The following is a 55,829-nucleotide window of genomic DNA, read 5'->3' on the forward strand; positions in this document are numbered from 1 at the left end:
CCTTCGCCATCGCCGCCTGGTGTGCCACCGTCACGGTGGCGGTCCGCGCCGACGCGCCGTCGTCTCCGGCTCCCGTGTCCTGCGCGGACGGTGTGCTGACCTTGGCCACCCGTCCTGCGGTGTGGCTCCCGCCGGGCAGCAGCACCGTGACCTTCACGCCCGGCTTCACCGCGGAGACATCGGCCTGCGTGGGGTCGAGCTGCACGACGACCACCTTGCGCACGGAGGTGTAGCCGAACAGCTCGGCGGTCGCGGGGGAGCCGGGCCGCGCCTTCAGGAAGCCGATCCGCACCGCGTGCGGCAGCATCACCGCGTCGCCCACGCCCAGCGTGCCGGTCGAGCGCAGACCGCTCGCCTTCTGCCAGCGTTTCAAGGCCGCCTCGGTGCCGCGCCCGAAGGTGTCCCCGGCGCCGGCGCCGGCGACGCCGTAGCCCATGGCGCGCAGGTTCTCGGTCAGCTCGCGGACGTCCGGTCCGGCCGGGACACCGGCGCGCAGGGTGCGATACAGCGGCGTCGGGCCGATCAGCAGCGGGACCGGCCTCGCGTTCACCTCATACAGCCGCTGCCCGCGCCCGACCACCGTTCCCACCGCGGGCAGCCAGGTCAACGTGCCCCGCTTGCGGCCGGTGAACGGGATCGTGGCTCCGTGGCCGACCGTGCCGCCGAGAGTGAACGAGGTGTCCAAATCCATCCGGCGGATCACGGCGGTCTGGGCGGCGGCCGGCGTGGCGACCGGCGCGGCCGGGGAACGCCTGGCCGGTCTGCTGTAGGTCACCACCGCGCCCACGGTGACGGCGAGCGCGGCGCCGAGTCCCGGGAGCAGCCACCGCCTCATTTCCTACCGCCGCCGACGACGACCTCCTTCTCGCACGTCGGCGTAAGGTTCAGGCCCTTGCTGATCGACCCGGGGTCGTTGTTCTTGCCGCCGAAGGAGATGGAGTTCTGGTCGTCGCCCGGACCCGCGGGTTCCTCCTCGACGTACCGCACTCCCTTGGCGCGCAGACACTGCACCAGCTTGTGGATGAAGTCCAGGGACTCGGGGTTGGCCCTGTCGTACTGCCACGCCGGCAGCGGCTTCATCGGCAGGCAGGCGGCCTCGGCCTTGGCCTGGACCTTGGAGTCGACCGGACGCCCCGGCACCGCGGCCGGCCTCCCGGCCGGGGCGCGGCCTGCCTTCGGACCGGCGCCGTGGTCCGACAGGCACCGGTTGTAGGTCTCCCAGAGCGCGTCGCTCTCCTCGGGCGTCATGTCCAGCCGCTCTCGGGGCCGGGCCACGGCCGGCGTTCCGTTCGAGGCACGCGCGCCCGCGGTGGCGGTGGTGCCCGGGGTCCGCAGCGTCGCCACCTTGTGGGCGGGCTCGGACGAGCCGCAGGCGGCCAGTGCGGGCAGCGTGGCCAGCGAGGCGATGACGACGATGCGTCGTGTAAGCGTCATGATCGACATGGTGGTCGGCGAATGTGAAGAAGTTGTCAGGGCGGCGTTCAGGTTTCTTCGCGAGCCGCCGGGAGCCGGATCGTGAACGTCGTTCCCGCACCGAGGGTGCTGGTCACCGTCACGGTGCCGTGGTGCGCCTCCACCAGGTGCCGGACGATGGCCAGCCCGAGACCTCGCCCCCCGGTGACACGGCTGCGCGAACGGTCGGCGCGCCAGAACCGTTCGAACACGTGCGGCAGGTCCTCCGGTGCGATGCCGCTGCCGGTGTCCTCGACCTCGATCACCACCTCCTCGCCGGCTCGGCGGCCGCGCAGCGTGATCCGGCCGTCCGGCGGAGTGTGCCGTACCGCGTTGACGACCAGATTCCCGACGGCCTGCCGCAACCGGACCGGGTCGGCGTCGAGTTGGAGGTTCCCGGACGTCTCGACCGCGAGCCGGGTCGGGTGCACGGCGGCGGCCTGGGCCAGCAGCGCGCCGGCGTCCATCGGCTCGGGCCGCAACCGCAGCCGCCCGGCGTCGGCCGAGGCGAGCTCCTGCAGGTCGTCGACCAGGTGCTGGAGCACGAGGGCCTCCTCCAGCAGCGAGGCCAGCAGTTCGGGTCCGAGCTCGGCCACCCCGTCCTGTGCGGCGATCAGCCAGCCTCGGATGTTGCCCAGCGGTGTGCGCAGCTCATGCGAGACGTCGCTGACGAGGTCCTTGCGCTGTCGCTCCGTACGGTCCAGGTGCTCGGACATCTCGTTGAAGGCGGTGGCCAGGTCGGCGATCTCCCACTTCGCCCGTACCTCGGCGCGGGTGGCGCGGTCGCCGGCGCGCATCCGCTCGGTCGCGGCGGTCAGCGCCTTGAGCGGCCGCAGCACCCGGCCGGCGAGCAGGGCGCTCACGCCGATGGTGAGGGCCAGGACGGCCAGCGCGGCGGTGATGATCTCGGACACGCCCGCCGCGGGCAGCCCGACCACGGTCTGTCGCCCCGCGGGAACGCTGATGAACAGCAGCACCGCCGGTGAGACGTACGGCTCCAGCAGGATGCGCCTGCTCGATCCGAGGCAGTCGAAGAACGCCTGCCGGTCGGGCGGGGCGGCCGCCGGCACGAGACCGCCCATGGCGGTGAGCCGGACCTTCGACGCCGGGAGGGAACGGTCTTTGAGGCACGAACCGAGGTAGTCGTTCAGGATCGCCAGGGCGCTTGCCTCGGTGGCCACCGGCTTGACGACCGCGTTCCCTCGGGGCATGCGGTCGCACCGCGAGGCGGGCCGTACGGACGAACGGACGTACGGCCGGCCGGCGGCGGACTCGGCGACGACGGCGTCCTGCCCACGGGCGCGCATGCACGCGGCCTCGGCGTCCGCTTCACGGCGCAGCGCGACGTGTTCGCGCGGCGGCAGCCGGAACGGGCCGACGGCGCGCGTGTCGATCCTGTCGTCGGAGACGTCCGGCAGCAGCGTGACGTCGACGGCGAGGGGATCGACGACGGCGGTCGGCGTGGCCGGCAGCGGAGGATCGTCGGCCCCGAACGCCCCGGCGATCGGCACCCTGTTGCCCGCCGTGAGACCGATCCGCAGGCCGGCGCGCCGGCTCACGTCGGCCAGGACCGGGGCCACCTCGTTCCACCCCGGATGGGTCGCCCCGTAGGCCAGCACCTGGTTGTAGATCCAGGCCACGGTCGCGCGGTTCTGGCCCTGCTCCGCCCGGATCGAGCCGGTGGTGCTCTGTACCGACAGCCACGCGGTCGCGCCGATCGAGCAGGCCGCGACCAGCACCGTGCCGGCCAGCAGCCGGACCCGAAGGCCTCGCCGCCGACGCGGCTCAGCCGTCGGACCGGCGGCCATCGACGATCTTGTATCCGACGCCGTAGACGGTGCGCAGGTAGGTGGGCCTGCGCGGGTCGTCCTCGAGTTTCTTGCGCAGGTTCATCACGTGCACGTCGATCGTGCGCTCGGTGATGTAGCCGTCCAGCCCGCGGGCGTGTTCGAGAAGCTGGCGGCGGCTGAACACCTGACCGGGCGCCGCCATCAGCGTGGCGGCGATGCGGAACTCCGCGGGAGTGCAGGCGACGGGCCGTCCGCCGACCCGTAGCTCATGCCGGAGCAGGTCCAGAGCGAGGCCGCCGACCCGCAACGGCGGCGCCGCCGGACCGGAGGAGGACCGCGAACGCCGCAGCAGCGACCGCACGCGTGCCATCAGCTCGCGAGGGTCGTACGGCTTGGTCAGGTAGTCGTCGGCGCCGAGGTCGAACCCGAGCAGCTTGTCGTCCGCGTCGGCCCTGGCCGTGGCCATCAGCACCGGCAGGTCGTATTCCCGCCGGAGCGCCCTGCACACGTCCAGGCCGTCGAGCCCGGGCATCATCACATCGAGCACCAGCAGGTCGGGGGAGTTCCAGCGGACCTCGTCGATCGCCGACCGGCCGTCGCCCACGACCTGCACCGTGTGGTCCTCGCGACGCAGGTAACGCCGGACCAGTTCCGCCTGCTTCGGATCGTCCTCGGCCACCAGGATGTACGCGCACACAAGAGCCCTCTCACCGTTGGCGCCATGACCGCCCGCCGCCATGATCCCGTCTGCCCGCCCGGGCTGTCCGGCCATCGCCCGATCTCCGGCGGCGTACGCCCAGAGTCACGTCGATCCGCAGCAGGTTTGCGACAGGACCGCGACGCGGCGCGGACGCCGGTCGGACATCGCCGGCAGACCCTGTCGTTCATGAATCTCATCCGAGGCAGGAGATCCGGCGATCGCCGGTCCGCCGAACCGCATCGGCACGGCTCGCGCCGCGAACAGGCGCGTGGAAAAGCGCGCAGGGCCTTGGTGGCCACGACCGTGCTGGCCGGCGCGGTGGGGGGCGCCGGCACGAGCTTCGGCGCCGACGGTTCGCCGCGCCTGCGCACGGTGGCGGACGCGGCCGACGCGGGCGGCGGGAAGTACGACGTCACCGGTTATGGCATCACGATGAGCTACCGGCCGGACACCCGAACGGTCCGGGGCGTCACGGTGGTCACCGCCACGGCGGTCGAGGCGCTGGATCGGTTCACGCTCAACCTCAGCGGGCCGACGGCCCGTTCGGTCACGGTCGATTCGAAACCGGCGAGGTCCTTCTCACAGACCGGAGCGAAGGATCTCCTCATCGTGCCGTCGGCGAGGATCGGCCGCGGAGCCCGGTTCCAGGTCCGGGTCGAGTATGACGGATCACCGGGAGCCGGGTGGTTGCCCACCACGTCGGGCGGAGGCACCGCGTTCGAGGGAAGCTCCAGCGCGTGGTTCCCCGTCCACGAGGACGCGCACGACAAGGCGGCCTTCCACCTGACGGCGACCGTGCCGGACGGTTGGAGCGTCGTTTCCGTAGGCCGGGAGCATCCGGTGAGGCGCGGCTCCACCGGCGCCACGTTCCGCTGGACAGAGCCTTACGTCGACCCCGCCGACCTCGCCGTCTCCATCGACCGTTTCACGGTCGAGCGGTCCGCGCCGGCCGACGGAACCCCGGTGGTCAACGCGTACGCCCCAGGCCTGCGGAAGTCGACGAAGCCGCTGGCGGACAGGTTGCCGGAAATCCTCCGGTTCCTTTCCAGAAGGTTCGGCCCGTACCCGTTCCGGGCGGCCGGCAACGTGTTCGTCCAGGTGGACGACGACGCGCCGGCGACCGCGCCGCAGACCCGGCCGGTATACCTCGGCGCCGGCAACGAGCAGTTCATGACCCTCGACGCGGTCGTCCACGAGCAGGCTCACCAGTGGTACGGGGTCTCGGCCGCCGCCCGCCGGCCCGAGGACGACTGCCTGGCCGAGTGCTTCGCCGCCTACGCCACGTGGTTGTGGAACGAGGACAGGGACGGCGTCGACCTCGATGCCCGCTACCGCGAGCAGGTCGAGGCAGAGAGGGACGACGCCGATTTCTGGAAGGAGCTCTACCGGCCGGGTGAGGCACCGGGGATCAACGAGTACGGCAAGGGCGCGCTCGCTCTGCACGCACTCCGCCGGCAGATCGGAGACGGGGCCTTCTACCGGTTGATCGGACAGTGGCCGCGGGAGCACCGCGGCGACTACGTCGATTGGCCGCAGTTCGAGGCGTTCGCACAGAAGGTCGCCGGGCAGGACCTCACCGGCTTCTTCCAAGCGTGGTTCCGCGGCGCGACAGTGCCCGCCGACCAGTACCTCTGGCCCGGCACGTTGACGTCAGGGCCGCGCTGACCACCGTTCATCGAACAGTGGGTACACGACCGGACCGGCGGAATCCTTTCGCCGGTCCGGTCCGGAAGAGACCAGGGTGGACTGGATCACCGGGCGGCACCACGCCAGACTAGGAACGTGTACGACTTCGACGTACTTGTCCTGGGATCCGGGCCCGGGGGGCAGAAAGCGGCGATCGCCGCGGCGAAGCTCGGCCGCCGGGTGGCGGTCGTCGAACGCCGGAACATGATCGGCGGGGTGTGCATCAACACCGGCACCATCCCGTCCAAGACGCTCCGCGAGGCGGTGCTCTACCTGACCGGGCTCAACCAGCGCGAGCTGTACGGCCAGAGCTACCGGGTCAAGGAGGAGATCACCGTCGCCGACCTCGCGGCGCGCACCCAGCACGTGGTCGGCCGCGAGATCGACGTGATCCGAAGCCAGCTCTTCCGCAACCACGTCGCCCTCCTGGACGGCACGGCGCGCTTCGCCGACCCGCACACCGTCAAGGTGAGCGACCCGCTGACCGGACGCGAGAGCAAGTTCAGCGCCGACAAGGTCATCATCGCCACCGGCACGCATCCGGCGCGCCCGGACACGGTCGAGTTCGACGACACCACGATCATCGACTCGGACGGCATCATCAGCCTCGAACGCCTTCCGCAGACCATGGTCGTCGTCGGCGCCGGGGTGATCGGCATCGAGTACGCCTCGATGTTCGCCGCCCTCGGCACCAAGGTCACCGTGGTCGAGCGCCGGGAGCGCATGCTCGAGTTCTGCGACCTGGAGATCGTCGAGGCGCTCAAGTACCACCTGCGGGACCTCGCGGTGACCTTCCGGTTCGGCGAGACCGTCGCCGCGGTGGAGCGCCGGTCCTTCGGCGGTGTACGGAGCGGCGCGATGACCATCCTGGAGAGCGGCAAGAAGATCCCCGCGGACACGGTCATGTACTCCGCGGGCCGCCAGGGCTCCACGGACGACCTCGACCTGGACCGGGCCGGCCTGACCGCCGACGCACGCGGGCGCATCGAGGTCGACGAGTACTTCCGCACCACCGTGCCGCACATCTACGCGGTCGGTGACGTGATCGGCTTCCCGGCCCTGGCGGCGACGTCCATGGAGCAGGGCCGCCTGGCCGGTCACCACGCGTGCGGCGAGCCGGCGCGCGAGATGCAGCGGACCCAGCCGATCGGCATCTACACGATCCCCGAGATCAGCTTCGTCGGCCGTACGGAGGACGAGCTGACGGCCGAGCGCATCCCGTTCGAGGTCGGCATCTCCCGCTACCGCGAGCTGGCGCGAGGGCAGATCATCGGCGACTCGTACGGCATGCTGAAGCTGCTGGTGTCCCCGGAGGACCGCCGCCTGCTGGGCGTGCACGTCTTCGGCACGGGCGCGACCGAGCTCGTGCACATCGGCCAGACCGTGATGGGCTGCGGAGGGACGATCGACTACCTGGTCGACGCCGTGTTCAACTACCCGACCCTGGCGGAGTCGTACAAGGTCGCCGCCCTGGACACGATCAACAAGATGCGCCAGGTCGCCGCGCTGTCCGAGTAGGGGCGCCGAGGCGGAGGCGCCGGGGCCTCCCGCGCGCCGCCGCCGTACCGCGCCGCGACGTCGAACGGTCGCCTCGGTCAGCCGGCCCGCGTCGCGGTGAAGGTCAGCCGCACGTAGTCCACGACCGGCTCGTCCAGCCGCGCCGCCACGGCCTCCACGAAGGCGCGGTGCTCGGCCGGCGGGATCCGGTCCAGGTGCGCGCCGAGCACGACGATCGCCAGGTAGCTGTGGAACTGCTCGCCCGGCTCCAACCGCGCCGGGTCTTCCACCAGGGTGACCTCGACGTCGGTGAAGCCCGCGCGCTCGAGCCGTTCGCGCGTCTCCTCGGGGCCGGCGAAGTTCCACATGCCGGTGGGCTCGCCGAGCACGTCCTCGATGGCGGCCCGTACGCGCGCCACGTTGCCCTTTCCGCCGCAGTCGACGGCGAACCGGGCGCCCGGCCGGAGCGCGCGGGCGATGTTGGCGAACAGCGTGTCGTGGTCGTGGATCCAGTGGAAGGTCGCCACGCTGAAGGCCGCGTCGGCCGGTTCGGCGACGGGCAGCGGCGCGAGAAGGTCCGTTTGGATCGCCTCGACCCGGTCGAGCCGGCCGGCGAGCCGCTCACGCAGCCGCTGGAGCATCCGGGCCGATCCGTCGACGGCGACGACGCGGCCGTGGGGGAGCCGGTCGAGCAGCGCCTCGGTGTCGCGGCCGGTGCCGCAGCCGGCCTCCAGCACCGTCTCGTCACCGGCGAACGACAGCCGTTCGAGCGTGCGCCGTCCCCAGCGAAGGTGCGGCAGCGGGAGCGAGTCGTACGCGGCGGCGTCCCATTCTCGGAGCATCGTCATCACCTTGCCCTTCGCCGATCACCGTACTCGCAATCTCGGGGAATGAGAGAATCAGTCCCACCATTCAAGAATCCATCCATCGCGAGGCCCGTTCCCGGCGGGAAATCCGTTGACCTCCGCGAGGGGGATGGGGAGCCTGGCCGGATGCTGATCCGACGAGAGACGCCCGCGGACACCGCGGCGGTCCACGCCGTGACGTCCGCGGCGTTCGCCCGCCCCGGCTCGACCGGAGAGGTGACCGAGGCCCGCCTGCTGGGCGAGTTGCGCGCCTGCGACGCGTGGCTTCCCGCGCTGTCCCTCGTCGCGTGCGAGGGACGGGGCGGGGAGGTGCTCGGCCACGTCGTCTGCACGCGTGGCACCGTGGGCGCCGCGCCCGTCCTCGCGCTCGGCCCGCTGAGCGTCCGGCCGGGGGACCAGCGGCGTGGCGTCGGACTGGCGCTCGTGCACACCGTCCTGGGCGCGGCGGACGCCCTCGGCGAGCCACTGGTCGCGCTGCTCGGCAGCCCCGCCTACTACGGGCGGTTCGGCTTCCGTCCGTCGGCGGAGTACGGGATCACGCCGCCCGTCCCCGCGTGGGACACCCATTTCCAGGTGCGCGCCCTGTCGGCGTACGACGCCGGGGTCCGCGGAACGTTCGCCTACCCGGAGCCCTTCGACCGGGTCTGAGAGCCCGGAACCCCTCGCCCGCCGCGCGGCAGGGCGTGGGGTTCCGGGCGGTCTCTGCACGGCTCAGTCCGCGACCGCGCGCAGGATGTCCATCCGGGCGGCCCGGCGCGCCGGACGGAGCGCGGCCAGCACCCCGGCGAGCGCGCCGATGACGGCGATCACCACGAGCTGGACGGGTGGCGCGGCGAACGTCCCGTCCGTCGCCGCGCGGGCCAGCGCCCAGCCGGGCAGCAGGCCGATGGCGAGGCCGCCCGCCGTGCCGGACAGCGCGACGATGAGCGACTCTCCGCGGATCATCGATCGGATCTGGCCGCGCGTCGCGCCGACCGCGCGGAGCAGTCCGATCTCGCGGGTCCGCTCGTGCACCGACAGCGACAGCGTGTTGGCGATGCCGAGCAGCGCGATGACGATGGCGAGCGCCAGCATGACGTACACCAGGGTCAGCAGGGAGTTCACCCCGGACGCCTGGGCGTCGATGTAGTCCGCGCGCGTCCGCACATCGGGCGCGGAGTAGGGCCGGGCGGCCGCGGTGACCGCGCGTTCGCCCTCCGCCGTGCCGACCCCGGGCCGCAGGGCGATCAGCACGGTCGTGTCCCTCGGCTGCGGGTCGTGCGCGATCCAGTCCGCGCGGGGCATCAGGTAGTCGCCCGCCGGACCGCCCGGCGCGTACGTGCCGCCGACCGTGAGCGTGCGGCGGGTGCCGTCGGCGAACAGGACCGTCAGCGGGGTCCCGGTACGCCAGCCGTGCGCGCGGGCGACGGTCCGGGAGACCGCCAGCCGCCCCGGCGGCAGGCTCGCCGCCGACCCCAGGTCGAGCACCCGGCTCAGCGCCGCCGGGTCGGCGTAGGTGACGCGGACCGCCCGGCCGCCGATCCGCACGCCGCCGGTGCCCATGCCGGCGGCGACCCGGACCTGCGGCAGCCGGGCCACGTCTCCGGCGAGCCGCGGGTCGAACCCGCCGCCGATGGCGGAGCCCGTACTGATCACCAGGTCGCCGCCGAACGATCGCGCGACCGTGTCCCGCACCGATGTGCGAACGGACGCGGCGAGTACGGTGATCAGCGTGACCACGCCGATGCCGACCATCAGCGCGGTCGCCGCCCCCGCCACGCGTCGCGGCTCACGCGCCGTGCTCCGCCGGGCGAGCGCGCCGGTCACGCCCCGCAGCGGCGCGCCGAGCAGCGCGCCCGCGGGCCGCGCGGCGACCGGGCCGAGCACCACCACGCCCGCGACGCAGGCGACCGTGCCGAGGACGGCCATCACCATCGACCGCCCGGCCGCCGCCGAGACGGCGAGCAGCGCCAGGCCGGCCGCCGCGAGTGTCCCGCCGCAGACGGCGCGGACTCGGGACACGCCGGGCCGCTCCGCCTCGGTCGCGCGCATCGCGGCGACCGGCGGCGTACGGGACGCGCGGACCGCCGGGAGCAGGCACGACAGGACCGTGACCACGACCCCGGCCGTCACGGCGACGGCCACGGAGGTCGCCGTCACGACCAGCCCGCCGACCGGCAGGGAGGCGCCCATCGCGGTGAACACGCCCTCCAGCAGCGCCGCGAAGCCGAGCCCGCCGAACACCCCGGCCACCGACGCGGTCAGGCCGAGCACGAGCGCCTCGGCGATCACCGAGGCCAGCACCTGCCGCCGCGACGCCCCGACCGCCCGCAACAGCGCGGACTCCCGGCTCCGCTGGGCCACGGTGATCGCGAAGGTGTTGTGGATGCCGAGCATGCCCACGAGCAGCGCGATCCCGGCGAACGCCAGCAGGAACGCGCGGAACATGTCGAGGAAGCCCTTCGTCACCGCGTTCATGCCCTCCCGGCTGAGCGCCCGGCCGGTGATCGCCTCGGCACCCGCGGGGAGCACGCCCCGCAGCCGGCGGACCAGCTCGTCCTGCGACACCCCGCTCGCGGCGCGGATGGACACGCCGCTGACGCGGTCCGGCGTCCGCGCGACGTATTTCCGGGCGCCCTCCAGCGTGAACGCCGTGAACGACGTGCCGCCGAAGCCGTCCTGGTCGCCGAACTTCGCGATGCCGACGACGCGCACCGGCACCCGCTGCGGCGTGAGCACCGCCGTGGCGTCTCCGACGCGCAGCCGTCCCTGGACGGCGGTCGCGCGGTTGACCACGACCTCGTCGTCGGTGCGCGGCGCGCGGCCCTGGACCACGTGGTACGGGTTGAGCCGCGGGTCGGTGAGCCAGTTGCCGGCCGTCCTCGGCCCGAGCACCGCGATCGCCCGGCCGTCGTGGCCGAGCAACTGGCCCGAGCCGGTGATCACCGGCTCGGCGACCGCCACGCCCGGCACCCGGCGTACGAGGTCCACGACGCCCGCGTCGATCATGCCGCGCTCCCCGTCCGGCGTGTCGCTGACGTTGGCCGCGCCGCGCACGGAGGCGTCCGTCCCGGCGTAGGCCTGGTCGAAGAACCGCCCGATGCTCGCGTTCATCGTGTCGCCGAGCATGAGCGCCCCGGCGAGGAACGCGACCCCGAGGAAGACGGCGGCGAACGACCCAGCGAGGCGACGCCGGCGGGCCCACAGGCCCTTGAGCGCGATGCGCGTCACCGGTGCCTCCCCGTGGCCCCGGCCTCGAAGGCGCTCATGCGGTCGAGCACCGTACGGGCGGTCGGGCCCTCGACGCGGTCGCGGACCCGGCCGTCGGCGAGGAAGACCGCGGCGTCGGCGTACGAGGCCGCGACCGGGTCGTGCGTGACCATGACGATCGTCTGGCCGAGTTCGTCCACGGCCTCACGCAGGAAGGCCAGGATCTCCGCCCCGGCACGCGAGTCCAGGTTGCCGGTCGGCTCGTCGGCGAAGATGATCTGTGGCCGCGTGGCCAGCGCCCGCGCCACCGCCACCCGCTGCCGCTGGCCTCCGGACAGCTCGGCGGGCCGGTGCGAGAGCCGGTCGCCGAGCCCGACCGTGGCGACCACGGCGTCGATCCAGGCCCGGTCGGGCCGCGTGCCCGCGAGCGTCAGCGGGAGGGTGATGTTCTCTTCCGCGTCGAGGGCGGGCAGCAGGTTGAACGACTGGAACACGAACCCGATCCGTTCGCGCCGCAGCACGGTCAGCTGCCGGTCCGACAGCGACCCCAGTTCGACGTCGCCGATGAACACCTGCCCGGAGGACAACGTGTCCAGCCCGGCGACGCAGTGCATCAGCGTCGACTTCCCGGCGCCGGACGGTCCCATGATCGCGGTGAATCGCCCGGCGTCGAACGCGAGCGTCACGTCGTCGACCGCCCGTACCTCCGCCGCCCCTGACCCGTATACCTTGGTGGCGCCCACCGCTCGTGCCGCGGCGCTCCGTTCGCCCGTCATCTCGTCTCTCCTCCTCGGGGGGTCTGCCCGAGGGTCCAGGCACGGCACCGCCGGTGTCGTCCCGCGGAAAGCGGTACCTGCGCTGCGCCCGGCAGGGTAGGCGCTCCCGGGACCGGCTACGCCACCGGGCGTATCCGCCGACCTCGTGAGCGGGGAGCGGCCGGTCGCGGCGGCGGGGCTCTTCCACGAACGGGTGAAGGCACTCAACGGCCGGACGGGGCGGATCGGCCGGTTCCGCGCGCCGTGGACGGGGCATGCTCGCCGCGACACGGGAAAAGTTGCCGTGATCAGGTGGTCCGGTTCGGCGTTTCTCCGCTGGACCGCCGCTCATCCGGGTGTGTGTACTGGCATGACCCGAACGTGAGGAGGGCACGGTGCGGTTCGACGGCCTGTCCCGCGCGGACGCCGAGGCGGAGCTGCTGGCGTGCTGCGCGTCGCGGCGCTGGGCGGCGGCCGTGGCCGGCGGACGGCCGTACGGCTCGGCGGAGCGGCTGCTGGCCGCGGCGGGTCGCGCGGTGCGCGACCTGGACTGGCCGGACGTCGAAGAGGCCCTCCACGCCCACCCGCGGATCGGCGAGCGCACCGCTTCGGCCCTGTCGCGCCAGGAGCAGGCGGGCGTCGGCGACGGCGACCGGGCGGCGTTCGCCGCGGCCAACGCCGAGTACGAGGAGCGGTTCGGCCACGTCTTCCTCATCCGCGCCGGCGGGCGGAGCGCCGCCGAGATGCTCGCCGAGCTGCGGGAACGCCTCGGCAACGACCCGGCGAAGGAGCGCGAGGTCGTGCGCGGGGAGCTGGCCGAGATCACCGAGCTGAGGCTGAGAAAGCTGGTCACATGAGCGAACGAGTGAGCGAATCGGCAGTGCGGCCTCCCCGGGACTCTCCTCCGGCGAAGGAGGGCACATGACTCTTTCCACCCACGTTCTCGACGCCGCGAAGGGGCGTCCGGCGTCCGGCGTTCCGGTGCGCCTGGAAAGCCGTGACGGCGACGGGTGGCGGCACGTCGCCGACGCCCGTACCGACGAGGACGGCCGGGTGCGCGGCCTGCCCGCACCCGGTGAGGGCGTCCACCGGCTCGTCTTCGACACCGCCGGCCATTCGGACTTCTACCCCGAGGTGGCCGTGGCCTTCACGGTCACCGACCCCGGCGAGCACTACCACGTGCCGCTGCTGCTCAGCCCGTACGCCTACTCGACCTACCGGGGGAGCTGACCATGTCACGGAGCCGGCTCGGCCCGAACCGCTACGGCAAGGCGGAGACCCACGTCGTCCGCGTGACCAGGGACGGCGACGTCCACCACCTCCGGGACCTCACGGTGAGCGTCGCGCTGTCCGGCGCCATGGAGGCGGTCCACCTGACCGGGGACAACTCCGCCGTCCTCACGACGGACGCGCAGAAGAACACCGTCTTCGCGTTCGCCCGCAAGCACGGCGTCGACTCGCCCGAGGCGTTCGGGCTGCTGCTCGCCCGGCACTTCGTCGGCTCGCAACCGAGCATCCACCACGCACGCGTGTCGATCGAGGAGCACCTCTGGGACCGGATCGGGGGTGGGCGGCACTCCTTCGTCCGCCGGGGCGGCGAGACCCGCACCGCGCTCATCCACCACGACGACGAGGCCACGCACGTCGTGTCCGGCATCAGGGACCTCGTCGTGCTCAACTCCACCGACTCGGAGTTCTGGGGGTACGTCAAGGACGAGTACACGACGCTGCCGGAGACCCGGGACCGGATCCTGGCCACGGAGGTGGCCGCGCAGTGGCGGTACACGTCGGCCGAGGCGGACTGGGAGGGGTCCTACCCCGAGGCGCGGCGGCACCTGCTGGAGGCCTTCGCCGGCACCTACAGCCTGTCCCTGCAGCAGACCCTGTACGCCATGGGCGACCGGCTCCTCGACGGGATGCCGGAGGTCTGCGAGGTGCGCCTGTCGCTGCCGAACCGGCACCACTTCGCCGTCGACCTCGAGCCGTTCGGCCTGGACAATGAGAACGAGGTCTTCTTCGCGGCGGACCGGCCGTACGGGCTGATCGAGGGCGCCGTCGTCCGCGACGGCGCGCCCGACGCCGGCCCCGCCTGGAGCTGACCCGGGAGCCGCCATGGAATTTCTGCAGCCCACGACCTGGGATGAGGCGCTCGCCGCGAAGGCCGAGCACCCGGAGGCCGTCCCGATCCAGGGCGGCACCGACGTCATGGTCGAGCTGAACTTCGACGTCCGCCGCCCGGAGTACCTGCTCGACCTGGGCCGGGTCGCCGGGCTGGACCGCTGGGAGCAGGCCGGGGACCGGCTGCGGATCGGCGCCGGCGTGACGTACGCGCGGATCATCGGTGAGCTCGGCGACCGCCTGCCCGGCCTGGCCCAGGCGGCCCGCACCGTGGGGTCGCCGCAGATCCGCAACCGCGGCACGGTCGGCGGCAACCTGGGCGCCGCGTCCCCGGCCGGCGACGGCCATCCGCCGCTGCTCGCCGGCGACGCCGTGGTGGAGGCCGAGTCGCGGCGCGGCATCCGCATGATCGCGGCGACCGACTTCTACCGGGGCGTCAAGCGGAGCGCGCTGGAGCCCGACGAGCTGATCCGCGCGTTCTGGCTGGCACCCGCCACCGGCCCGCAGTACTTCTCCAAGATCGGCACGCGGAACGCCATGGTGATCGCGGTCTGCTCGTTCGCCCTCGCGCTGCACCCGGGGGAGCGCCGCGTCGGCACCGGCATCGGCTCCGCCGCGCCCACGCCGATCCGGGCGACCGCCGCCGAGGACCTCCTGGCCCGCGAGCTCGACTGGGACGCTCCGCTGGACGAGTCCGTGGTGCGGGAGTTCGGCGAGCTCGTCGGGGCCGCGGCCACACCGATCGACGACGTGCGCGGCACCGCCGCCTACCGCCGGCACGCGCTCGCGGTGATGGCGCGCCGCACGCTGACCTGGGCGTGGCGCGACCACCGCGCGCCACATGAGGATCCCGGAAGGGGGGCCGCGTGATGCGGGTGAGCTTCACGGTCAACGGCTCGCGCGAGACCGTGGACGGCGTCTGGGAGGGCGAGAGCCTGTTGTACGTCCTGCGTGAGCGCATGGGCCTGCCCGGCTCGAAGAACGCCTGTGAACAGGGCGAATGCGGCTCGTGCACGGTCTACCTCGATGGCGCCCCGGTGTGCGCGTGCCTCGTCGCCGCCGGTCAGGCGCAGGGCCGTCAGGTCCGTACGGTCGAGGGCCTCGCCGAGGGCGACCGGCTGGCGCCGATCCAGCAGGCGTTCGTGGACGCGGGCGCGGTGCAGTGCGGATTCTGCACGCCGGGCCTGCTGGTCCAGGCACACGATCTGCTCGAACGCCGTCCGGACCCGTCGGACGCGGAGATCCGCGAGGCGTTGGCTGGCAATCTGTGCCGTTGTACCGGTTATGAGAAAATTCTCGACGCCGTACGGCTCGCGGCGGCGCGGAAGGCGGGAACATGACGGACGGCGCGATCGTCATCGAGAACGCCCACGTCGCGCCGGTGCGCGGTCCGGAGATCGCGGGCGGCCACGTGGTGGTCGAGGGCGACCGGATCACCGCCGTAGGCGCCGGCCCGGCGCCCGTGACCGGCGCGGCGCGCCGGATCGACGCGAGCGGCTGCCTGGTGACGCCCGGCCTGGTCAACACCCACCACCACCTCTACCAGTGGGCCACGCAGGGGCTCTTCCAGGACGCCACGCTGTTCGACTGGCTCACCGGGCTGTACGACACGTGGGCCGGGATCGACGCGGAGGTCGTGTACGACGCGGCCACCGCCGGGCTCGGCTGGCTGGCGCTCGGCGGCTGCACGACCACCACCGACCACCACTACGTGTTCCCCCGGGGCCGGGGCGACCTGTTCGACGCCGAGGTGCGCGCGGCGCGGGAGCTGCACGTCCGCTTCCACCCGACGCGGGGCTCGATGGACCGGGGCCGCTCCGACGGCGGCCTGCCGCCGGACGAGATCGTTGAGGACCGCGAGCAGATCCTCGTGGCCACCGAGGCGGCCATCGACACCTACCACGACCCGTCGTTCTCCTCCATGCTGCGCGTGGCCGTCGCCCCGTGCTCGCCGTTCTCGGTGACCGAGGAGCTGATGAGCGAGGCCGCCGCCCTCGCCCGCCGCAAGGGCGTGCGCCTGCACACCCACCTCGCCGAGACCCTCGACGAGGAAGAACACTGCCGGGAGCAGTTCGGGTGCACGCCCGGCGAGTACATGGAAAAGCTCGGCTGGCTCGGCCCCGACGTCTGGTTCGCGCACTGCGTGCACCTGCACGACGCCGACATCCGGAGGTTCGCCGCGACCGGCACCGGCACCGCGCACTGCCCGACCTCCAACGGGCGGCTCGGCTCGGGCGTCGCCCGGGTGAGCGAGCTGCTGGCGGCGGGCGCACCGGTCGGCCTCGGTGTGGACGGCTCCGCCTCCAGCGAGCTGACCTCCCCGGCCGGGGAGATGCGCCAGGCCCTGCTGTTCCAGCGCGCGGTGCACGGGCCCGCGGCGCTCACCGCCCGGCAGGCGCTGGAGCTGGGCACCCTCGGCGGCGCGGCGTGCCTCGGCCGGCAGGACGAGATCGGCACCCTCGAACCCGGAAAGCTCGCCGACCTGGCCGTGTGGCGCGTCGACGGCTACCGCGCGGCCGTCGAGGACCCGGTCTGCGCCCTCGTCTTCGGCCCCGCGCCGCCGCTCGACCTGCTGCTCGTCGGTGGTCGTACGGTGGTCGAGCGCGGAGAGCTGCGCACCACCACGGCGGACCCCGCGCAGGCGGGCGTACGGGCCCGCCGCCGGCTGATCGGAGATCGTAGGTGAGCGACGGACGGCACATGCTCCCGGGGACGGGCCAGGTCGTGCTAATCGCACCGGACAAGTTCAAGGGGTCGCTCGGCGCGCCGGAGGTGGCGCGGCGCATCGGCGCGGGCCTGCGGCGCGCCCGGCCGGAGGTGCCCCTGCTGGAGCTGCCCGTGGCCGACGGCGGGGACGGCACGGTGGACGCGGCGGTCGCGGCCGGCTTCGCGCGCGTGCGCGCGGAGGTGAGCGGCCCGACCGGTGAGCCCGTCACGGCCTCCTACGCCGTCCGCGGCGACGTGGCGGTGGTGGAGCTGGCGGAGGCCTCCGGCCTGCGGCACCTGCCCGGCGGGCGGCTCGCGCCGCTGACCGCCTCCAGCCGGGGCACCGGAGAGCTGATCGGCGACGCCGTACGCCGGGGCGCACGGCGCGTGGTGCTCGGCCTGGGCGGCAGCGCCTGCACGGACGGCGGCGCGGGCATGGCGGCCGCGCTCGGCGCCCGCCTGCTCGACGCGGACGGGCGGGAACTGCCGCCGGGCGGCGCCGCGCTGCGCGACCTCGACCGCGTCGACGCCACCGTCCTGCGCGAGCGGATGCGCGGCGTCACCGTGGTGGTCGCGAGCGACGTGGACAGCCCGCTGCTCGGGCCGGACGGCGCCGCGCACGTGTTCGGGCCGCAGAAGGGCGCCGGGCCCCACGACGTGGACCTGCTGGAACAGGCCCTGACCCGGCTCGACGCGGTGGTCCGCCGCGACCTTGGCGTGAGCGCGGCGGAGCGGCCCGGCGCCGGCGCGGCGGGCGGTGCGGGCTTCGGCGCGATGGCGTTCTGCTCCGCGACCGTCGAGCCCGGCATCACGTACCTGCTCGACCTGCTCGGCTTCTCCGACCATCTCGCGGACGCGCGTCTCGTCATCACCGGCGAGGGCGCGCTGGACCACCAGACGCTGCGCGGCAAGGCCCCGGCGGGCGTCGCGCGGGCGGCGGCGGGTGCCGGTGTGCCGGTGCTGGCCGTCGCCGGGCGCAGCACGCTGTCGGAGGAGGAGCTGCGGGCCGCCGGCTTCCTCGGCGCGTACGCCCTCACCGACATCGAGCCCGACCCCGCCCGGTGCATGCGGGAGGCGGGTCCCCTGCTCGAACGCCTCGCCGAGCGGGTCGGCCGGCTCTGGCTGGACGACCTGCGCGACGACACCGCCGTGATGCCGTGACCCAGGGGTACGACCTGGTCGTCCGTTCCCGTCGTGCGGTGCTGCCGGACGGGGAGCGGCCGGCGGCGGTCGCGGTGCGCGAGGGCCGGATCGCCGCGGTGGCCGTGTACGACGCGCCGCTCACCGCGCGGGAGGACGTCGACCTCGGCGACCGCGCGCTGCTGCCCGGCCTGGTCGACAGCCACGTGCACGTCAACGAGCCGGGCCGGACGGAGTGGGAGGGGTTCGCCACCGCGACGCGGGCCGCGGCGGCCGGCGGGGTGACCACGATCGTCGACATGCCGCTGAACGCGCTGCCGCCGACCGTCACCGCCGGCGCCCTCGCGGTCAAGCGGGCCGCCGCCGAGGGGCGCGGCGCGGTCGACGTCGGATTCTGGGGCGGGGCGGTCCCGGGCAACCGCCCGGAGCTGCGCGCGTTGCACGACGCGGGCGTGTACGGCTTCAAGTGTTTCCTGTCGCCGTCGGGCGTCGAGGAGTTCCCCGCGCTGGACGAGGCGGGGCTGCGCGAGGCCATGACGGAGATCGCGGGCTTCGGCGGACTGCTGATCGCGCACGCCGAGGATCCCGGGCACCTGTCGGAGCCCGGCGGGCCCGGGTACGCGGAGTTCCTGGCGTCCCGGCCGCCGGAGGCGGAGGGGGCGGCGATCGCGCGGGTCGCCCGGCTCGCCGCCGAGACCGGCTGCCGCGCGCACATCGTGCACCTGTCCGACGCCGGGTCGCTGCCGCTGCTGGCCGAGTGGCGGGCCCGCGGCGCGCGGATCAGCGCCGAGACCTGCCCGCACTACCTGACGCTCACCGCGGAGCAGGTGCCCGAGGGCGGCACCGAGTACAAGTGCTGCCCGCCGATCCGGGACGCGCGGAACCGCGAGGGGCTGTGGCGCGGCCTGACGGACGGGCTGATCGGCTGCGTCGTCTCCGACCACTCGCCGTGCGTGCCGGAGCTGAAGAAGGGCGGTTTCGACACCGCCTGGGGCGGGATCTCCTCGCTGCAGCTCGGCCTGCCGGTGATCTGGACCGCGGCGCGCGCCCGCGGCCACGGCCTGCCCGACGTCGCGCGCTGGATGGCCTCCGGCCCGGCGGAGCTGACCGGGCTCACCGGCAAGGGACGCATCGCGGAGGGGTACGACGCCGACCTCGTCGCCTTCGCCCCGGACCGGAGGTTCGTCGTCGACCCCGGCGCGCTGCGCCAGCGGCACCCCGTCACGCCGTACGCGGGGACGACCCTGACCGGCGCGGTGGAGAGGGTGTGGCTGCGCGGCGAGGCGCCCGGGCACGGCCGGCTGCTGCGGAGGCGCCCATGACCGAGCGAAGCGAGGGAATCAAAAGACGCGCCCCTGTGGTCACACTCTCCGACGAAGGAGGGCTCATGACCGCGCGGAGCGAGGGAATCGAAGACGCGCCCCTGTGGTCACACTCTCCGACGAAGGAGGACTCATGACCGCGCGGAGCGAGATCTTCACCGACCTGCCGGACCTCGCCGTACGCACGCTCGGCGGCACGGTGATGGCGGCGAGCGACGAGTCGTTCGCGCCCAAGGAGAACCTCCTCAACCCCGGGCCGGCCGGCTTCCGCGAGCAGACCTTCGGTGCCAAGGGCCAGGAGTACGACGGCTGGGAGACCCGGCGGCGCCGCTCGCCGGGCCACGACTGGGCGGTCGTCCGGCTCGGCCTGCCGGGCGTGATCCGTGGCGTGGTCGTCGACACCGCCTGGTTCAAGGGCAACCACCCGCACGAGGCGATGGTGGAGGCGTGCGCGGCCGAGGGGTACCCGTCCGCCGAGGAGCTGTCCGGCTGGACCGAGATCGTGCCCAGGAGCCCGCTGACCGGCGACGCGGCGCGGGAGTTCGCGGTCGCGGACGAGCGGCGCTTCACCCACGTGCGCCTGAACATCTTCCCCGACGGCGGCGTGGCCCGGCTGCGGGTGCACGGTGAGGTCGTGCCGGACCCGCGGCTGCTCACCGGGCTGACCGTCGACCTCGCCGCGCTCGCCAACGGCGCCGCCGTCGTCGGCTGCTCCGACATGTTCTACTCCTCGCCGGCGAACCTCATCATGCCGGGCCTCGCGCGGCACCAGGCCGAGGGCTGGGAGACCGCCCGCCGCCGCGACGGGGGCAACGACTGGGTCATTCTGCGCCTGGCCGGCCCGGGCGTCGTCGAGCTGGCCGAGCTGGACACCGCGAACCTGCGCTTCAACGCGCCGGCGGAGGCGCGGATCCGCGGCGCGGACGCGCGTACGGCGTCGTTGGAGGATGAGGCGGCCTGGTTCGACGTGCTGCCGCGCACCCGGCTGCAACCCGACACCGCGCACCGCTTCCGAGTCGAGGCCGGCCGTCCGATCACGCACGCCCGCGTCGACATCTACCCCGACGGCGGCCTCGCCCGCGTACGGCTGCACGGCTCGCTGACCGCCGACGGCGAACGCGACCTGCTCGGCCGCTGGCGGGCCCGGCGCTGAGTCTCAGAGCCACCGGTCCTCGGCGACCAGCGAGCCGAGCCGTCCGGTGGCGGCGGCGAAGGCCACGTGGTCGGCGTAGTCGCGGGACTCGACGATCAGACCGTCGCGTACGCGCATGACGAAGACGTTCGGCACGGTGAACCGCCGGCCGGTCGTGGTGACCCGGCCCTCGTACGCGAACTCACCGATGATCACCTCAGGGTCGGCCGTCTCGTGCACGACGACGTCACGCGCGGTCATCGTGACGCCCATCCCGGCGCCCGCCGCGAAGTGCCGCCGGAGCGCCTCGCGGCCGATCAGCGGCTCACCGGCGGGGGCGAACGGATGGGTCACGAAGGCGTCCTCGGCGTACAGGGCGGGCAGGTCCTCCCACCGGCCGTGCGTCACTCCGTCGACGACGCGTTCGAAGACCTCGCGCGGCGTCACGCCGCCTCACCGCCGGCCGCCTCGACCAGGGCGGCCAGGCCGCCGGTCATGCGGGCGATCGCCAGGTGGTCGTGGTAGTCGCGGGTGGCCGTGATCAGGCCGTCGCGGACGCGGAGCACCTGGATGTTGGCGGCGGTCGTGGTGCCCTCGCTGCCGGTGATCTCGTAGTCGAACTCCGCCACGACGACCTCCGGGTCGGTCGTCTCGTGGATCACCACGTGGTGCGCGACGAGGCGCAGGCCCATGGCGGCGGCGCCGGCGAAGTGCGCGCGGATGGTCTCGCGGCCCTCGATGCGGCCGGGCGCGGCGGACACGAAGGGCTGCTCGACCACGGCGTCCTCGGCGTACAGGTCGGCGAGGTCGTGCCAGCGCCCCTCCGAGATGCCCCGGCTGAGGCGTTCGAACACCGCACGTGGACTGGTTTCGGACATGGGAAACTCCTTGGTGTACGAGAAAGAGCCAGAATCGGAGTGACCGCTCCGATAAGTCCCGGACCATACGGAGTGGAGACTCCACTTGTCAATGAGAGAGTCGCGGTGACACAGCCGCAGCCCCAGCCGCGGACCGGCCGGCCGCTGCGCGCCGACGCGTTGCGCAACCGGCTCAAGGTTCTGGAGGCCGCCGAGGAGGTGTTCGACGCGCGCGGGACGACCGCCTCCACCGAGGAGGTCGCGCGCGCCGCGGGCGTGGGCATCGGCACGGTCTTCCGGCACTTCCCGACCAAGGAGGCGCTCCTGGAGGCGGTGTACGTCTCCCGCCTGCGCAAACTGGCCGAGGAGGCCGAGGCGCTGGCCTCCGCCGAGGACCCCGGCGCGGCGTTCTTCACGTACTTCACCCGCGTGGTCGGTTACGCCGCGACCAAGAACGCCCTCTCGGCGGCGCTGACGGAGGCGGGCGTGGACGTGCCCGAGAGCGGGCAGGGGCTGAAGCAGGCTCTCGCCACGCTGCTGTCCCGCGCCCAGGACGCCGGGGCGGTCCGCGGCGACGTGGGCCTGCCGGAGGTGATGGCGCTGCTGGTCGGCGCCTCACAGGCCGCCGAGCGCGCCCACGGCGAGGTCCGCGACCGGGCCCTGAACGTCGTCTTCGACGGCCTCCGCGCGAACCGCTAGCGGGCCGCAGGAACGGTCAGCCGGAGAGGGCCATCGTGGCGAGGTGGCGGTTGATGCCGTTGACGTCGGTGGTCTGGACGTTGCTGAGCACGACGACCGCGATGTCGTCGTCGGGCAGGTAGCCGTTGCTCGTGTGGTATCCCTGCAGCAGGCCCGGATGGTAGACGTAGCGGTGGCCCTTGAGCTTGTCGATGAGCCAGCCGAAGCCGTACGCGCTGGAGGGTGAGTCGAGGCAGCCGCCCGACGGGCAGGGCGCCTGCGGGCTGAGCGCCTCCTTGACCGTCGCGGCGGGCGCGACCTTGTCGGCGCCGAACGCCCGGTTCCAGCGGCTGAGGTCGTCCACGTTGGAGTACACCCCGCCCGCGGCGTTCGCCTGGGAGCCGTTGATCGGCGGCGCCGGGTCGCCGAGCTTGAGGTAGCCCTTGGCGTACCCGGCGGGCGGGTAGCCGTTGGTGTAACCGGTGTGGTCGAGCCCGAGCGGGCCGGTGATGTCGTCGTGCAGGACGGTGCCGAACGGCTTCTTGGCGACCTTCTCGACGATCGCGCCGGCGAGGATGTAGCCGGAGTTGCTGTACTTCCAGTTCGTGCCGGGCTTGAAGTCGAGCGGTTTGTGCTCGAACCGCCGGATGATCTCCTGAGTCGTCGTGGGCTTCGACAACTTGGGGAAAAAGTCCGGCATTTCGGAGATATCGGGGATCCCGGATGTGTGGTTGAGGATCTCCTTGATCGTGATGGACTTCCACGCCTTCGGGCACGACTTCACGTACGTGGGCACGAGGTACGGGCAGATCTTGTCGCTCAGCCGCAGCCGCCCCCGGTCGCGCTGCTTGAGCACCAGCATCGCCGTGAACTGCTTGCTCACCGAGGCGAGGCGGAAGATCGTGTCCGGGCGGTTCGGGATGTTCTTGGCCTCGTCGGCCTTCCCGGCGGCGAAACGCGTCAGCACCTGCCCGTGGCGGACCACGATCGCCGCGCCGGTGAACTTCTTGTCGGCCGCGAGCCCCTTGAGGTAGGACGTCATCGCCGCCCCCGTCTTGTCACCCGGGGGAGCGGGAGAGGTGGCCAGCGGGTCCGGGGCGTGCCCCCGGCGGGCGGCGGGCGGGGTGGCCGCGCCACCCCCGCCGCCGGAGCCGCTGCAGCCCACGGCCGCGGTGAGGACCGCGCACACCGCGACGGCGGATCGACCGACACGCACATTCACCATGGTTCCCCCGCAGCCTGTCGCCCGCACCGTACGAACGTCCCAAGAATCCTCCACCGCCACGTCCGGCAGGCTACCCGTGGTCGCGGAAAGTGGGATCATGGGCCGATTCCGGGGGATGAGCCTCGACGGCCAGGGGTATGGACCGTCCGCGTTGACGTTTCGGGGGGATGCATGCGCGCTGTCACCGTGACCGGCTTCGGAGCCGAACCCGAGGTGACCGACCAGCCGGTGCCCGCGCCCGGCCCCGGTGAGGTGCTGGTGCGGCTGACCGCCGCCGGGCTGAACCCGTTCGACTGGAAGGTCATCGACGGTATCGTCCCGGACGCGAGGTTCCCGCTGATCATCGGCACCGACGGCGCGGGCACCGTCGAGCGGGTCGGCGCCGACGTCGCCGGCTTCCAGCCGGGCGACGCGGTCTTCGGGCAGTTCGCCAAGGTCGAGGAAGGGCGCGGATCGTACGCCGAGCTGGCCGTCGCGTCCCAGGACGCGATCGCCGCGGCCCCGCGCACGGTCGCGCTGAGCGAGGCCGCCGCCGTGCCCACCGCGGGCATGACCGCGCTCAACCTCGTCGACCGGGTCGCCGCGACCGGCGCCGGGCGGCTGCTGGTGGTCGGCGCCACCGGAGGCGTCGGCACCTTCGCGACGCAGCTCGCCTCCGCGCGCGGCATCGCCGTCGTCGCCACCGCGGCGAAGGACAAGGCCGACCTGATGCACGCCCTGGGCGCCATGGAGGTGGTCGACCACACCGCGGGCCCGATCGCCGGCCAGGTCGACCCCCCGGTGGACGCCGTCATCGACCTGGCGAGCGACACCGATCGGCTGCGCGCGCTGCTGCCGGTGATCCGCCCCGGCGGCATGATCCTCAGCCCGGTCTTCGCGGTGCCGGACGGCGGCCTGCCGGGGGTCGAGGCGGCCAACTTCAGCAGCGCCGCGAGCGCCGACCTCCTCGAACGCCTCGCCCGCGAGATCGACGCCGGGCACGTCAGGGTGGTCATCGGCGACACGGTGACACTTTCCCAGGCGCCCGGCGCCCTGGCGCGCAGCCGCGCCGGAAGGGCGCGCGGAAAGACCGTCATCGTGATCTGAGCCGCGATAATCGGGGCCCATGGACGACGTCACCGAGATCCGTGCGGGCGTGCACCTCGCCCGCGGGAGCAACACCAACTGGGTCATCCTCACCGAGGGCGACGCGGCCACGCTCGTGGACACCGGCTATCCCGGCGACCGTGAGCGGGTCCTCGCCTCCCTGGCCGCGGTGGGGCGCCGGCCCGAGGACCTCGCGGCCGTCCTCATCACGCACGCGCACTCCGACCACCTCGGCTCCGCGGAGTACCTCCGTACGACGTACGGCGTTCCCGTGCTGATGCACGAGAAGGAGGTCCCGCACGCCCGGCGTGAGTTCCTCCACCAGGTCTCCGTCGGCCAGATCGCGCAGAACGCCTGGCGTCCGGGTGTGCTGCCGTGGGCGGTGCGCGCGGTCCGTTCGGGCGGCCTCACGGACGTACGCGTCGCGGAGCCGCAGGCGTTCCCGGCCGCGCTGGACCTGCCCGGCCGACCGGTGCCGGTGCACACGCCCGGCCACACGGCGGGCCACTGCGCGTACCACCTGCCGGACGCCGGAGTCCTGCTCACCGGCGACGCGCTCGTCGCCGGCCATCCCACCTCACGCGCCCGGGGGCCGCAGCTGCTGCCCGGGTACTTCCACCACGACCGCGACGAGGCGCTGGCGAGCCTGCGGGCGATGGGGCGGCTCGACGCGGACGTCCTGCTGCCCGGCCACGGGCCGGCCCACGACGGCTCCGCCGCCACGGCGACCGAGCACGCCCGCCGCCTGGCCTCGGCGTAGGAGACCGCCCGGCCGCGGATGGGAGACCGGCCGCGGGAGGCAGGTCCGGGCCACCCGGCGGGTGCGGGCAGACTGGGGCGCATGCGCGCGAGCCGGCTGGTGTCTCTTCTGCTGCTTCTGCAGGCGCGCGGGCGGATGACCGCGCAGCAGCTCGCCGAGGAGCTGGAGGTCTCGCTGCGGACGATCTACCGGGACGTCGAGTCGCTGTCCGCCGCCGGCGTGCCGGTCTACGCCGACCGCGGGCCGGCCGGCGGTTACCAGCTGCTCGACGGCTACCGCACCCGCCTCACCGGCCTGACCCCCGCGGAGGCGGAGTCGCTGTTCTTCGCCGGCATGCCGGGTCCCGCCGCCGAGCTGGGCCTGGGCACCGTGCTGACCGCCGCCGAGCTGAAGCTCATGGCCGCGCTGCCCAAGCATCTGGCCGAACGCGCCGGCCGCGTACGCGAGCGCTTCCACCTGGACGTGCCCGGCTGGTTCCACGGCGGCGCGCCGACGCCGCACCTGGCCGCCGTCGCCGACGCCGTGTGGAACCAGCACCGCGTCCGGATGCTGTACCGGCGCTGGAAGGCCCCGACGCCGGTCACCCGGACGATCGAGCCGCTCGGGTTGGTCCTCAAGGCGGGCAACTGGTACCTCATCGCGCGGTCGGAGGGAGGCGACCGTACGTACCGCGTCGACCGGATCCGGGAGCTGGAGATCCTCGACGAGGTCTTCGAACGCCCCGCCGGCTTCGACCTCTCCGCGTTCTGGTGTGCCTATCTCGACCGCTTCCACCGCGACATGTTCAGCGGCGAGGCCGTCGTCCGCTTCTCGCCCGAGGGGATGCGCCGCGTCTCGTACCTGCTCACGCCCGCGGTGGTCGAGGCGGCCCGGGAGAACGCCGGCGAGCCCGACGAGGCCGGCTGGGTGCGCACCGTGATCCCGATCGAGTCCGTCCGGCACGCCCACTCGGAACTGCTGCGGTTCGGCGGCGAGGTGGAGGTGCTCGAACCGGCCGAACTGCGCGAGTGCATGATCACCTCGGCGCGGGCCCTGCTGGACCTGTACGGCGGCTGAGCCCGGACACCCCACGGCCCCCGTCCGCCGGGGGAAGCGGACGGGGGCCGTGGAATCCGAGACGGTGTCAGGCGCCGGCGCCCGGTCGCCCGCGCGTCTCGTCGGTCCGGCCGGCCACCTTCACGTCGCCCGGGCCCGTGGTCTGCGGCGGGACCGGTTCGGGTGAGGTGCCGGGGATCCGCTCGGGCAGCGGACCGCGCGGCGGCGGCACGGTGGCGTCCTCCGGTCGTGCCGGGCGACGCCCCAGCGGCGGGCGGGGGCCGGGGGACGCGTCGGTCACCGGCCTCTCCTCGACCACCGGCGACGGCCGGTCGGCGCGTTCGGCCAGCGCGGCGTCCCGTACGCCGACCACGGCGAGGCGGCCGAGGGCGACGGCGGCGAGGAAGACGGCGACGACGCCGAGCCCGTACAGCAGCGTGATCTGCTCGGCGACCTGGCGCGTCGTGCCGCCGAGCGCCGATCCGAGGGTCGTGCGGCCCTGGTCGGCCCACAGGCCGCTGAGCGGGACGCCGACGCCGAACCAGGCGCCGCCGAGCGCGGCCAGCCAGGCGCCGAACGCCGCGAAGGCGCGGTTGGCGCTGGCGAGCGCGATCAGGCCGCCGAGGAAGACGGCGGCACCGGGCACGACCTGCAGCCACACCCGGCCGGACGTGAAGTGCCACGCCTCGTCGGGGGCGAACCCGAAGTGGAAATACGGCCCGACGAGCGGCATGAGCGCCCCCCACAGGCCGAGCAGCACCAGCAGCAGCCCGCTGAGGGCACCGCGGGTGCGCGGGACTCGTAGCGTTGCGGACATTTGGCTATCAACTCCCTGGACGGCTGAAGCGCCTACGGGGTACCCGGTGAAAAACCGTTCATGCACCCCGATACAGAGACATCACCGGTAATGGCCGTCCGGTATAACAGCCGAATGGCCGTTACTAGGGGATTCGGTGGCTGAGCCGGAAGAAACCGTTCCGTACGAGTCCGACCTGGAGCTGCTGCGCCGGTACGAACCGGTCCTGTCCTATACCGACGGGGAGCGCTTCTTCCCGGTCGCCGTGGAGGACTACGTCCGCTGCTGCGGCCTGTGGCGGGGGGAGGAGCAGCTCGTCCCCGCGGGTGAGCTGACCACCGAGGTGCTGGTCGCGACGGCGGCGCGACACCCGGACTCCCAGCTGTCGCTGCTGCTCGTCCAGGAGCCCTTCCACCGCAAGGAGGTCCGCCGGTACTCCCACGCCAAGCCGCCCATCGCCAAGTCGGGGCGGCTCGCCGCGGTCGGGCTGTTCGGCCGGGTCTTCGACGTGCTGCTGCGCGCGTCGCTGTTCCTGCGCGGCTCGGTGCCCGGCGGCGTCGCCGCGGCGGCCGCCGACCTGTACGAGCGCCGCATGAACCCGTCCCGCTGCACCTACTACGGCCGGGTCGTGCGCGAGGGCGGCTATGTGATCCTCCAGTACTTCTTCCTGTACGCGATGAACGACTGGCGCACGACCTTCAGCGGCGTGAACGACCACGAGGCGGACTGGGAGGCCGTCACGGTCTACCTCGCCGAGTCCCCGGACGGGCCGCGGCCGGCGTGGGTGGCGGTGTCCGCGCACGACGAGTCGGGCGACGACCTGCGGCGCCGCTGGGACGACCCGGAGCTGCGGCGGGTCGGCGACCATCCGATGATCTACGTCGGAGCGGGCTCGCACTCGGGCGCGTTCGTCCGCGGCCGGTACCTGGTCACCGTCAACCCGGCGCGGCTGCGCCCGGTCCTCCGCGGCACCCGGCGGGTCACGGCCTTCGCCTTCCCCTGGCTGCGGGAGGGGCGCCGGCACACCGGCGTCGGCATCCCCTTCATCGACTACGCCATGGGGGACGGCGAGGAGATCGGCCCGTCCCGTGGGCGTGGCTGGCATCCGGTGCTCATCTCCGACGAGACGCCGTGGGTGAGCGGCTTCCACGGGCTGTGGGGGCGCGACACACGCGACTGGGTCGGCGGCGAGCGCGCGCCGGCGGGCCCGCGCTACGAGCGCGACGGCCGGGTGCGCACCCTCTGGGCGGACCCGCTCGGGTGGGCCGGGCTGCAGAAGGTCCCGCCCCAGCCCGAGGACGACCACCGGGCGCTGCGCGAGCGGATCGCGATCCTGGACCGGGAGATCGCGGACGCCGACGCCACGATCGAGCGCGACCGCGAGGAGCTGCGCCGGCTGCGCGCGGCCGCCGTCTCCCTCGGCCACCACGAGAACGCCCGCGCCCTGGCGCGGCAGCGGTCGGCGGACGTGGTGAAGGCCGAGAACGCCCTTCGGGCGCTGGTCCGCACGCGTACGGACCTGGCCGAGGAGCGTGCCGCGCACGACGCGACGCTCGCGCGCCCGCCCGAGGCCGAACCGCAGGAGCACCTGCGCGAGCCGAACGTCCCGTACACGCCGACCCGGGGCTCGCGCACGCGCTTCCTCAACGTCTGGGCCGCGCTGAGCACGCCCCTGTTCATCCTCGCCGTCGTCGGCGTCTTCGTCGTGCCGCACGAGCCGGTCTCGATCCTTCTCGCCGGGGTCGTCTTCCTCTTCCTGACGATGGAGGCGTGGGCCCGCCGCCGGATGCTCGCGCTCGCGACGGGCCTGCTGATGCTGGCCGGCGCCGTGGCCGTCGTGGTCGGGCTGAGCTTCGCGGTCGTGTACGGCGGCCGCTACGTGCTGCTCGGCCCGATGGTCGTGGTCGCCGGCGTGCTGCTGGTGGTCAACCTGCGGGAGCTGTTCCGCAAATGACGCGGGGTTCGCCGAGGAGCAGGGGAGGGACGCCATGACCACGGATGAGCCCGGCGGCCAGGTGACGCCACGGTCGCGGATGGCCTTCCGACCGGCGACGGCGCCGATCCGCGAGCCGGTGGCCAAGCTGGGCGGGCAGCCGGTGTGGCTCGATCGGCCGTGCTGGCCGGTGTCGCGGGAGCTGGGCACCCCCATGATGTTCGCCGGGCAGTTCCCGATCCCGGGCGAGGAGCAGGCGATGGCCTACCTGTTCGTCACCGACGATCCCGACGGAGTGGCCGCCACGTACGAGCCGGAGGGCGGGGAGAACGCCCTGCTCGTCCAACCCGGGGGACGCGTCCCGGAGTTCCTGGCCGTCGCCGGGGCGCCGACCGGCCCGTCGCTGTGGCGGCGCGGCGCGACCTGGGTCGAGCGCCTGCCCGTCGAACTGCACGTCGACCTGGCACCGCTGGGTCCGGCCGAGGAACGCGCCCTGGACGAGCAGATCGCCGCGCTGGATGCCGAACGGGACGGGGTGTTCCTCGACGCCGCCGGCACCGACGCCTCACCACCCGGCGGTTACGTCGGCGGCCGGCCGCGCTTCTGGCAGCCCGTGAGCGAGATGCCGGCGCCCTGGCGGTTCTTCTTCCAGATCGACGGCGCCGAGGGCTGGGACGGCGACCCCTACGCGCTGAACTTCGGCGGCGGGACCGGCTACGCGTACCTCGCCCCCGACCGGCGTGAGGGCCGTTTCTTCTGGGACTGCGTCTGACCCCGGGTCTCAGAACAGCTCGTCGAGCTGGTCGGCGAGCGGCCGCGCCGTCATGCGGTTGTCCAGCGCGATGTGGGGGACGGGCGGCGGCTCACCGACGCGTATCGCGGCGGCGAACTCCTCGAAGCGCTCCAGCTTGCGCTGGTCGCGTTCGAGGCCGCGGCTCTTGAGGCGATGGAGCAGCGTCTCGCGGTCCGCGCGTATCCAGACCAGGTGCACCGGCGAACCGCCCAGCTCCTCGGTCCACGCGCGCCACCGGCGAGGGTCGTGGATCTGCCCGGTGAACGGGCCGCTGAGCAGCACCGGGCATCCGTGCGAGCGGATCTCGCGGGCGGTGGCGGTCATCCCGGCGTACTCGTGGACCTTGATGTGCTCGTCGTACCAGGGACCTTCGCGCTCGCCCTCCGGGCGGCCGTTCTCGCGCAGCGTCGCCGAGACGAACGGGCCGTAGAGCGTGTCCTTGTCGAGCAGCGCGGGAGCGGGCCGCAGCCGCGCCAGGAGCAGGTCGGCCACCGTCGACTTCCCGCTGCCCGGTGGCCCGGCCACGACCCACACCGCACTCGGAAGGGGTTCGGAATTGCCGTTGGTTGAGTGTGGATAAGTCTGCATGACCTTGACTTTCGTCGCTATGGTCTCCGCGTGGATCTGGCTGAGTGGTCGATCGCAGGGGATCAGTCCCCATACGGCAGGTGCTGACATCGTTGTGTGCCCGCCTGTACGGCCGCCGTTCGGCGAAGAACTGTGCTCGTGAGGCGTTGGAGGCGCCCGGTATGGCTGATGCGAAACTGCGGCCGATCGAGGCGCCGTTCGTCGCGTTGGGGCCCTCTGGTGTAGCGATCCGTACTCGGCTCAAGGGTCTTACGCCCGAGGACGAGAAGGTGTTGCGGGCCGTGGGCGCGCACCTGGGGACGCTCGCGTCTGGTGATCTGAAGCGGCGCTGCGCTGACGGCCTGGACCATTCCAGTGACAGGTGGGCGGAGCGCAAGCGGGGCCTGACCGGGGAGTCCTCTTCCCGGTGGGCCGGGTCGATCACTAAGGCGACGCACGACCAGTGGGCGCTGTCGCGGCGTGCCCAACTCGCCCACATCCAAGGGCTTGAGGCGGGCATCGCGACGATCACACACCGCCTTTCGCTGCCCGTGGGTGAGAAGGGCACCAAGGGCTCGGCGGGCGGTTACCGCACCCGGCAGGAGTGGTTCGCCAAGACCCGGCGTCTGCGTGTGCTTGAAGACCGGCTCATCAGGGAGCGGGCCGACTGGGAGGCCGGGCGCGTCCGCGTCGTGCGGGGCGGCAAGAGGCTTGCCCGCAACCGTCACAACCTCCAGGCCGCTCAGCTGTCCGAAGGGCAGTGGCGGAAGCGCTGGGAAGTCGAGCGCTGGTTCCTGACCGCCGACGGCGAATCCGGCAAGAGGTACGGCAATGAAACCATCCGCGTGACGCCGGACGGTGAAGTGTCGCTCAAACTCCCTGCTGCGCTGGCGCGTCTGGCCAACGCCAGGCATGGCCGGTACGTCTTGGCGGGCGCCGTAATATTTCACCACCGGGGCGCCGAGTGGGCCGACCGCATTAACGCGAACCGGGCCGTGGCCTACCGTATCCACCTGGATGTCGAGCGAGGGCGCTGGTACCTCACCGCGTCGTGGACGATCCCGCCTGTCAAGACCGTTCCGCTCGACCAGGTCAGGCGAGGCGGCCTGATCGGCGTGGACACCAATGCCGATCATCTGGCCGCGTGGCGCCTGGACGAGCACGGCAACCCGTGCGGTGAGCCTCTGCGGTTTTTCTATGACCTGTCCGGCAACGCTCAGCACCGCGACGCCCAGCTGCGCCATGCCCTCACCCGCCTGCTGCGCTGGGCCGTCCGGCACAGCTTGAGCATCGCGATCGAAGACCTCGACTTCGCGGCGGAAAAAACCCGCGAGAAACACGGCCGCCGCAAGCGGTTTCGAAAGCTGATCAGCGGCATGCCTGTGAGCAAGCTGCGAGCGCGGCTGGTCAGTATGGCCGCTGAGCTGGGGATCACGATCGTCGCGGTCGATCCTGCCTACACCTCCAAGTGGGGCGCCGAGCACTGGCAAAAACCTATGGTTACGCCCCACCGCAAGCCGACCCGTCACGATGCCGCCGGCATCGCGATCGGACGACGCGCCCTCGGGCACCGCATCCGGCGACGGACGGCACCGCCCCACGACGACCAGAGCGATCGTCGTGGGCATCGGACCGCCCAGGCCGCAGGCGCCGCCCGTGGGCGTGAGGGAACCCGCCACCGTATCCCCGGACCACGGACACGATCCGCTGGAGCCGGATACGGCGCGAACGCGGGCGACCAGGACGCTCAACACCGTTCGGAGCGTCCGACTGAGCCTGTGCAACTCACGCTCAGTCTTTAGGAACGGTTCCATGTGTCGCATCATCCCCCGCTGAGAGCCAGGTCAGGTGCCTGACGCTCCGAATCCTCCGTCCGCGCGGAAGCATTATGTGCGGGAAACCGCCTTCTGTGGCGCTTCACCGATCCGGCCGTATGCGGCCGCGGCTTCGTCGTAACGCCGCAAGATTAGGGTCGCGAGCGCGTCGTGGACGCCGATCGGCGGGCTGACGGCGTCCGCGCCGGAGTCGAGGATCCGCCGGTGGAAGAACCCCGGGGCGAGCAGGTAGGACGCGATGACGACCCGCCGGGCGCCGCGCCGTCGCAGGTCGCCGACGACGTCGGTGAGCGACGGCTCCGCCGACGCGGCGAACCCGTGCGCCACCGGGCGCCCCAGGTGCCACCCCAGCAGCCGCGCCGCGGCGCGGACGTCGGCCATGCCGGAGGGATCGGACGTGCCGGCGGCGCCGAGCACCACGGCGTCCGCCGGCGGCGTCGCCCGCAGCCGGTCGGCGAGCGCGCGTGCCAGCAGCGCGTGGGGGCCGAGCGGCCGGGCGACCACGGCACCGGGGCCGGTGCGTCCGGGGATGTCCACCAGGGAGTGGTAGCCGCGGCCCAGCATCAGCGGCACGGCCACCGCGGGCCCGCCCAGGGCCGCCACGGCGTCATCGAGGGACGGCGCGCAGATCTCGGCGAAGCACTCCGCCACGGGCAGCGCCGGGCGCAGCGCGCGCACGCGTTCCAGCAGGGCGCGGATCGTGGCGGCCCCCGCCGGGTCGCGCGTGCCGTGGCCCACGGCCAGCAGTATCGGAGTCGCGCTCACGAGTCCTCCTCCGTCGGTGGAGTGACCTGGGGCGCGTGCTTGCCGGTTCACTCGCTTCGCTCGCTCACGGTACGGCGCCCTCCGCGGCGGGCTCGCAGGCGAGCCGGTAACCGCGCTTGACCACCGTCTCGATCAGGCCGGGCCGCCCGAGGACGCGCCGCAGCCGTGCCACCGCCATCTCCACCGCGTGCTCGTCGGGCTGGAGACGCGCCTGCCACGGTCCGGCCGGTCCGGTTCCGCTCGGCAGCACGCCGCACAGCTCCGTGCGCGAGACGACGTGCCCGGGACGCTCCGCCAGCGCCCGCAGCACCGCCATCGGCGCCCGCGTCACCGGCCGCAGCCGCCCGTCGACGAGCACGCCGTGCCCGCGCAGTTCGAGCGTGTGGCCGCGCACCACGATCCGGCCCGAGTGCCGTACCGGCAGGTCGGCGGCGAGGGCGCGGACGAGCGCGCCGAGCCGCGAGCGGTCCGGCCGTACGGTCGGCACGCGGTGGCGTTCCAGCGGCGCCGCGGTCACCGGGCCGACGCAGGCGGCGACCACACGCGTGCGCAGGGCTTCGAGCAGCGGCTCTCCGCTGCCGTGCTCGTCGGCGACGGCCAGCGTCGCGGCGACGGCGGGCGCGCTCGTGAAGGTGATCGCGTCCAGCGTGCCCGCCACGGCCCGCTCGACGAGGCGCCGGAGCGGCTCAGGATCCTCGGCCGGTGCCCACTGGTACACCGGGATCTCCAGCACCGTGGCGCCGGCACGCCGCAGCCCGTCGGTGAGGTCCGGGCAGGGCTCGCCGTACAGCTGCACCGCGATCCGGCGGCCGGTGAGGTCCTCACGCAGCAGGTGGCGCAGCACCTCCTCGCAGCTCTCCGACTCCGGCGACCACGCCTCGGCCATCCCGGCCGCGCGGACCGCGCCGCGCGCCTTGGGGCCGCGGGCGAGGATCCGGGCGTCGTTCAGTTTCCCGAGCAGGTCGTCGCGCAGCCCCCAGCCGTCGGCGGTCTCCAGCCACGTACGGAACCCGATGCCGGTGGTGACGACGACGTCGTCGACCGGGTGCGCCAGCATCTGCCGTGTCGCGGCCAGGAGCAGCGCGTCGTCGGACAGCGACACCAGCCGGATCGCGGGGGCGTAGACCACCCGGGCGCCGCGGCGTTCCAGCAGCGCCGAGAGCTCCTCGTGCCGGCGCGCCGCCGTCACGCCCACCGTGAAGCCGGCCAGGGGCTCGTCGATCACGCGCGGGCCACCTCCACCCGCGTGCCGCTGACGCGCACGCGGTACGCCGGCACCCGGACCGCCGGATCGTCCAGGCAGCGGCCCGTCGTCAGGTCGAAGACCTGCTTGTACATGGGCGAGGCGACGGTGGGCACGCCGCCGCGGGAGCCCACGATGCCGCGCGCCAGCACGTACGCGCCGCTGAACGGGTCGCGGTTGGACAGGGCGTACAGGCGCCCGTCGTGGGTCCGGAAGATCGCCACCTGCTCTCCGTGGACGAGCGCGCACACGCCGTCCTCCGGCGGCAGGTCGTCGTAGTCGCAGACGGTCTGCCAGCGCACCGACACGGGGGCGCGGTCCAGCACCTCGGTCATGAGTCCTCCTCTGCCGGTGTTCCCGATCTCCTCGCTCGCGAGGTCACCGGGACACCACCTCCGGGATCACGGGTTTGATCTGGTCGCGTTCGGGTTCGAAGACGATGCTCGGGTCGGGGGTGCCGGGGGCGTTGACGAAGGACACGAAGCGGCTCAGTCGCTCGGGGTCCTCCAGCGTCGCCCGCCATTCGTCGCTGTAGTCCTCCACGTGCCGGGCCATCGCCGCGTCGAGCGAGTCGCAGATGCCGAGCCGGTCCGCGACGATGACGTCCCGCAGGTACTCGATGCCGCCGTCGAGGCTCTCCAGCCACGACGCGGTGCGCTGGAGCCGGTCCGCGGTGCGGATGTAGAACATCAGGAACCGGTCGACGTAGCGGATCAGGGTCTCGGTGTCCAGGTCGGTGGCGAACAGGTCGGCGTGCCGCGGCCGCATCCCGCCGTTCCCGGCGACGTAGAGGTTCCAGCCCTTCTCGGTGGCGATGACGCCGAAGTCCTTGCTCTGCGCCTCCGCGCACTCCCGCGCGCACCCGGACACCGCCGACTTGATCTTGTGCGGGGCGCGCAGGCCCCGGTAGCGCAGCTCGAGCCGGATCGCCAGGCCGACCGAGTCCTGCACGCCGTAGCGGCACCAGGTGGACCCCACGCACGACTTGACCGTGCGCAGCGCCTTGCCGTACGCGTGCCCGGACTCGAACCCGGCGTCGGTCAGCCGCTTCCAGATCAGCGGGAGCTGCTCGACGCGGGCCCCGAACATGTCGATCCGCTGGCCGCCGGTGATCTTCGTGTAGAGGCCGAAGTCGCGCGCCACCTCGCCGATGACGATCAGCTTCTCCGGGGTGATCTCCCCGCCGGGCACGCGCGGCACCACCGAGTAGGTGCCGTTCTTCTGCATGTTCGCCAGGAACTGGTCGTTGGTGTCCTGCAGGCCGGCCTGCTCGCCGTCGAGGATGTGCCCGGTGCCGAGGCTGGCCAGGATCGAGGCGACGGCCGGCTTGCAGATGTCGCAGCCGCGGCCCCGGCCGTACTCGGCGATGAGCCCGCTGAACGTCGTGATGCCCCGCACCCGGATGATGTCGAACAGCTCCGCGCGGGTGTGGTCGAAGTGCTCGCACAGCGCCCGGCTCACCGGGATGCCCGCGGAGGTGAGCTCCTCGTCGAGGATCCGCTTCACCAGCGGGACACAGCTTCCGCAGCCGGTGCCCGCGCGGGTGCACGCCTTCACCGCGGGAAGGTCGGTGAGGCCCCCGTCGGTGATCGCGGAGCGGATGGCGCCGGCGCTGACGCCGTTGCAGCTGCACACCATCGTCTCTTCGGTCATCGCGCCGGCCACGGCCTCGGTGCCGCCGAACAGGAGCCGGTCGGGCGCCGCGGGCAGGCTCGCGCCGACACAGGCGCGCAGGGTGGGATAGGCCGACGCGTCGCCGACGAGCACCCCGCCCAGCAGGGTCCCCGCGTCGTCGCTGACGACGAGCCGCTTGTACGTCCCGGCGACCGGGTCGGTGTAGCTGACGTTCAGCGCGTCGGCCGACGGGTCGCCGAAGCTCGCGACGTCGACGCCCATGAGCTTGAGCTGCGTGGACGTGTCGGCACCCGCGAACCGGGCCGCCCCGCCGAACAGCGCGTCCGCGACCACCTCGGCCATCGACAGGCACGGCCCGACCAGCCCGTAGACCTGCCCGCCCACGAGCGCGCACTCGCCGATCGCGTAGATCCGCGGGTCGCCGGTGCGGCAGGCGTCGTCCACCACGATCCCGCCGCGCTCGCCGACCTCCAGCCCGGCGTCGCGGGCCAGCTCGTCGCGGGGGCGGATGCCGGCGGAGAAGACGACGACGCCGGCCGGCAGGACGGTGCCGCCGGCGAGATGGACCGCGTCGGCCTCGACGCGCTCCAGCATGACGTCCGTGTGCACCCGCAGGCCGAGCGCCTCGATGTGGCGCCGCAGCATCGCCCCGCCGCCCTCGTCGAGCTGGCGGGCCATCAGCCAGGGCGCCATCTCCACGATGTGGGTGTCCAGGCCGAGGCCCTGCAGGGCGCGGGCCGCCTCCAGGCCCAGGAGCCCGCCGCCGACGACGACCCCGCTCGCGCGGCCCGCGGCCCGTGCCCGCAGGGCGTCCAGGTCGTCGATGGTGCGGTACACGAAGGCGGCGCCGGCCCCGGGTACGGGCGGGACGAACGGCACCGATCCGGTGGCCAGCACCAGCGTGTCGTAGCGCAGCGTGTCCCCGGCGTCCGTCGTGACCGTACGGCCGGCACGGTCGATCGAGGTCACCCGCTCTCCCGTACGGACGCGTACGGCGTCGTCGTGGGCGGGGTACGCCAGGTCGGCGCCGTCGGTGAGGTAGGAGGTCAACGCGACCCGGTCGTAGGCCGGGCGTGGCTCCTCGCCCACCACGGTGATCTGCCAGCGGCCCTCGGTGTCCCGCTCGCGGACCGCCTCGATCAGGCGGTGGGCGGCCGGGCCGTGGCCGACGACGACAAGCTCCCGGGTGGGCATTTCACCATCGGCCGGCGTGACCACCGGGGCCTCGTTCTCGATTCCCTCGCTCCGCTCGGTCATGTGCCGATATTGCGGGCGCGGCGTTTCGCCACCGAGTCCGCCGTATTACCGCGCTGCTACAAGCGCTTCACCGCGGGCCCGGCGGGCCGGTGCGCCGCCTGCCGCCTCACAGCCTCACGCCGCGCGGCGTGCACGGAACGTAGCACCGCCGACTCCGGCCTCACACGAGGGAGAAACGCCGCGTTCCTACCGTCCGAGGCGGCCCTACGGACCGCAGGAGGCTCCCATGACCACCGTCGAGCGGCGCACGCCCACCACCGCGCCACGCCGGATCACCGACTGGCGTCCCGAGGACGCGACGTTCTGGACGGCGACCGGGGCGAGGGTCGCCCGGCGCAACCTCGTCCTGTCCATCTTCAGCGAGCACGTCGGCTTCTCGGTCTGGAGCCTGTGGTCGGTGCTGGTCCTCTTCCTCGGCCCGGCGTACCACATCGACCCGGCGGGCAAGTTCGTGCTCACCACGGTGCCCACGGCGATCGGCGCGGCGCTGCGCCTGCCGTACACCTTCGCGGTGGCCCGGTTCGGCGGTCGCACCTGGACCATGATCAGCGCCGGCCTGCTGCTCGTGCCGGCCGTGGCCGCCGCCGTCGTCATCCACCCCGGCGTGTCGTACGGCACGCTGCTGGCGGTCGCCGCTCTCGCGGGCGTCGGCGGCGGCAACTTCGCCTCCTCGATGGCGAACATCAACGCCTTCTACCCCCAGCGGCTCAAGGGCTGGGCGCTGGGGGTCAACGCCGGCGGCGGCAACCTCGGGGTGGCCGTGGTCCAACTCGTGGGCCTGGCGGTCCTGGCCACGGCGGGCGCCGGGCACCCGCGTCTCGTGGCGGGCGTCTACATCCCGCTCGTCGTCCTGGCCGCCGTCGGCGCGGCGCTGTGGATGGACAACCTCCCCGGGCTCCGTAACGATCGGCGGGCCATGCGTGACGTCGCCCGGGACGCCCACACCTGGATCGTCTCGCTGCTCTACATCGGCACGTTCGGGTCGTTCATCGGTTTCGGGTTCGCCTTCGGCCAGGTGCTCCAGGTGCAGTTCGCCGCCGACTTCGCCACTCCGGTCAAGGCCGCGTACCTGACCTTCCTCGGGCCGCTGCTCGGCTCCCTGGTCCGCCCGGTGGGCGGCAGGCTGGCGGACCGGCTCGGCGGCGCGAAAGTGACGTTCTGGAACTTCGCCGCCATGGCGCTGGGCGCCGCCGTGGTCCTGCTCGCCTCCGCGGAGCGGTCGCTGCCGCTGTTCATCGTGGGGTTCGTGCTGCTGTTCGTGCTCAGCGGGGTCGGCAACGGCTCGACGTACAAGATGATCCCGGCGATCTTCCGTGTGAGGTGCGCGGAGGAGACGGAGGCCCGCCGCCTGTCCGGCGCGGTGATCGGTCTCGCCGGCGCCGTCGGCGCGTTCGGCGGCGTCCTGGTGAACCTGGCCTTCCGGCAGTCGTTCCTCGCGTACGGGTCCGGCACCGGCGCCTACGTCGCCTTCATCGGCTTCTACGTACTCTGCGCCGTCGTGACCCGGGTGGTGTACCTGCGCCGGTCCGGCCGGCTCGCCGGAGTGTGACCCGCGGCACCCCCGGGGCCCGGCGGGCGAGAGACGCCCGGCGCCTCGCCCGCCGTCCGGTGTGACGCCGGTGTCAGGCCGGGATGCGCAGGCTCTGGCGGGCGAGGCGGGAGACCATCGCCTCGTCGATGTCGTGGCCGAGGCCCGGCTGGGTGAGGGGGACGGCCACGACGCCGCCGTTCACGCTCACCGGCGGGGACACGACCGCCGTGGCGGTCGGGGTCTCGGTCACGTCGCTCGGCAGGTCACAGCCCGGCAGGCTGGCCACCGCGACCGCCGCCGCCTGGCCGATGCCGAACCCGTCCGCGCCGCCGCACCACGCGTCCCAGCCGGCCGCCAGCGCGCGGTCGTGGGCGCCGCGGGTCGCGGTCAGGCCGCCCAGCCGGGCGATGCGCAGGCCCATCATGCGGCCCGCGCTCATGGCGATGGCGCTGTCGACGGTGTCCAGGTCGGCCGGGTCGAGGCACACCGCCGTGGCGACCTGCCGCTGCAGCCGGGCGTACGCGGGCAGGTCGTCGCCGGGGAACGGCCGTTCGATCGCCATCAGGCCGTACGCGTCGAGGGCCTCCAGCGCGTCGAGGTGGGCCTGCGCCTCGGTGTACGCCTCGCCGGCGTCGGCCTGGAGGGCGAGCGCGGGGAACGCCCGGCGTACGGCGCGGACGGGCTCGACGTCCCAGCCGGGGTGCACCGCGAGCGTGACCCGCGTGTAGCCGGCGCCGACCAGGCGGTTGACGCGGGTGAGCAGCACGTCGAGCGTGGGTTCGGCACCGAGCCGGGCGCCGGCCATCACCGAGGTGCGGGTGCCGCCGAGCGAGTGGGACAGCGGGCTGCCCTGGCGGCGGCACCACAGGTCCCAGCAGGCGATGTCGGTCGCCGAGGCCGCCGCGCTGCCGCCGAGCCCGCCGACGCCGCCGACCTCCTCGGGCAGCTCCCAGTCGAGGCCGAGCAGGGCGGGGCCGACGCGCTCTTCGATGTCGGCCCAGCAGACGTCGGAGCCGGCCACCTCGCCCCAGCCCGCGAGGCCGTCGTCGTCCGTCACCCGGACGAGAATGCTCTCCGGGCGCCGGCCGCGCGGCATCGCCATGCGGTAGGCCTCGAACCCCTGGATACGGGGCATATCACCGTCCTCGCCTCGACGTCCCTTCTATGATCCACCCATCCCGGACATGCTCGGTGCGGCGGCCGGTCACCAGCTGACGTGCAGTGGTTCGCCCTCCGCGTAGCCCGACGGGCTCTGCACCCCCACCAGCGCCCGCTCGTGGAACTCCTCCAGCGTCCGCGCGCCCGCGTACGTGCAGGCGCTCCGCAGCCCCGCGATGATCGTGTCGAGCACGTCCTCGACGCCGGGTGACTGCGGGTCGACGTACATCCGCGAGGTGGAGATCCCCTCCTCGAACAGCGCCTTGCGGGCGCGCTCGAAGGGCGAGTCCTCGGCCGTGCGCAGGCGTACCGCGCGGGCCGAGGCCATCCCGAAGCTCTCCTTGTACAGCCGCCCGTCGGAGGCGCGCTGCAGGTCGCCCGGCGACTCCAGGGTCCCGGCGAACCACGAGCCGATCATGACGTTCGCCGCACCGGCGGCGAGGGCCAGGGCCACGTCGCGCGGGTGGCGTACGCCGCCGTCCGCCCAGACGTGGCGGCCCAGCCGGCGGGCCTCCGCGGCGCACTCGAGGACGGCGGAGAACTGCGGGCGGCCCACGCCGGTCATCATGCGGGTCGTGCACATCGCGCCCGGGCCGACCCCGACCTTGACGATGTCGGCGCCCGCCTCGACCAGGTCGCGCACGCCGTCCGCGGTCACGACGTTGCCGGCCACGACGGGCACCTGAGGATCGAGCCCGCGCACGCGCCGCAGCGCGCCGAGCATCTTGTCCTGGTGCCCGTGCGCGGTGTCGATGACCAGCACGTCGGCCCCGGCGGCGAGAAGCGCCTCGGCCTTCTCCTCCACCTCACCGTTCACACCGATCGCGGCGGCCACACGCAGCCGGCCGCCGGCGTCCACCGCGGGCTCGTACAGCGTCGCGCGCAGCGCGCCCGTACGGGTCAGCACGCCGGTCAGCCGGCCCTCACCGTCGACCACGGGCGCGAGCCGGTGGCCGCGTGTGTGCAGGGTGTCGAAGGCCTTCTGCGGGTCGACGGTGTCCGGGAGCGTGAGCAGATCGCGGGACATCACCTCGCTGAGCTGGGTGAACCGGTCGACGCTCAGGCAGTCGGCCTCGGTGACCACGCCGACGGGACGGTCGTCCGCGACGACGATGACGGCGCCGTGCGCGCGCTTGGACAGCAGGCCGAGCGCCTCGCCGACCGTGCTGCCGGGACCCAGCCGGATCGCGGTGTCGACGATGAGATGACGGGTCTTGACCCAGCCGATGACGTCGGAGACGACGTCCACCGGGATGTCCTGGGGGATCACCGCGAGCCCGCCGCGGCGGGCGATCGTCTCGGCCATCCGGCGGCCCGAGACGGCGGTCATGTTGGCGACGACGATGGGGATCGTCGTCCCGCTGCCGTCACTGGTCGACAGGTCGACCTCGAGCCGGGAGCCGACGTCGGACCGGCGGGGCACCATGAAGACGTCGTTGTAAGTCAGGTCGTGAACCGGTTGCTCACCGTTCAGCAGGCGCACGTTCGTCAACACCGTTCGTCATCTGGGCGAATGGCCGGAAAGGCCACTCTCCATTGTGATGGATACCCGCCGGTGCCCGGTTCAACGGGCGGTGAGCAGCTCCGACACCTTGACCAGGCGCAGCCCCCGCGCCCGCAGGCCGGTGATGATCCCGGGCAGCGCCGCGTGCGTCTCGGGCGCGGTGGGCGCTCCGTTGAGGTGCATGACGACGATCGATCCGCCCTTCGCCTCCTTCAGGACCGTACGCGTGATCGCATGGGGGTCGTGGCCGAAGGCGTCACCGCTGATCACGTCCCACTGCACCGGCGTCAGCCCGGCGGCCAGCACCGCCCGCACCGCAGACCGGTCGTGGCATCCGCCGGGGAACCGGAAGTAGGGCGTGGGCGCGGGAACGTGGTCGCGCAGGATCCGCGCGGCGTGCCGCAGGTCCGCCGCGCGGTCCCGGGCCGGCAGGACCGGCAGGCCGTAACACGGGGCCGTGAAGGCGCTGTGCTCATAGGAATGATTGGCGAACTCCAGCAGCGGATCGGCCGCGAGCGTCTTCGTCGCCGCCGGATAGCGCCGGATCCACATGCCGGTGGCGAAAATGGTCGCCGGAGTGTGGGTGGCGTCGAGCGTGTCGACGATGCGGTGGTCATAGGAGGACTTGATCCGCCCGGCGTCGAGCGATCGCCACATGCCGTGCGTCATGTCGGCGTCGAACGTGAGCGCGACCATGCCGGAGTCGCGCGCCCCGTGGAGGACCATGCGCCGGGGGCGCGGAGGCGCGGGCGTGGGAGTGACGGCCGGGCCGGTGCGCCGCACGGCCGGGAGCCGGCCGCCCGGCCGGCGGGCGACGGTGTGGTCGTGCCCCGCCGAGCAGGCGGAGACGGAGAGCAGGAGCACCGCGATCAGGTGTCGCAATCGCATCCGGACAGTGTGCCGCGTACCCGACGAAAGCCCCTTTCGCGGGGTGTCAAGTCAGCGCCGTGACGGGCCGCCGAAACGACGAAATGGAATCTTTCCCGCCATCCACATTGACCATAAGTGATTTCTTCATGCGACACTTACCTCTGAACTGAGCTTAGGAGCTTGCCGGCGCCCTCGCACGGCGCATCCTCCGGTGCCGTGCGTGCCGGTCGGAACCCCCTCGCTGAGAGGCAGGCATGCAGGTCAGGCTCTTGGGTCCGGTGGAGCTGTGGGACGGTGCCGTCTCCGTTCCGCTCGGTCCCCGCGCGCGTGCCGTGCTGGCCGCGCTCGCGCTGGACCCTGGGCGCGTGCGCAGCGTGGACCGCCTGATCGAGGCCGTCTGGGGGGAGCGGGCGCCCACGACCGCGACGGCGCAGATCCAGGCGTGCGTCTCCGCGCTACGGCGGGCGTGGCGGCTCGCCGACCCCGACGGTGAGCCGGTCCGCGAGGTCATCGTGACCGTTCCGCCGGGGTACGTCCTGCGTACGGACCAGGTCGACCTCCTGGAGTTCGAGCGCCACATCGATCACGCCCGGGGCATGGAACCCGCGCGTGCCGCGGACGAGCTGCGGGCCGCCCTCGCGCTGTGGCGAGGCCCCGCCCTCGGCGGCCTGGCGGGTCTCGCGGCCGAGGCGGCGCGCCTGGAGGAGCGGCGGCTGACCGCCATCGAGGAGCGCATCGACGCCGACCTGGCCGTCGGCCGGGCCGGCGACCTCATCCCGGAGGTCGTGTCCCTCGTCGCGGCCCACCCGCTGCGCGAGCGCTTCCGCGGCCAGCTGATGCGCGCGCTCCACCGCGCGGGACGCCGCTCGGAGGCGCTCGACGCCTACCAGGACGCACGCGAGACGCTGGTCGCCGAGCTGGGCCTGGAGCCGGGGCCCGACCTGCGCCGCATCCAGCAGGCGATCCTCGCCGACGACACGAGCCCGGCCGGGCCGGCGCCCGAGCCGGTGCCGTCCGGCAGGCCGTCGCCGCTGCCGCCCGACATCGCCGACTTCACCGGCCGCGCGAAGCAGGTCGCCGAGATCGCCGCCGCGCTGACCTGGCGCCCCGAGCCGTACGCCGCGGTGCCGATCATCGCGATCAGCGGGCGCGGCGGCGTCGGTAAGACCACGCTCGCCGTGCACGTCGCGCACCGGCTGCGGCAGGAGTTCCCCGACGGGCGTCTCTACGTCGGGCTGCACGGCAGCGAGGCCACGCCGGCCGACCCCGGCGACGTCCTCGGCCGCCTGCTGCGGGCGCTCGGCGTCGACGGCGCGGCCATCCCCGCCGATCCGGACGAGCGCGCCGACCTCTACCGCGCACGCCTCGACGGGCGGCGAGCCCTCATCGTCCTGGACAACGCCGCCGACGAGCGGCAGGTGCGCCCGCTGCTGCCGGGCAGCCCGCTGTGCGCGGTCCTCGTCACCTCGCGGCGGCGCCTGACCGGGCTGGCCGGCGCGACGCGCATCGAGCTGGACGCCTTCGACCCGATCCAGGCGGCCGAACTCCTCACCCGCGTGGCCGGCCCCGAGCGGGTCGCCGCGGAGCCGGAGGCCGCCGACCGCGTGGCCGCGCTGTGCGACCGGCTGCCGCTGGCCCTGCGGATCGCGGCGGCGCGACTGGCCGCCAAGCCGCACTGGACCCTCGACCGGCTCGCGCGGAGGCTCGCCGACGAGCACCGGCGGCTCGACGAGCTGGTCCACGCCGACCTGGAGGTGCGCGGCAGCCTCGCGCTGGGCCACCGGGGCCTGTCCGCGGCGGCCCAGCGGGCGTTCCGGCTGCTCGGCGTGCTGGAGGTGGCCGACTTCGCCGCCTGGACGGCCGCCGCGCTGGTCGACGTGCCGATGCCGGAGGGCGAGGACCTGGTCGAGGAGCTGGTGGACGCCCGGCTGCTGGAGGTGGCCGGCCGCGACGAGACCGACCAGCCGCGCTACCGCTTCCACGACCTGCTGCGGGTGTACGCCCGCGAGCGCGCCGTCGTCGAGGAGACCCCGGCCGAACGCCGCGCCGCGCTGGGCCGCGCGGCCGGGGCCTGGCTGGCACTGGTCGGCGAGGCCGAACGCCGGCTGCCCAACTGCTACTACGCACCGCTGTCCGGCGACGCGCCCCGCACGCCGCTCGATCCGGAGACCACCGATGTGCTGCTGCGCGACCCGCTCGCGTGGTTCGAGAGCGAGCGGTCCGCGATCACCGCGATGGTCGAGCAGGCGCACGCCGCCGGCATGCCCGGCCCGTGCTGGGAGCTCGCCAGCGCGAGCCTCCCGTTCTTCGAGTTCTGCGGCGACCTGGTCGAGTGGCGCCGCTGCTGCGACCACGCGCTGGCGGCGGCGCGCGAGTCGGACGACCTGCGCGGCGAGGCGGCGTCGGAGATCAACCTCGGCGCGATGCTGTACGTCCAGAGCGAGTTCGGTGAGGCGCGCGATCACTTCGAGCGCGCGGCGGCGCTCTGTGAGCGCATCGGCGAGCGCTACGGCCGGGCCGGCGCGCTGTGCGGCGTGGCCGGCACGGTCCGCATCATCGGCGACCCGGAGGCGTCCCGCCCGCTGTGGGCCGACGCGCTGCGGCTGTTCGGCGAGCTGGGCGACCGGCGCGCCGAGGCGTACGCCGTGGAGGGGCTCGGCCTGTGCGACCTCGACCAGGGGCGGGCCGAGCCGGCGCGGGCGCGGTTCGAGGAGATGCTGCGGCTCTACCGGAGCGCGGGCAACGGCATGGGCGAGGCACACGCGCTGCGCCGCATCGCGGGCGTCGAGCTGGAGCTCGGCCGGTACGGCGAGGCGCTGCGGCTGCTGGAGCAGGCGCTGCCGACGTTCCACGCGATCGGTGACCGGCTGAGCGAGGCGGTGGTGCGGATGCGGATGGGGGAGTGCCTGGTCCGGCAGAAGCGCCACGACGAGGCACGGCCGGTGCTGGATCTGGTCATGACGACCTTCCGTGACGTCGGCTGGCGCACGTGTGAGGGACACGTGCTGCGGCTCACCGGAGAGATGCTTCTGGCCGACGGCGACCCGGACGCCGCGGCCGCGCAGCTGGGGGAGTCCCTGCGGATCTTCCGCGACCTCCACGAGTCGCTCGACGTGGCCGAGACCCTCCGCTGCCTCGCCGACACCCACGCGGCGAAGGGCGACGCGGAGGCGGCCACGGCCGCGCGGGACGAGGCTCACGGAATCCTCGTCGAATTGGGACGCGAGCTCTAGCCGATGATGCCCGGACGTTGCCACGTCGGCGGCCGACGAAACGCGCCGCTTTCGGCACCGACGCCGCGCCTCACCGACAGATCGGTGGTCCTTTGGCGGACGTACACGAACAACGCTCCGTTTTCGCGACGAAGACGTCAGTAGTGAAATGATCATGCAAGCCAATGCAGGAACATACAGGCCCTGAGGAGGACCCCCGTGCTGGATGCGGTCGACGCTGTGCTCGTACGCGAGCTGCAGCGGGATGGAAGGGCGACCTTCCAGGCGCTGGCCGACCGTGTGGGGCTGTCGCGAACGGCCGTGCGCACGCGCGTACAGCATCTTCTGGATTCGGGGATCGTGCGCGTGGTGGGCATCGTGCACGCGTCCGTGATCGGAACCGGCGCCATCGGCCATATCTTCATCGACGTCGACGGTCCGGCACGCCATGTGGTCGACGCGGTTGCCAGAAAGCCGGCGGCCTGGTTCGCCGCCCTGGCCACCGGGGCGCACGCCGTCGTCGCCGAGGTACGCGTGCGTGACGACGTCACGCTCGCCCAGGAGGTCGACGCCGTACGCTCGCTGCCCGGTGTGCGCGGAGTGGAGGTCTTCCGTGTCATCTCCGTGGTGAAGGACGCGCACTCCGTCGTCACCGAACTGCCCGACGTGTCGCTGGACGAGATCGACTGGCGGCTGCTGCGCGAACTGACGCGCGACGGCCGCACCCCGTACACGCGGCTGGCCGAGGTGGTCGGCCTGTCTCAGGCGGCCACCCGCGCGCGTGCCGTACGGCTCATGCGCACCGGAGTGATCCATGTGAGCGGGATCGTCGACTCGCGGGCCCTCGGCTCCGGCGAGCTCGCCGGAGTGGGTGTCCGCGTCTCCAGTGACGTCGACACGGCGGCCGGTCGCATCGCCCGGCTGTCCGGGATCAACTACGTGGTCACCGGCTTCGGCCGGTACGACCTCGTCTGTGGGATCGACGCCACCTCCCGCGACGTGCTGCTGAGCACGCTCGAAGCGGTTCGCGCGGTGCCGGGCGTCTGGGTCGGCGAGTCGTGGCACCACCTCGACGTCGTGAAGCAGACGTACGGCGCCGACCTCGACTGATCGGTCCCAAAAAGCCGCTTTCGTCCGTTCCGGGGCGCGGTACCGCGCCCCGTGAATGTCCGGGCCATTCCGGCTATGTCCAGGACTGAGCGCGGCGCCTTGCCCTACGTTCAGATCCATGAATCTGCGGCAGCTGCGCTATGTCGTGGCGACCGCCGACCACGGCACGATGACCGCGGCGGCCCAGGCCCTGTTCGTCGCACAGCCGGCGCTGTCGCGGGCGATCAGGGAGCTTGAGCGTGAGCTGGGCGTCGAGCTGTTCGCCCGCGCCGGTCGCGGAGTGGCGCTCACCGACTCCGGAGAGCAGATCGTCCGGTACGCCCGCGACGCCCTGAGGGCGGTCGACGCGATCGAGGCGTTCTCCGCCGCGCCCGCCGGCGCACGGCCCGGGGAACTGCGGGTGGCCTCGACCTCCACCCTGGAGCCCGAGCTCACGGCGCGACTGCTGCCGGAGTTCGCCCGCGAGCAGCCCGCCGCGAGGATCCGGGTGGTCCGCTGCGACGGCCGTGAGTCGGCGGGCGCCGCCGTACGCGACGGACGCGCCGACCTCGCCCTGACCGACCTGCCGGTCCCCGGCGACCTGGCGGCGCACCCGCTCGAACAGCGGGAGATCGTCCTGATCTCCCCGCCCGGGCTCAACCTGCGCGAGCCGGTCCCGCAGTCGGCGCTCGAAGGCCTGCGCCTGGTCATGCCCGCCCGGGGCAGCGCCCGGCGGACCGAGCTCGACGGCGTGCTGTCCCGCATCGGCGTCACGCCGATCCCGGCGGTGGAGTCGAACGAGCGGGGGGCGTGGCTCACCTGGGTGCGCGCCGGGGTCGGGTCGCTGATGTGGTACCGGAACCAGATCGAGACCGTCGAGGGCCTCGCCGTCCGCTCCTTCATGCCCCCGATCACCACGACCATCGGCCTGGTCCACACACGCCGTCCGCTGCCTCCGGTCGCACGCGAGTTCCTCGCCTTCGCCAAGAGCCGAGGCTGAGCCGACCCGTCGCGAAGGCGTCTCCGCCGGGCTCGGGGTTGTGCGGCTCGCCTGGGTGCCGGGCTATTCGTGCTGCCTGTCGGAGGACTTGCGCGCACCGGAGGACGAGCTCTTGCGGGAGGAGGAGCGCTTCGCGCCGGACGAGCCCTTACCGGACGCGCCGGAGGAGCCGCTGGAGGAGCGGCTCGACGACCGGCCGGCGCCGGAGGTCTTCCTGGAACGTGTCGTGCCGCCGGACTTGCCGGTGGTGTTGCGCTGCTTCTTCTCGTCGGCCACCGCGGTCTCGTGGCTCTTGACGACCTCGCTGTCGCGGATCTCGCCACGCCAGCCCTCGACGTCGTCCTCCTTGGCCAGCACCGCGTGGGCCATCACGTGCCGCTGGAAGTGCTTGAGTTCGAGCCGGACCCGGCGGCCCTGGGCTCTCCACAGGTTGCCGGTCTTCTCGACCAGACCCTTCGGGTGGTATTCGAGGACCAGCAGCACGCGGGTCAGGTCCGGCGTCAGCTCGTGGAAGGTCACGGCGCCGTCCACGTACCCCTTGGCGCCCGTCGACCGCCAGACGACCCGCTCATCCGGCACCTGCTCGACGATGGTGGACTCCCACGCGCGGGACGACCAGAAGATCTTGGCCTTCCACCGCAGCTTCTCGTCCGCGACCTGCTCGGTGCCCTCCACCTTCTTCGTGAAGCCCGGGAAGTCCTGGAACCGGGTCCACTGGTCGTAGACGAGACGGCGCGGCGCCCCGACGTCGACCTCCTCGACGATGTTGGTGATCTTGGACGGGCTCTCGCTCGCTCGCCCGCCCTTCTTGCCGAGGACCTTCGCTCCGGCCTTCTTCAGCGCGCCGAGCCCGCCGGAAACGGCCTGCTTCGCGGACGAGTCACCGGATCCCAATGATTTGGCCGCGCTTATCGCGGCCTTCGGGGCCGCCTTTCCCAGGTTCGCCGCACTGGTGGCCGCCTTCACGGTTTTCGCCGCAGTCTTCACGGTGCCCTTCAGCTCCTTCAAACCAGTGAGATCGATGTGTTCAGTGGGATTCTTCATGCGTTTCTCGGAGGCTGACCGAGTCGTCATTTCAGTGTCCTTCCTCCCGCGACACCGGCTCCGCAGCCGGGGAACCGCCGGTCGGGGGGTACCCGCTCAGGTGGGAAACAATCCACCGGTCAGAACGCGGGGCCGAGTGTCACTCCCGGTGTTTTTCCGGCCACAAAACGTTGGTCGCGGTGCATATGGAGCGCTACCCATGAATGGTTCTCGCCCCTCGGGTATGACGGGGGAAGAGGTGAAACCCCCGAATAAGGAGACGGCATATGGCTGAGAAATCGACGCCGGTGGGCAAGGTGACGAAGACGGCTTCGCCGGAGCGAATCAAGGGGGCGATGCGCAAGCGTGAGGTGCCCTCACCGAAGAAGGCGCTACAGGGCTCGGTGAGGAACGCGCTCAAGCTGCCGGGCCTGCGCAAGGTCCTGCACACTCTGGCGTTCGCCCGGCTCGTGCAGGTGCTGCGCGCGATCGCGGGATTCGTCGGGGTGCGCGCCCTGCCGGTCATCGCGCTGATCCTCGGTGGCTGGCTCTTCCGGCGATTCCGCAGAAGAAGGTGACCGCGACACGGGCGGGATCCGGCGCCGCGCCGGGTCCCGCCCGAACTTCGTCACCCGCACGAAGCCCGTCGTGCGTGAGCCCGCCGACGGGCCCGGCCGTACGTGACGGGGCCGCGCCACGTGGAACGCCCGCCGCCACGGGCGGCGGGCGGTCTGGTGGGTGTTCAGCTCTCGGGCAGCAGCGGTCCGAGCGGGCCGAGGTCGAGGTTGAGGTCGTGGTCGTCCAGGTCGAAGTGGTCCTTCAGCCGGCCCATCGCCTCGTCGAGGCGCATCAGCGCGAGGCCGAGCTGCTCGACCTGGTCCTCGGAGAGCCCGCCGCCCTCGACGCGGCGTATCGCCTGGCGCTCCATGAGCTGCCGGATCAGCTCCACCAGAGTGAGGACGAGCTTCACCAGGTCACGCTCGACGGTGTCGGGGTCGGTCTGCAGCCGCCGCATCGTACGGGACGTGCCGGAGCCGGCCCGGTCCGGTGGCGCCGACGGCTCCGTACGGCCGTGCAGGAGGGCGTCGGTGACGGGGTCGTCGGTCGTCAGGTCCGTCGTCGTGACGTTCCCGGTCACCGGTGCGCGGTCCTCGAAGCGGTTCACGCCTCGTCCTCCTCCGTTTCGTCGCGTACGGCCATGATCAGCGCGCGGAGCGAGATCTGGACCAGGTCGACCTCGGCGATGGAGATCACCAGGTCGCCGGTGAGGACGGCCCCGCCGGCCAGCAGCCGGTCGAGCAGGTCGACGAGCGCGACGCGCTCAGTTCCGTTGCCGGCCGGGCCGACGTCGAGGGGGACCGTCATCGCTCACGCCCCGTCCGTCTCGATGAAGGAGTACGGCGGCCAGGGGCCCGTCATCTCGACGCCGATCCCGGGCGACCGCTCGTCGATGTCGCGCACCAGCGCCTGGAACTCCGGCACCCGTGCGTCGTCCAGCAGGTAGGCCACGTTGAGGATCGGCGTGCCCGCGTGGCCGGACAGCTTCGGATCCTGCGGCGGATGTCTCCTGACCGCCACCGCGTGGACCCGGAGTTCGGCGTCGATGGCCTGGGCGCGCTCGCTGAGCCGGCGCCCCGCCTCGGTCCGGCGGCGCCGCTGCTCCTGGCGCCGCCGCAGGTACGCGGTGCCGGCACCGGCCTGCCCCGAACCGCCGCCCGTGGCGGTCGGCACCGCCTCCTCGGCGGGCCGGTCGTCCTCCGGGTAGGCGTAGGCCTTGACCCCCCACTCCGAGCGGCCCGTGATCCGGTCCAGCGCCGTGCCGAACCGCTCGCGCCCCTCGCGGAGGACCTGCGACACGCGCTCGTCGTCGTGGTAGACGGTCGCGATCCGTACGGGCGCGGTCGGCGCCACGCGGGCGGCACGGTCGACCACGGCGTGGTGTGCGCGTGCGGTCGCCTCGATCCAGGCCAGATCCTCCAGGTTGGCGCGCAGGGCCTCCTCGCCGTACTCGTCCAGCCGTACGGTGCTGACCAGCGCGGTGAGGTCGCCGGTGACGACGCCGCGCACCGGAGCGCCCGCCACGCCGGGGGAGTCGCCCAGCACCGCGGGATCCAGTCCTCGGGTGACGCCGTACAGGTAGACGGCGGTGTCGGAAGAGTCAGTCACTGTTCTCGCGCTTCCTTGTGCTCGCCGGCCGCTTGGGCGTCGTCCTCTTTCCGTCTCCGGTGGCGCCGTCCGCGCCGTCGCCGGCGTGTTCCTCGATCGCGGCCAGGCGTTCACGCAGCCGCCGGTTCTCCTCCTCCAGCGCCTCGCGGGAGGAGCCCTGGCCGTCGCTCACCTCCTCGCGTGAGGCGCGGGAGGACAGCGACGGATCGTGTTCCCACCAGTCGATGCCCATCTCCTTGGCGCGGTCGACCGAGGCGACCAGCAGCCGCAGCTTGATGGTCAGCAGCTCGATGTCGAGGAGATTCACCCGGATGTCCCCGACGATCACGATTCCCTTGTCGAGGATGCGCTCGAGAAGGTCGGCGAGATTGGCGTTCGGCTGCTCTCCCGCCATCGGACGAGCGACCGACCGTGATCCCGTCCATGACATCTCGGACAATGTGCTCAGCCTCTTTCACTTCCGCTCGACTTGCCCGCGCAGGTAGCGTCCGACGCGCCGATAGGACACCAGTTCGCCGTCGGCGTCGACCTCGACGTCATAGGTGGCGAGGATGTCGGCGGAGTCGGGGATCCGCTGGGTCTCGACGACCTCGACGGTCACCTTCCACCCGTCGTCGGAGCGCTCGACCCCGACGACCCCTTCGGCGGACCGTCCGGTCATCTCGGTGACGTGGTGCACCGCCACTTCGGCGGCGTCGGACGCGCTGAGCATCGCTAGCCTCTCTGATAACCGAGTCGGTGGCCTTCGTGCAGGCGGTGGATGAGCTCCTCCTCCCGCTCGGCCGCCTCCTCTTCGGTGATCGCTCCACTGGCGACGTCGTCGGCGACCTGCTGCATCTCCGCGGCGATCCGGCCGGGGTCGTACAGCTGCTCCTCGGCCTGTTCCTTGAGCACCCCGGCGAGCCAGATCACCCCCCGCGCGGGTGCGAGGGGAAGCGTCACCAGGCCGGTGAACAGTCCCATTCACTCCTCCGGGACGAAGCTGTAGGGCGGTAGCGGCCCGACCAGGCGCAGGGTCACCCGGCCCTGGTGTTCGCCGGCGAGCGCGTCCACGGTCCGCTGGAAGTCCGCCAGCTTCGCGCGATCCACCAGGAACGACGCGTCGATGACGTCCTCCTCGCGCACGGGCGCGTGGGCGGCGACGGCCGCGGCGGCGGGGGCGAGGCTCTCCAGCAGCCGGGCGCCCTCCTCGTCGCGGCGCCGCTTGACGCTCTGCGCGACCAGTTCGCCGAGCCGGACGCGGTCGTAGTAGACGGCGTCCGAGGCGTCCTCGGGCACGTTGCGCACCCGCTCGTTGAGCTCGGCCACCTCCGGCTCCTCGGCCACGACCTCGCGCAGGATGGCCTCCTGGACGTAGGTGCCCTTGACGCGGACCTCCTGGCGTCCTGTCAGCCGGTCCAGGACCTGAGACAGGCGCTCGCCGTTCTCGGCCAGCAGCTCCTTCTCCACGGCGTCCCGGCTACCCAGGGCCGCGCCGAACCGGGAGGGCAGGATGTCGACGCCGGCCGAGACGAACACGTCCAGCACGCGCTGGTGCGCGAGCAGGTCGGCGCGCTCGCCCAGGGGGCGCTGCTGCGCCAGCTCGCTGACGAGGGCCGCGCACGGACCGTGCGCGACCACCGAGACGGGCTGGCCGTCCAGGCCGGTCAGGTCGTCGGGTACCGAGGCGTCGGCACGGATGATGCCGTAGACGTACTGGGTCGCCGCGGATGTCTGCGGGGTGGTCACTCGTCGTCCTCCTCGTTCTTCTTGGATGAGCGACGCCGTGCCGGCTGCTTCTTCTTCTCGTCGTCCTCGTCATCCGAGGGGGCGAAGGTCTCTTCGAGCCGTTCACGCGCTCCTTCCAGCGCGCCGCGGGTCTTCTTCTTCGCGCCCGACTCCTGCATGCCGCCGACGAACTGCGGCAGGCCCTGCGAGGTCCCGTCGTGGGCGATGTCGAGCCGGTTGCAGGCCGCGGCGAACCGCAGGTAGGTGTCCACGCTCGCGACGACGATCCGGACGTCGACCGTGAGGATCTCGATCCCCACCAGCGAGACCCGGGCGTACAGGTCGATCACCAGACCCTTTTCCAGGATCAGGTCCACCACGTCGGCCAGGCTGCTGGAACCGCCCCCCGCTCTCGTGGGCGTACCGCCGGAGGTCTGCTGGGCTATCGGCCCAGTCATGGCATCCACTCCCTTGGTGTGTCTCTTTTACGTGTGGACCTCCCGTACCCAGATAAACCGCGCTAAACGGAATAGAGGGATTCATATGGTCACCGTCGGCTAAATGCCACAATCTGACGGTTGTGGCTGTTCACAGGGTGTTCATGGATGGTCTCTGAGCGTTGGTGAACAACGCCGTGTTTCTCCCGCGACGGGGCCCGCGTAGTCGGGCGCTCACCGAATGCCCATGCCATTGGCCGGCCGTACGAGGAACGCTTGCGGGCCTTTCGGCCGGATGTGTTTCACCGGTGTGGGGCGGCGGGCCCGGGGGCGACCCTACGGCCGAGCCGGCACCCGACGGCCGGTCGCTATTCGACTTCCGAGGGCGACTGCCGGTCCGCGATCGCGTTGGCGAACCGCTGAGCGGTCTCGACCGGCAGGGGCGCCGGCGTCTCCCGCAGGCGGCGGAGGGTCGCCACGGCGGCGCATCCGGCGCCGCCGCCGTACGCGAGGGTCGCCGTCAGTGCGGCGGCCTCCGACGGCATCACCTTCTCCAGCAGGAGGACGCTCAGGCGGTACGACGCGGCGGCGGCGAGGACGCCGAGGGTCCCGGCGACCGCGCCCATTCTCAACGCGGGCAGGCTCCGGCGCGCCTTGTCCGCCACCTCCTGGTGGGCGGAATCAACAACATACTGCGTAAGTGGCTGCAAATCGGTCATGGCTCCGGGGGTACCCACGAGAAGGCGATGCACGCAGCCGCCGTTGCGATGTATCGATCATCGGTATATAAAGATCAACATGAGCAGGCAGATGCAAGAGCCCACGTTCTTGATCCTCACGGCTCTGGCCGCCCGGCCTCAGCACGGCTACGGGATCATGTGCGACGCGGAGCTGATCTCCGACGGACGCGTGCGGCTCCGCGCCGGCACTTTGTACGCCGCGCTGGATCGTCTGCAGGCCGACGGCCTCGTCGCCGCCGACCGGGAGGAGGTCGTCGACGGCCGGTTGCGCCGTTACTACCGCCTGACCGACGACGGCGCCGCCGCCCTCGCGGCGGAGGTCGAGCGGCTACGAAGGCGGGCCGAGGCCGCTGCCGCGCGCCTGGGCCCCGCCTGGCTGGGCGGCGCGCAGGGGGCCTCGCCCGCCGTGTGACGCGCCGGCCGATCCCTGCCCGATCGCACCTGCTCCTCGACCCCACCGCCCCTTGCCCGGGCCGGTCGTGCCCGGCCGTCGTCCACTCCACGAAAGGTCCGCGCCTATGCGTGCTCTTGAAGACCGTTACCGCAGGTGGCTCCGCTGGTATCCCGCGGAGCACCGCCGGGCGCACGAGGACGAGATGCTGGGCGTGCTCCTCGCGGCGGCCGGTCCGAACCAGACCCGTCCGGCCGTACGCGACGTGGTCGACCTGGTACGGGGCGGGCTCGGGATCCGGATCCGGCGGGCCCCGGGCGCGCTCGCCCGCGGAGGCTGGCGGGAGGCGGCCGCGTTGCTCGGCGTCATCGCCCCGCTCCTCCTGCTCGCCGGCACCGCCAGGTACGCCGTACGGGCGATCCTGTCGCTGCCGGACGCGGCCGACGCCGCCGCGCGCGGCTCGAGCTGGTGGATCATCTACCACTCGGCGCCGTCCCACCTCGCATGGGGGATCGTGGCCGTCGTCGCGCTGTGCGGCGCCACGCGGGTGACCTCGGCCGCCGTGCTCGCCGCCGTCGCCGTGAACGTCGCCGTGCTCGCGGCGAACGACGACTACGTGGGAGCGGGGGCGGCCGCGCCGCTCATGCTCGGCCTCATCACGGCCGGCGCGCTCCTCGCCGGGCCCGGCGCCGCCCGGGGACGGCGGCTGCTCGGCCGCCGGGCCCTCGTCGGCATCGCCGTCCTCCTGGCCGTGGGGGTGTTCTTCGAGACGGCGATGGTGCGGCACGCGCTGGGCGTCACGTGGGGTGTCGGGCTCCTGGGCCTGGCGAGCGTGGCGCTCCTCACCGCCGCCTGGCCGGCGCGCGACGCCGCCGGGCGACGGGCGCTGATCGCCCTGGCCGTCCCGTTGCTCCCGATCATGACCATGCCCTACGACGCGGGCTACGTCGCGGACCCGCTCGTCCGTTGCCTCATCGCCCTGGTCGCCGTCCCGGCGGTGAGCGGCCTGGCGGCCCTCATCGCGGTCACCGCGCTGGAGCTGGTGGTCATCCGGCCGGTGACGGCCCGCCGGAGAGAGCCGACCCGGTGAGCGCGACGGCCGTCAGGCGTCCGAGATCGTGCCGGGTTCGAGGGGCGGCGCGCCGACCGGGCAGTGGTACTCGCACTCCGGGCAGGCCGTCGCCTGGTCGGGGCGGAGCACGTCGTCGTGGACGATGAGGAAGGTCAGCACCGCACCGACGAGCAGCAGTGCGGCCGAGATCGTCATCGCCGTGTGGAAGCCGTGGCCGAACGCCGCCGGGTCGTTGTACGCGGCGCCCCGGAGGCCGACCGCGGGCGGGATGCCCGCCACCGCGAGCAGGCCGGCGGCGCGGGCCACGGCGTTGTTCACCCCGCTGGCCACGCCCGCGTGCCGCATGTCGGCCGTCGCGAGCACCGTCGCGGTCAGCGGCGCGACCACGCCCGACAGGCCGAGGCCGAACACCACCGTGGCCGGCAGCACGTCGGCGGCGTACGAGGCGTGCGGGCCGATGCGCAGCGTCAGCGTCATGCCCGCGGCGGCGACGATCAGCCCGCCGGTCATCAGGTAACGCGGCCCGAACCGCTGGGCCAGCGCGCCCGCGCGGGCGGACAGCAGGAGCATCAGGATCGTCACCGGAAGCAGTGCGGTGCCCGCGACGATGGGGGAGTAGCCCGCCACGACCTGCAGGTCGACCACGAGCAGGAAGAACTGCACGCCCATGCCGCCGTACACGATGAAGGTCACGACGTTGACGGCGGTGAACTGCCGGGACCCGAAGACGCCGAGCGGCAGCATGGGGCTCGGGCCGTGGCCGGCCGACCGCCGCCGTTCGACCAGCACGAAGGCCACGCCGGCGGCGACCCCCAGCACGGCCGCGGCCGCCACGACGGCGGCCGGGCCCGAGGGCGCCTCGGTGAGGGCGTAGGTCACGCCGGCGAGCGCGGTGGCCGCGAGCACCGCGCCGAGCACGTCGAACCCCTGGTACTCGGACTCGTCACGGGTCTCCGGCACGTGCCGCGCCGCCACGACCACGACGAGGGCGGCGAGCGGGAGGTTGAGCAGGAACGCCCAGCGCCAGCCCGCCGCCGCGATGAGCCAGCCGCCGAGGAACGGCCCGATCGCGCCCGCGACGCCGCCGAGGCCCGACCAGGCACCGATCGCC

The 55,829-nt window shown here is 73.1% G+C and carries 56 protein-coding genes (2 of these 56 only partly in view); 26 read left to right on the forward strand and 30 right to left on the reverse strand.

From position 1 onward, the window contains the following. The 4 genes in view from OG417_RS23020 to OG417_RS23035 are tightly spaced (at most 47 nt apart) and all read right to left on the reverse strand, a layout consistent with a single transcriptional unit that may run on beyond the window. Positions 1-835, reverse strand: the 5' portion of a protein-coding gene (locus OG417_RS23020) for a peptidoglycan-binding protein (protein ID WP_329259689.1). 227 nt of this gene lie to the left of the window's left edge; the window shows 835 of its 1,062 coding nt (coding positions 1-835); it begins with the start codon at positions 833-835; its stop codon lies off the left edge, out of view. Further along, positions 832-1,434, reverse strand: a complete 603-nt coding sequence (locus tag OG417_RS23025) for a hypothetical protein (protein WP_329259692.1) — start codon at positions 1,432-1,434, stop codon at positions 832-834. Before OG417_RS23025 ends, OG417_RS23020 begins: the two co-directional genes overlap by 4 nt. A 47-nt stretch (positions 1,435-1,481) precedes the next feature. After that, complete coding sequence (locus OG417_RS23030) at positions 1,482-3,260, reverse strand: sensor histidine kinase (RefSeq protein ID WP_329259695.1); 1,779 nt, start codon at positions 3,258-3,260, stop codon at positions 1,482-1,484. Then, on the reverse strand, positions 3,238-3,939 hold the full coding sequence (locus OG417_RS23035; protein WP_442875758.1) for a response regulator transcription factor: 702 nt from the start codon (positions 3,937-3,939) through the stop codon (positions 3,238-3,240). Before OG417_RS23035 ends, OG417_RS23030 begins: the two co-directional genes overlap by 23 nt. A 294-nt stretch (positions 3,940-4,233) precedes the next feature. On the opposite strand from OG417_RS23035, the gene OG417_RS23040 reads away from it, so the two are divergent. Further along, entirely contained in the window at positions 4,234-5,607 is a 1,374-nt protein-coding gene (locus OG417_RS23040) for a M1 family metallopeptidase (RefSeq protein WP_329259698.1), read from the forward strand. 117 nt (positions 5,608-5,724) lie between these two features. Beyond that, positions 5,725-7,146 (forward strand): Si-specific NAD(P)(+) transhydrogenase, encoded by a 1,422-nt coding sequence (sthA, locus tag OG417_RS23045; RefSeq protein ID WP_329259700.1) that lies wholly within the window; start codon positions 5,725-5,727, stop codon positions 7,144-7,146. A 77-nt stretch (positions 7,147-7,223) separates the two neighbouring features. Here the strand turns inward: sthA and OG417_RS23050 are convergent, their stop codons facing one another. Next, positions 7,224-7,967 carry a class I SAM-dependent methyltransferase gene (locus OG417_RS23050; RefSeq protein ID WP_329259703.1) on the reverse strand — a complete coding sequence of 248 codons (744 nt, stop codon included), beginning with the start codon at positions 7,965-7,967 and terminating at the stop codon, positions 7,224-7,226. 150 nt (positions 7,968-8,117) lie between these two features. Here OG417_RS23050 and OG417_RS23055 point away from each other — a divergent pair, with 150 nt between their 5' ends. Beyond that, entirely contained in the window at positions 8,118-8,639 is a 522-nt protein-coding gene (locus OG417_RS23055; protein WP_329259706.1) for a GNAT family N-acetyltransferase, read from the forward strand. Positions 8,640-8,702: 63 nt separating this feature from the next. On the opposite strand, the gene OG417_RS23060 is transcribed toward OG417_RS23055, so the two are convergent. Together OG417_RS23060 and OG417_RS23065 are read right to left on the reverse strand one after the other, a co-directional pair. Beyond that, positions 8,703-11,201, reverse strand: a complete 2,499-nt coding sequence (locus OG417_RS23060; protein WP_329259709.1) for an ABC transporter permease — start codon at positions 11,199-11,201, stop codon at positions 8,703-8,705. Then, positions 11,198-11,956: an ABC transporter ATP-binding protein gene (locus OG417_RS23065; RefSeq protein WP_329259712.1), complete on the reverse strand. Its 759-nt coding sequence runs from the start codon at positions 11,954-11,956 to the stop codon at positions 11,198-11,200. Before OG417_RS23065 ends, OG417_RS23060 begins: the two co-directional genes overlap by 4 nt. A 374-nt stretch (positions 11,957-12,330) precedes the next feature. On the opposite strand from OG417_RS23065, the gene uraD reads away from it, so the two are divergent. From uraD to alc, 9 genes are all read left to right on the forward strand, one after another. Continuing rightward, positions 12,331-12,792 carry a 2-oxo-4-hydroxy-4-carboxy-5-ureidoimidazoline decarboxylase gene (gene uraD, locus OG417_RS23070; protein WP_329259715.1) on the forward strand — a complete coding sequence of 154 codons (462 nt, stop codon included), beginning with the start codon at positions 12,331-12,333 and terminating at the stop codon, positions 12,790-12,792. Between the two features lie 64 nt (positions 12,793-12,856). After that, positions 12,857-13,165: a hydroxyisourate hydrolase gene (uraH, locus tag OG417_RS23075; RefSeq protein ID WP_329259718.1), complete on the forward strand. Its 309-nt coding sequence runs from the start codon at positions 12,857-12,859 to the stop codon at positions 13,163-13,165. Between the two features lie 2 nt (positions 13,166-13,167). Further along, complete coding sequence (gene pucL / locus OG417_RS23080) at positions 13,168-14,034, forward strand: factor-independent urate hydroxylase (RefSeq protein ID WP_329259721.1); 867 nt, start codon at positions 13,168-13,170, stop codon at positions 14,032-14,034. 13 nt (positions 14,035-14,047) lie between these two features. Then, positions 14,048-14,923, forward strand: a complete 876-nt coding sequence (locus OG417_RS23085; protein WP_329259724.1) for an FAD binding domain-containing protein — start codon at positions 14,048-14,050, stop codon at positions 14,921-14,923. Continuing rightward, positions 14,923-15,393 (forward strand): (2Fe-2S)-binding protein, encoded by a 471-nt coding sequence (locus OG417_RS23090; RefSeq protein ID WP_329262472.1) that lies wholly within the window; start codon positions 14,923-14,925, stop codon positions 15,391-15,393. The genes OG417_RS23085 and OG417_RS23090 overlap by 1 nt, the downstream gene beginning before the upstream one ends. Next, a complete protein-coding gene (locus tag OG417_RS23095; protein WP_329259727.1) occupies positions 15,390-16,739 on the forward strand; it encodes an 8-oxoguanine deaminase in 1,350 nt (449 codons plus the stop codon). The genes OG417_RS23090 and OG417_RS23095 overlap by 4 nt, the downstream gene beginning before the upstream one ends. Then, on the forward strand, positions 16,736-17,920 hold the full coding sequence (locus OG417_RS23100; RefSeq protein WP_442875715.1) for a glycerate kinase: 1,185 nt from the start codon (positions 16,736-16,738) through the stop codon (positions 17,918-17,920). The genes OG417_RS23095 and OG417_RS23100 overlap by 4 nt, the downstream gene beginning before the upstream one ends. Continuing rightward, positions 17,917-19,221, forward strand: coding sequence for an allantoinase AllB (gene allB, locus OG417_RS23105; protein ID WP_329259729.1), 1,305 nt, complete (start codon positions 17,917-17,919; stop codon positions 19,219-19,221). Before OG417_RS23100 ends, allB begins: the two co-directional genes overlap by 4 nt. Positions 19,222-19,354: 133 nt before the next feature. Further along, the gene (alc, locus tag OG417_RS23110; protein ID WP_329259732.1) at positions 19,355-20,374 is read left to right on the forward strand and encodes an allantoicase; all 1,020 of its coding nucleotides are present in this window, start codon (positions 19,355-19,357) and stop codon (positions 20,372-20,374) included. 3 nt (positions 20,375-20,377) lie between these two features. Here alc and OG417_RS23115 read toward each other — a convergent pair whose 3' ends face one another. Beyond that, positions 20,378-20,800 carry a nuclear transport factor 2 family protein gene (locus tag OG417_RS23115; RefSeq protein ID WP_329259735.1) on the reverse strand — a complete coding sequence of 141 codons (423 nt, stop codon included), beginning with the start codon at positions 20,798-20,800 and terminating at the stop codon, positions 20,378-20,380. Further along, on the reverse strand, positions 20,797-21,231 hold the full coding sequence (locus OG417_RS23120) for a nuclear transport factor 2 family protein (RefSeq protein ID WP_329259738.1): 435 nt from the start codon (positions 21,229-21,231) through the stop codon (positions 20,797-20,799). The genes OG417_RS23115 and OG417_RS23120 overlap by 4 nt, the downstream gene beginning before the upstream one ends. Positions 21,232-21,336: 105 nt before the next feature. Here OG417_RS23120 and OG417_RS23125 point away from each other — a divergent pair, with 105 nt between their 5' ends. Further along, positions 21,337-21,909 carry a TetR/AcrR family transcriptional regulator gene (locus tag OG417_RS23125; RefSeq protein ID WP_329259740.1) on the forward strand — a complete coding sequence of 191 codons (573 nt, stop codon included), beginning with the start codon at positions 21,337-21,339 and terminating at the stop codon, positions 21,907-21,909. Between the two features lie 16 nt (positions 21,910-21,925). On the opposite strand, the gene OG417_RS23130 is transcribed toward OG417_RS23125, so the two are convergent. Beyond that, the gene (locus tag OG417_RS23130; protein ID WP_329259743.1) at positions 21,926-23,104 is read right to left on the reverse strand and encodes a serine hydrolase domain-containing protein; all 1,179 of its coding nucleotides are present in this window, start codon (positions 23,102-23,104) and stop codon (positions 21,926-21,928) included. A gap of 180 nt (positions 23,105-23,284) precedes the next feature. Here OG417_RS23130 and OG417_RS23135 point away from each other — a divergent pair, with 180 nt between their 5' ends. The 3 genes from OG417_RS23135 to OG417_RS23145 all read left to right on the forward strand — a co-directional run bounded on the left by OG417_RS23135 (position 23,285) and on the right by OG417_RS23145 (position 26,015). Further along, positions 23,285-24,199 (forward strand): NADP-dependent oxidoreductase, encoded by a 915-nt coding sequence (locus OG417_RS23135; protein WP_329259745.1) that lies wholly within the window; start codon positions 23,285-23,287, stop codon positions 24,197-24,199. Positions 24,200-24,218: 19 nt separating this feature from the next. Further along, on the forward strand, positions 24,219-24,959 hold the full coding sequence (locus OG417_RS23140; RefSeq protein WP_329259748.1) for an MBL fold metallo-hydrolase: 741 nt from the start codon (positions 24,219-24,221) through the stop codon (positions 24,957-24,959). Positions 24,960-25,040: 81 nt separating this feature from the next. Further along, positions 25,041-26,015: a helix-turn-helix transcriptional regulator gene (locus OG417_RS23145; protein WP_329259750.1), complete on the forward strand. Its 975-nt coding sequence runs from the start codon at positions 25,041-25,043 to the stop codon at positions 26,013-26,015. Between the two features lie 67 nt (positions 26,016-26,082). Here OG417_RS23145 and OG417_RS23150 read toward each other — a convergent pair whose 3' ends face one another. Continuing rightward, positions 26,083-26,811, reverse strand: a complete 729-nt coding sequence (locus tag OG417_RS23150) for a hypothetical protein (RefSeq protein ID WP_329259752.1) — start codon at positions 26,809-26,811, stop codon at positions 26,083-26,085. Between the two features lie 136 nt (positions 26,812-26,947). Here OG417_RS23150 and OG417_RS23155 point away from each other — a divergent pair, with 136 nt between their 5' ends. Together OG417_RS23155 and OG417_RS23160 are read left to right on the forward strand one after the other, a co-directional pair. Next, positions 26,948-28,744, forward strand: coding sequence for a hypothetical protein (locus tag OG417_RS23155; RefSeq protein ID WP_329259755.1), 1,797 nt, complete (start codon positions 26,948-26,950; stop codon positions 28,742-28,744). Positions 28,745-28,778: 34 nt separating this feature from the next. Continuing rightward, positions 28,779-29,495, forward strand: coding sequence for a hypothetical protein (locus OG417_RS23160; RefSeq protein WP_329259758.1), 717 nt, complete (start codon positions 28,779-28,781; stop codon positions 29,493-29,495). Positions 29,496-29,504: 9 nt separating this feature from the next. Here the strand turns inward: OG417_RS23160 and OG417_RS23165 are convergent, their stop codons facing one another. Next, positions 29,505-30,041 carry an AAA family ATPase gene (locus tag OG417_RS23165; RefSeq protein ID WP_442875716.1) on the reverse strand — a complete coding sequence of 179 codons (537 nt, stop codon included), beginning with the start codon at positions 30,039-30,041 and terminating at the stop codon, positions 29,505-29,507. 143 nt (positions 30,042-30,184) lie between these two features. Here OG417_RS23165 and OG417_RS23170 point away from each other — a divergent pair, with 143 nt between their 5' ends. Further along, positions 30,185-31,885 (forward strand): transposase, encoded by a 1,701-nt coding sequence (locus OG417_RS23170; RefSeq protein ID WP_329259763.1) that lies wholly within the window; start codon positions 30,185-30,187, stop codon positions 31,883-31,885. Between the two features lie 84 nt (positions 31,886-31,969). Here the strand turns inward: OG417_RS23170 and OG417_RS23175 are convergent, their stop codons facing one another. The 4 genes from OG417_RS23175 to nirB form a co-directional block, all read right to left on the reverse strand. Further along, the gene (locus OG417_RS23175) at positions 31,970-32,683 is read right to left on the reverse strand and encodes a sirohydrochlorin chelatase (protein WP_329259766.1); all 714 of its coding nucleotides are present in this window, start codon (positions 32,681-32,683) and stop codon (positions 31,970-31,972) included. Positions 32,684-32,747: 64 nt separating this feature from the next. Further along, positions 32,748-33,908 (reverse strand): uroporphyrinogen-III synthase, encoded by a 1,161-nt coding sequence (locus OG417_RS23180; protein WP_329259769.1) that lies wholly within the window; start codon positions 33,906-33,908, stop codon positions 32,748-32,750. Further along, positions 33,905-34,261 carry a nitrite reductase small subunit NirD gene (gene nirD / locus OG417_RS23185; RefSeq protein WP_329259772.1) on the reverse strand — a complete coding sequence of 119 codons (357 nt, stop codon included), beginning with the start codon at positions 34,259-34,261 and terminating at the stop codon, positions 33,905-33,907. Before nirD ends, OG417_RS23180 begins: the two co-directional genes overlap by 4 nt. A gap of 43 nt (positions 34,262-34,304) precedes the next feature. Further along, a complete protein-coding gene (gene nirB / locus OG417_RS23190) occupies positions 34,305-36,755 on the reverse strand; it encodes a nitrite reductase large subunit NirB (protein WP_329262478.1) in 2,451 nt (816 codons plus the stop codon). A 289-nt stretch (positions 36,756-37,044) separates the two neighbouring features. Between nirB and OG417_RS23195 the strand changes: the two genes are divergently transcribed. Next, positions 37,045-38,367 carry a nitrate/nitrite transporter gene (locus OG417_RS23195; RefSeq protein ID WP_329259775.1) on the forward strand — a complete coding sequence of 441 codons (1,323 nt, stop codon included), beginning with the start codon at positions 37,045-37,047 and terminating at the stop codon, positions 38,365-38,367. Positions 38,368-38,440: 73 nt separating this feature from the next. Here OG417_RS23195 and OG417_RS23200 read toward each other — a convergent pair whose 3' ends face one another. From OG417_RS23200 to OG417_RS23210, 3 genes are all read right to left on the reverse strand, one after another. After that, the gene (locus OG417_RS23200; protein WP_329259778.1) at positions 38,441-39,484 is read right to left on the reverse strand and encodes an enolase C-terminal domain-like protein; all 1,044 of its coding nucleotides are present in this window, start codon (positions 39,482-39,484) and stop codon (positions 38,441-38,443) included. A gap of 69 nt (positions 39,485-39,553) precedes the next feature. Continuing rightward, positions 39,554-40,990 (reverse strand): GuaB1 family IMP dehydrogenase-related protein, encoded by a 1,437-nt coding sequence (locus OG417_RS23205; RefSeq protein WP_329262481.1) that lies wholly within the window; start codon positions 40,988-40,990, stop codon positions 39,554-39,556. 81 nt (positions 40,991-41,071) lie between these two features. After that, entirely contained in the window at positions 41,072-41,899 is an 828-nt protein-coding gene (locus tag OG417_RS23210; protein ID WP_329259780.1) for a polysaccharide deacetylase family protein, read from the reverse strand. 236 nt (positions 41,900-42,135) lie between these two features. Between OG417_RS23210 and OG417_RS23215 the strand changes: the two genes are divergently transcribed. The 3 genes from OG417_RS23215 to OG417_RS23225 all read left to right on the forward strand — a co-directional run bounded on the left by OG417_RS23215 (position 42,136) and on the right by OG417_RS23225 (position 47,182). Then, positions 42,136-45,114, forward strand: a complete 2,979-nt coding sequence (locus OG417_RS23215) for an AfsR/SARP family transcriptional regulator (RefSeq protein WP_329259783.1) — start codon at positions 42,136-42,138, stop codon at positions 45,112-45,114. Positions 45,115-45,312: 198 nt separating this feature from the next. Next, the gene (locus OG417_RS23220; protein WP_329259786.1) at positions 45,313-46,203 is read left to right on the forward strand and encodes an Lrp/AsnC family transcriptional regulator; all 891 of its coding nucleotides are present in this window, start codon (positions 45,313-45,315) and stop codon (positions 46,201-46,203) included. 118 nt (positions 46,204-46,321) lie between these two features. Next, positions 46,322-47,182, forward strand: coding sequence for a LysR family transcriptional regulator (locus OG417_RS23225; RefSeq protein ID WP_329259789.1), 861 nt, complete (start codon positions 46,322-46,324; stop codon positions 47,180-47,182). 63 nt (positions 47,183-47,245) lie between these two features. Here the strand turns inward: OG417_RS23225 and OG417_RS23230 are convergent, their stop codons facing one another. Then, a complete protein-coding gene (locus OG417_RS23230) occupies positions 47,246-48,169 on the reverse strand; it encodes an SRPBCC family protein (protein WP_329259792.1) in 924 nt (307 codons plus the stop codon). A gap of 323 nt (positions 48,170-48,492) precedes the next feature. Here OG417_RS23230 and OG417_RS23235 point away from each other — a divergent pair, with 323 nt between their 5' ends. Then, a complete protein-coding gene (locus OG417_RS23235) occupies positions 48,493-48,783 on the forward strand; it encodes a hypothetical protein (RefSeq protein WP_329259794.1) in 291 nt (96 codons plus the stop codon). A gap of 164 nt (positions 48,784-48,947) precedes the next feature. On the opposite strand, the gene OG417_RS23240 is transcribed toward OG417_RS23235, so the two are convergent. The 9 genes from OG417_RS23240 to OG417_RS23280 form a co-directional block, all read right to left on the reverse strand. After that, positions 48,948-49,370 carry a gas vesicle protein K gene (locus OG417_RS23240; RefSeq protein WP_329259798.1) on the reverse strand — a complete coding sequence of 141 codons (423 nt, stop codon included), beginning with the start codon at positions 49,368-49,370 and terminating at the stop codon, positions 48,948-48,950. Continuing rightward, entirely contained in the window at positions 49,367-49,570 is a 204-nt protein-coding gene (locus tag OG417_RS23245; protein WP_329259801.1) for a gas vesicle protein, read from the reverse strand. The genes OG417_RS23240 and OG417_RS23245 overlap by 4 nt, the downstream gene beginning before the upstream one ends. Before the next feature lie 3 nt (positions 49,571-49,573). Then, on the reverse strand, positions 49,574-50,371 hold the full coding sequence (locus OG417_RS23250; protein WP_329259804.1) for a GvpL/GvpF family gas vesicle protein: 798 nt from the start codon (positions 50,369-50,371) through the stop codon (positions 49,574-49,576). Beyond that, positions 50,364-50,765 carry a gas vesicle protein gene (locus tag OG417_RS23255; protein ID WP_329259806.1) on the reverse strand — a complete coding sequence of 134 codons (402 nt, stop codon included), beginning with the start codon at positions 50,763-50,765 and terminating at the stop codon, positions 50,364-50,366. Before OG417_RS23255 ends, OG417_RS23250 begins: the two co-directional genes overlap by 8 nt. 60 nt (positions 50,766-50,825) lie before the next feature. Then, positions 50,826-51,083: a gas vesicle protein GvpO gene (locus tag OG417_RS23260; protein WP_329259809.1), complete on the reverse strand. Its 258-nt coding sequence runs from the start codon at positions 51,081-51,083 to the stop codon at positions 50,826-50,828. A gap of 2 nt (positions 51,084-51,085) precedes the next feature. Beyond that, the gene (locus tag OG417_RS23265) at positions 51,086-51,334 is read right to left on the reverse strand and encodes a gas vesicle protein GvpG (protein ID WP_329259812.1); all 249 of its coding nucleotides are present in this window, start codon (positions 51,332-51,334) and stop codon (positions 51,086-51,088) included. Continuing rightward, entirely contained in the window at positions 51,335-52,099 is a 765-nt protein-coding gene (locus tag OG417_RS23270) for a GvpL/GvpF family gas vesicle protein (RefSeq protein WP_329259814.1), read from the reverse strand. Further along, positions 52,096-52,536, reverse strand: coding sequence for a gas vesicle protein GvpJ (gvpJ, locus tag OG417_RS23275; protein WP_329259817.1), 441 nt, complete (start codon positions 52,534-52,536; stop codon positions 52,096-52,098). The genes OG417_RS23270 and gvpJ overlap by 4 nt, the downstream gene beginning before the upstream one ends. Before the next feature lie 347 nt (positions 52,537-52,883). Next, entirely contained in the window at positions 52,884-53,234 is a 351-nt protein-coding gene (locus tag OG417_RS23280; protein WP_329259821.1) for a phage holin family protein, read from the reverse strand. A 79-nt stretch (positions 53,235-53,313) separates the two neighbouring features. Between OG417_RS23280 and OG417_RS23285 the strand changes: the two genes are divergently transcribed. Next, positions 53,314-53,667: a PadR family transcriptional regulator gene (locus OG417_RS23285; RefSeq protein ID WP_329259824.1), complete on the forward strand. Its 354-nt coding sequence runs from the start codon at positions 53,314-53,316 to the stop codon at positions 53,665-53,667. Between the two features lie 106 nt (positions 53,668-53,773). Continuing rightward, a complete protein-coding gene (locus OG417_RS23290) occupies positions 53,774-54,736 on the forward strand; it encodes a hypothetical protein (protein WP_329259827.1) in 963 nt (320 codons plus the stop codon). A gap of 12 nt (positions 54,737-54,748) precedes the next feature. On the opposite strand, the gene OG417_RS23295 is transcribed toward OG417_RS23290, so the two are convergent. After that, a protein-coding gene (locus OG417_RS23295) for an MFS transporter (RefSeq protein ID WP_329259830.1) crosses the window boundary here: on the reverse strand, positions 54,749-55,829 show its 3' portion. The gene runs 449 nt beyond the window's last position; 1,081 of the gene's 1,530 nt are visible here — the last part of the coding sequence; its start codon lies beyond the right edge, outside the window — the gene reads right to left on this strand; its stop codon occupies positions 54,749-54,751.

This window comes from Actinoallomurus sp. NBC_01490, assembly GCF_036227085.1.
GTDB lineage: Bacteria > Actinomycetota > Actinomycetes > Streptosporangiales > Streptosporangiaceae > Actinoallomurus > Actinoallomurus oryzae.

Excerpts from the sequence above, each read along its gene's own strand:
- OG417_RS23025 (WP_329259692.1), bottom strand. The coding sequence starts at position 1,434 with ATGACGCTTACACGACGCATCGTCGTCATCGCCTCGCTGGCCACGCTG.
- OG417_RS23030 (WP_329259695.1), bottom strand. The coding sequence starts at position 3,260 with ATGGCCGCCGGTCCGACGGCTGAGCCGCGTCGGCGGCGAGGCCTTCGG.
- OG417_RS23050 (WP_329259703.1), bottom strand. The coding sequence starts at position 7,967 with ATGCTCCGAGAATGGGACGCCGCCGCGTACGACTCGCTCCCGCTGCCG.
- OG417_RS23055 (WP_329259706.1), top strand. The coding sequence starts at position 8,118 with ATGCTGATCCGACGAGAGACGCCCGCGGACACCGCGGCGGTCCACGCC.
- OG417_RS23065 (WP_329259712.1), bottom strand. The coding sequence starts at position 11,956 with ATGACGGGCGAACGGAGCGCCGCGGCACGAGCGGTGGGCGCCACCAAG.
- uraH (WP_329259718.1), top strand. The coding sequence starts at position 12,857 with ATGACTCTTTCCACCCACGTTCTCGACGCCGCGAAGGGGCGTCCGGCG.
- pucL (WP_329259721.1), top strand. The coding sequence starts at position 13,168 with ATGTCACGGAGCCGGCTCGGCCCGAACCGCTACGGCAAGGCGGAGACC.
- OG417_RS23085 (WP_329259724.1), top strand. The coding sequence starts at position 14,048 with ATGGAATTTCTGCAGCCCACGACCTGGGATGAGGCGCTCGCCGCGAAG.
- OG417_RS23090 (WP_329262472.1), top strand. The coding sequence starts at position 14,923 with ATGCGGGTGAGCTTCACGGTCAACGGCTCGCGCGAGACCGTGGACGGC.
- OG417_RS23095 (WP_329259727.1), top strand. The coding sequence starts at position 15,390 with ATGACGGACGGCGCGATCGTCATCGAGAACGCCCACGTCGCGCCGGTG.
- alc (WP_329259732.1), top strand. The coding sequence starts at position 19,355 with ATGACCGCGCGGAGCGAGATCTTCACCGACCTGCCGGACCTCGCCGTA.
- OG417_RS23120 (WP_329259738.1), bottom strand. The coding sequence starts at position 21,231 with ATGTCCGAAACCAGTCCACGTGCGGTGTTCGAACGCCTCAGCCGGGGC.
- OG417_RS23135 (WP_329259745.1), top strand. The coding sequence starts at position 23,285 with ATGCGCGCTGTCACCGTGACCGGCTTCGGAGCCGAACCCGAGGTGACC.
- OG417_RS23140 (WP_329259748.1), top strand. The coding sequence starts at position 24,219 with ATGGACGACGTCACCGAGATCCGTGCGGGCGTGCACCTCGCCCGCGGG.
- OG417_RS23145 (WP_329259750.1), top strand. The coding sequence starts at position 25,041 with ATGCGCGCGAGCCGGCTGGTGTCTCTTCTGCTGCTTCTGCAGGCGCGC.
- OG417_RS23150 (WP_329259752.1), bottom strand. The coding sequence starts at position 26,811 with ATGTCCGCAACGCTACGAGTCCCGCGCACCCGCGGTGCCCTCAGCGGG.
- OG417_RS23160 (WP_329259758.1), top strand. The coding sequence starts at position 28,779 with ATGACCACGGATGAGCCCGGCGGCCAGGTGACGCCACGGTCGCGGATG.
- nirD (WP_329259772.1), bottom strand. The coding sequence starts at position 34,261 with ATGACCGAGGTGCTGGACCGCGCCCCCGTGTCGGTGCGCTGGCAGACC.
- nirB (WP_329262478.1), bottom strand. The coding sequence starts at position 36,755 with ATGCCCACCCGGGAGCTTGTCGTCGTCGGCCACGGCCCGGCCGCCCAC.
- OG417_RS23195 (WP_329259775.1), top strand. The coding sequence starts at position 37,045 with ATGACCACCGTCGAGCGGCGCACGCCCACCACCGCGCCACGCCGGATC.
- OG417_RS23200 (WP_329259778.1), bottom strand. The coding sequence starts at position 39,484 with ATGCCCCGTATCCAGGGGTTCGAGGCCTACCGCATGGCGATGCCGCGC.
- OG417_RS23210 (WP_329259780.1), bottom strand. The coding sequence starts at position 41,899 with ATGCGATTGCGACACCTGATCGCGGTGCTCCTGCTCTCCGTCTCCGCC.
- OG417_RS23215 (WP_329259783.1), top strand. The coding sequence starts at position 42,136 with ATGCAGGTCAGGCTCTTGGGTCCGGTGGAGCTGTGGGACGGTGCCGTC.
- OG417_RS23225 (WP_329259789.1), top strand. The coding sequence starts at position 46,322 with ATGAATCTGCGGCAGCTGCGCTATGTCGTGGCGACCGCCGACCACGGC.
- OG417_RS23235 (WP_329259794.1), top strand. The coding sequence starts at position 48,493 with ATGGCTGAGAAATCGACGCCGGTGGGCAAGGTGACGAAGACGGCTTCG.
- OG417_RS23245 (WP_329259801.1), bottom strand. The coding sequence starts at position 49,570 with ATGACGGTCCCCCTCGACGTCGGCCCGGCCGGCAACGGAACTGAGCGC.
- OG417_RS23255 (WP_329259806.1), bottom strand. The coding sequence starts at position 50,765 with ATGGCGGGAGAGCAGCCGAACGCCAATCTCGCCGACCTTCTCGAGCGC.
- OG417_RS23260 (WP_329259809.1), bottom strand. The coding sequence starts at position 51,083 with ATGCTCAGCGCGTCCGACGCCGCCGAAGTGGCGGTGCACCACGTCACC.
- OG417_RS23265 (WP_329259812.1), bottom strand. The coding sequence starts at position 51,334 with ATGGGACTGTTCACCGGCCTGGTGACGCTTCCCCTCGCACCCGCGCGG.
- gvpJ (WP_329259817.1), bottom strand. The coding sequence starts at position 52,536 with ATGACTGGGCCGATAGCCCAGCAGACCTCCGGCGGTACGCCCACGAGA.
- OG417_RS23280 (WP_329259821.1), bottom strand. The coding sequence starts at position 53,234 with ATGACCGATTTGCAGCCACTTACGCAGTATGTTGTTGATTCCGCCCAC.
- OG417_RS23285 (WP_329259824.1), top strand. The coding sequence starts at position 53,314 with ATGAGCAGGCAGATGCAAGAGCCCACGTTCTTGATCCTCACGGCTCTG.
- OG417_RS23290 (WP_329259827.1), top strand. The coding sequence starts at position 53,774 with ATGCGTGCTCTTGAAGACCGTTACCGCAGGTGGCTCCGCTGGTATCCC.